The 57,498-nt window shown below is 71.0% G+C and carries 51 protein-coding genes (2 of these 51 only partly in view); 23 read left to right on the top strand and 28 right to left on the bottom strand.

The window, feature by feature from the left end; genetic code table 11:
• Both AC3EO4_RS14620 and AC3EO4_RS14615 read left to right on the top strand, forming a co-directional pair.
• Positions 1-901 carry the 3' portion of an ABC1 kinase family protein gene (locus tag AC3EO4_RS14620; protein ID WP_431895992.1) on the top strand. It extends 419 nt beyond the left edge of the window, so only the last 901 of its 1,320 coding nucleotides appear in the window; its start codon lies beyond the left edge, outside the window; the stop codon is at positions 899-901.
• Between the two features lie 988 nt (positions 902-1,889).
• Positions 1,890-3,386 (top strand): alpha/beta hydrolase, encoded by a 1,497-nt coding sequence (locus AC3EO4_RS14615; RefSeq protein WP_431895990.1) that lies wholly within the window; start codon positions 1,890-1,892, stop codon positions 3,384-3,386.
• Between the two features lie 342 nt (positions 3,387-3,728).
• Here AC3EO4_RS14615 and AC3EO4_RS14610 read toward each other — a convergent pair whose 3' ends face one another.
• From AC3EO4_RS14610 to AC3EO4_RS14595, 4 genes are all read right to left on the bottom strand, one after another.
• Entirely contained in the window at positions 3,729-3,998 is a 270-nt protein-coding gene (locus AC3EO4_RS14610; RefSeq protein ID WP_358135760.1) for a WhiB family transcriptional regulator, read from the bottom strand.
• 120 nt (positions 3,999-4,118) lie between these two features.
• Entirely contained in the window at positions 4,119-4,379 is a 261-nt protein-coding gene (locus tag AC3EO4_RS14605; RefSeq protein WP_431895988.1) for a hypothetical protein, read from the bottom strand.
• Positions 4,380-4,487: 108 nt separating this feature from the next.
• On the bottom strand, positions 4,488-5,360 hold the full coding sequence (locus AC3EO4_RS14600; protein WP_379583397.1) for an acyl-CoA thioesterase: 873 nt from the start codon (positions 5,358-5,360) through the stop codon (positions 4,488-4,490).
• 286 nt (positions 5,361-5,646) lie between these two features.
• On the bottom strand, positions 5,647-7,695 hold the full coding sequence (locus tag AC3EO4_RS14595; RefSeq protein ID WP_431895986.1) for an ATP-dependent DNA helicase UvrD2: 2,049 nt from the start codon (positions 7,693-7,695) through the stop codon (positions 5,647-5,649).
• 148 nt (positions 7,696-7,843) lie between these two features.
• Between AC3EO4_RS14595 and AC3EO4_RS14590 the strand changes: the two genes are divergently transcribed.
• Positions 7,844-8,725, top strand: coding sequence for an alpha/beta hydrolase (locus tag AC3EO4_RS14590; RefSeq protein ID WP_379583393.1), 882 nt, complete (start codon positions 7,844-7,846; stop codon positions 8,723-8,725).
• 71 nt (positions 8,726-8,796) lie between these two features.
• A complete protein-coding gene (locus AC3EO4_RS14585) occupies positions 8,797-9,057 on the top strand; it encodes a mycoredoxin (RefSeq protein ID WP_431895983.1) in 261 nt (86 codons plus the stop codon).
• Positions 9,058-9,751: 694 nt separating this feature from the next.
• On the opposite strand, the gene AC3EO4_RS14580 is transcribed toward AC3EO4_RS14585, so the two are convergent.
• On the bottom strand, positions 9,752-10,324 hold the full coding sequence (locus AC3EO4_RS14580) for a TetR/AcrR family transcriptional regulator (RefSeq protein ID WP_431895981.1): 573 nt from the start codon (positions 10,322-10,324) through the stop codon (positions 9,752-9,754).
• 101 nt (positions 10,325-10,425) lie between these two features.
• Between AC3EO4_RS14580 and AC3EO4_RS14575 the strand changes: the two genes are divergently transcribed.
• The 3 genes from AC3EO4_RS14575 to AC3EO4_RS14565 are packed head-to-tail and all read left to right on the top strand — an operon-like array spanning position 10,426 to position 11,797.
• A complete protein-coding gene (locus AC3EO4_RS14575; protein ID WP_379583387.1) occupies positions 10,426-10,734 on the top strand; it encodes a hypothetical protein in 309 nt (102 codons plus the stop codon).
• Positions 10,727-11,335, top strand: a complete 609-nt coding sequence (locus AC3EO4_RS14570; protein WP_431895979.1) for a DUF2867 domain-containing protein — start codon at positions 10,727-10,729, stop codon at positions 11,333-11,335. The genes AC3EO4_RS14575 and AC3EO4_RS14570 overlap by 8 nt, the downstream gene beginning before the upstream one ends.
• A 45-nt stretch (positions 11,336-11,380) precedes the next feature.
• Positions 11,381-11,797: a DUF6463 family protein gene (locus tag AC3EO4_RS14565; protein WP_431895977.1), complete on the top strand. Its 417-nt coding sequence runs from the start codon at positions 11,381-11,383 to the stop codon at positions 11,795-11,797.
• Between the two features lie 50 nt (positions 11,798-11,847).
• On the opposite strand, the gene AC3EO4_RS14560 is transcribed toward AC3EO4_RS14565, so the two are convergent.
• Positions 11,848-12,537, bottom strand: a complete 690-nt coding sequence (locus AC3EO4_RS14560) for an ABC transporter ATP-binding protein (RefSeq protein WP_431895975.1) — start codon at positions 12,535-12,537, stop codon at positions 11,848-11,850.
• Entirely contained in the window at positions 12,534-13,601 is a 1,068-nt protein-coding gene (locus AC3EO4_RS14555; RefSeq protein WP_431895973.1) for an ABC transporter permease, read from the bottom strand. Before AC3EO4_RS14555 ends, AC3EO4_RS14560 begins: the two co-directional genes overlap by 4 nt.
• Positions 13,602-13,748: 147 nt before the next feature.
• On the opposite strand from AC3EO4_RS14555, the gene AC3EO4_RS14550 reads away from it, so the two are divergent.
• On the top strand, positions 13,749-14,933 hold the full coding sequence (locus AC3EO4_RS14550) for a sensor histidine kinase (RefSeq protein WP_379583377.1): 1,185 nt from the start codon (positions 13,749-13,751) through the stop codon (positions 14,931-14,933).
• Positions 14,930-15,553, top strand: coding sequence for a response regulator transcription factor (locus AC3EO4_RS14545; RefSeq protein ID WP_379583375.1), 624 nt, complete (start codon positions 14,930-14,932; stop codon positions 15,551-15,553). Before AC3EO4_RS14550 ends, AC3EO4_RS14545 begins: the two co-directional genes overlap by 4 nt.
• 96 nt (positions 15,554-15,649) lie before the next feature.
• Here AC3EO4_RS14545 and AC3EO4_RS14540 read toward each other — a convergent pair whose 3' ends face one another.
• The gene (locus tag AC3EO4_RS14540; protein WP_431895970.1) at positions 15,650-16,900 is read right to left on the bottom strand and encodes a cryptochrome/photolyase family protein; all 1,251 of its coding nucleotides are present in this window, start codon (positions 16,898-16,900) and stop codon (positions 15,650-15,652) included.
• Positions 16,901-16,953: 53 nt separating this feature from the next.
• Between AC3EO4_RS14540 and AC3EO4_RS14535 the strand changes: the two genes are divergently transcribed.
• From AC3EO4_RS14535 to AC3EO4_RS14525, 3 genes are all read left to right on the top strand, one after another.
• A complete protein-coding gene (locus AC3EO4_RS14535) occupies positions 16,954-17,901 on the top strand; it encodes a MerR family transcriptional regulator (protein ID WP_431896032.1) in 948 nt (315 codons plus the stop codon).
• Between the two features lie 80 nt (positions 17,902-17,981).
• Positions 17,982-18,461 (top strand): RNA polymerase sigma factor, encoded by a 480-nt coding sequence (locus AC3EO4_RS14530; RefSeq protein ID WP_379583371.1) that lies wholly within the window; start codon positions 17,982-17,984, stop codon positions 18,459-18,461.
• Complete coding sequence (locus AC3EO4_RS14525; RefSeq protein ID WP_431895967.1) at positions 18,458-19,405, top strand: YbgA family protein; 948 nt, start codon at positions 18,458-18,460, stop codon at positions 19,403-19,405. The genes AC3EO4_RS14530 and AC3EO4_RS14525 overlap by 4 nt, the downstream gene beginning before the upstream one ends.
• A gap of 28 nt (positions 19,406-19,433) precedes the next feature.
• On the opposite strand, the gene nudC is transcribed toward AC3EO4_RS14525, so the two are convergent.
• On the bottom strand, positions 19,434-20,408 hold the full coding sequence (gene nudC / locus AC3EO4_RS14520; RefSeq protein ID WP_431895965.1) for an NAD(+) diphosphatase: 975 nt from the start codon (positions 20,406-20,408) through the stop codon (positions 19,434-19,436).
• Positions 20,409-20,764: 356 nt separating this feature from the next.
• On the opposite strand from nudC, the gene AC3EO4_RS14515 reads away from it, so the two are divergent.
• From AC3EO4_RS14515 to AC3EO4_RS14500, 4 genes are read left to right on the top strand one after another with little or no spacing between them, the layout of a single operon-like run.
• Positions 20,765-21,874, top strand: a complete 1,110-nt coding sequence (locus AC3EO4_RS14515) for an ATP-grasp domain-containing protein (protein ID WP_431895963.1) — start codon at positions 20,765-20,767, stop codon at positions 21,872-21,874.
• Entirely contained in the window at positions 21,871-23,361 is a 1,491-nt protein-coding gene (locus AC3EO4_RS14510) for an IucA/IucC family protein (protein WP_431895961.1), read from the top strand. The genes AC3EO4_RS14515 and AC3EO4_RS14510 overlap by 4 nt, the downstream gene beginning before the upstream one ends.
• Before the next feature lie 2 nt (positions 23,362-23,363).
• Positions 23,364-24,887, top strand: a complete 1,524-nt coding sequence (locus tag AC3EO4_RS14505) for an IucA/IucC family protein (RefSeq protein ID WP_431895959.1) — start codon at positions 23,364-23,366, stop codon at positions 24,885-24,887.
• Entirely contained in the window at positions 24,884-25,939 is a 1,056-nt protein-coding gene (locus AC3EO4_RS14500) for a type III PLP-dependent enzyme domain-containing protein (protein ID WP_379583357.1), read from the top strand. The genes AC3EO4_RS14505 and AC3EO4_RS14500 overlap by 4 nt, the downstream gene beginning before the upstream one ends.
• Before the next feature lie 17 nt (positions 25,940-25,956).
• On the opposite strand, the gene AC3EO4_RS14495 is transcribed toward AC3EO4_RS14500, so the two are convergent.
• The 4 genes from AC3EO4_RS14495 to AC3EO4_RS14480 all read right to left on the bottom strand — a co-directional run bounded on the left by AC3EO4_RS14495 (position 25,957) and on the right by AC3EO4_RS14480 (position 35,910).
• Positions 25,957-29,238 (bottom strand): ATP-dependent helicase, encoded by a 3,282-nt coding sequence (locus AC3EO4_RS14495; RefSeq protein WP_431895957.1) that lies wholly within the window; start codon positions 29,236-29,238, stop codon positions 25,957-25,959.
• Positions 29,232-32,687, bottom strand: coding sequence for an ATP-dependent helicase (locus tag AC3EO4_RS14490; RefSeq protein WP_431896030.1), 3,456 nt, complete (start codon positions 32,685-32,687; stop codon positions 29,232-29,234). The genes AC3EO4_RS14495 and AC3EO4_RS14490 overlap by 7 nt, the downstream gene beginning before the upstream one ends.
• A 323-nt stretch (positions 32,688-33,010) precedes the next feature.
• Positions 33,011-34,621, bottom strand: a complete 1,611-nt coding sequence (locus AC3EO4_RS14485) for a DUF885 domain-containing protein (protein WP_431895955.1) — start codon at positions 34,619-34,621, stop codon at positions 33,011-33,013.
• A gap of 98 nt (positions 34,622-34,719) precedes the next feature.
• Positions 34,720-35,910: an MFS transporter gene (locus AC3EO4_RS14480; protein WP_431895953.1), complete on the bottom strand. Its 1,191-nt coding sequence runs from the start codon at positions 35,908-35,910 to the stop codon at positions 34,720-34,722.
• An 89-nt stretch (positions 35,911-35,999) separates the two neighbouring features.
• On the opposite strand from AC3EO4_RS14480, the gene AC3EO4_RS14475 reads away from it, so the two are divergent.
• Entirely contained in the window at positions 36,000-36,539 is a 540-nt protein-coding gene (locus AC3EO4_RS14475) for a CGNR zinc finger domain-containing protein (RefSeq protein ID WP_431895951.1), read from the top strand.
• Between the two features lie 121 nt (positions 36,540-36,660).
• Here AC3EO4_RS14475 and AC3EO4_RS14470 read toward each other — a convergent pair whose 3' ends face one another.
• The 3 genes from AC3EO4_RS14470 to AC3EO4_RS14460 all read right to left on the bottom strand — a co-directional run bounded on the left by AC3EO4_RS14470 (position 36,661) and on the right by AC3EO4_RS14460 (position 38,948).
• The gene (locus tag AC3EO4_RS14470) at positions 36,661-37,068 is read right to left on the bottom strand and encodes a WbqC family protein (RefSeq protein WP_431895949.1); all 408 of its coding nucleotides are present in this window, start codon (positions 37,066-37,068) and stop codon (positions 36,661-36,663) included.
• A gap of 90 nt (positions 37,069-37,158) precedes the next feature.
• Positions 37,159-37,836, bottom strand: coding sequence for a YdcF family protein (locus tag AC3EO4_RS14465; protein WP_431895947.1), 678 nt, complete (start codon positions 37,834-37,836; stop codon positions 37,159-37,161).
• The gene (locus AC3EO4_RS14460) at positions 37,833-38,948 is read right to left on the bottom strand and encodes a helix-turn-helix domain-containing protein (protein ID WP_431895945.1); all 1,116 of its coding nucleotides are present in this window, start codon (positions 38,946-38,948) and stop codon (positions 37,833-37,835) included. The genes AC3EO4_RS14465 and AC3EO4_RS14460 overlap by 4 nt, the downstream gene beginning before the upstream one ends.
• A gap of 295 nt (positions 38,949-39,243) precedes the next feature.
• On the opposite strand from AC3EO4_RS14460, the gene AC3EO4_RS14455 reads away from it, so the two are divergent.
• The 4 genes from AC3EO4_RS14455 to AC3EO4_RS14440 all read left to right on the top strand — a co-directional run bounded on the left by AC3EO4_RS14455 (position 39,244) and on the right by AC3EO4_RS14440 (position 42,662).
• Entirely contained in the window at positions 39,244-39,732 is a 489-nt protein-coding gene (locus tag AC3EO4_RS14455) for a hypothetical protein (RefSeq protein WP_431895943.1), read from the top strand.
• A gap of 11 nt (positions 39,733-39,743) precedes the next feature.
• Entirely contained in the window at positions 39,744-40,214 is a 471-nt protein-coding gene (locus AC3EO4_RS14450; RefSeq protein ID WP_431895941.1) for a glycine-rich domain-containing protein, read from the top strand.
• 1 nt (position 40,215) lies between these two features.
• Positions 40,216-41,106 (top strand): phosphotransferase, encoded by an 891-nt coding sequence (locus AC3EO4_RS14445; RefSeq protein WP_431895939.1) that lies wholly within the window; start codon positions 40,216-40,218, stop codon positions 41,104-41,106.
• Between the two features lie 611 nt (positions 41,107-41,717).
• Positions 41,718-42,662, top strand: a complete 945-nt coding sequence (locus tag AC3EO4_RS14440; RefSeq protein ID WP_431895937.1) for a GNAT family N-acetyltransferase — start codon at positions 41,718-41,720, stop codon at positions 42,660-42,662.
• Between the two features lie 210 nt (positions 42,663-42,872).
• Here AC3EO4_RS14440 and AC3EO4_RS14435 read toward each other — a convergent pair whose 3' ends face one another.
• From AC3EO4_RS14435 to ku, 12 genes are all read right to left on the bottom strand, one after another.
• A complete protein-coding gene (locus AC3EO4_RS14435) occupies positions 42,873-43,709 on the bottom strand; it encodes an SMI1/KNR4 family protein (RefSeq protein WP_431895935.1) in 837 nt (278 codons plus the stop codon).
• A gap of 92 nt (positions 43,710-43,801) precedes the next feature.
• Positions 43,802-44,377: a YdeI/OmpD-associated family protein gene (locus AC3EO4_RS14430; RefSeq protein WP_379583341.1), complete on the bottom strand. Its 576-nt coding sequence runs from the start codon at positions 44,375-44,377 to the stop codon at positions 43,802-43,804.
• A 383-nt stretch (positions 44,378-44,760) separates the two neighbouring features.
• Entirely contained in the window at positions 44,761-47,613 is a 2,853-nt protein-coding gene (locus AC3EO4_RS14425; RefSeq protein WP_431895932.1) for a CDP-glycerol glycerophosphotransferase family protein, read from the bottom strand.
• Between the two features lie 89 nt (positions 47,614-47,702).
• Positions 47,703-48,023 carry an MGMT family protein gene (locus tag AC3EO4_RS14420; RefSeq protein ID WP_431895930.1) on the bottom strand — a complete coding sequence of 107 codons (321 nt, stop codon included), beginning with the start codon at positions 48,021-48,023 and terminating at the stop codon, positions 47,703-47,705.
• Positions 48,017-48,352 carry a hypothetical protein gene (locus AC3EO4_RS14415; RefSeq protein WP_379583335.1) on the bottom strand — a complete coding sequence of 112 codons (336 nt, stop codon included), beginning with the start codon at positions 48,350-48,352 and terminating at the stop codon, positions 48,017-48,019. Before AC3EO4_RS14415 ends, AC3EO4_RS14420 begins: the two co-directional genes overlap by 7 nt.
• Positions 48,353-48,424: 72 nt before the next feature.
• Positions 48,425-49,591 carry a S8 family serine peptidase gene (locus AC3EO4_RS14410; RefSeq protein ID WP_379583333.1) on the bottom strand — a complete coding sequence of 389 codons (1,167 nt, stop codon included), beginning with the start codon at positions 49,589-49,591 and terminating at the stop codon, positions 48,425-48,427.
• Positions 49,585-50,406 (bottom strand): hypothetical protein, encoded by an 822-nt coding sequence (locus AC3EO4_RS14405; protein WP_431895927.1) that lies wholly within the window; start codon positions 50,404-50,406, stop codon positions 49,585-49,587. Before AC3EO4_RS14405 ends, AC3EO4_RS14410 begins: the two co-directional genes overlap by 7 nt.
• A gap of 206 nt (positions 50,407-50,612) precedes the next feature.
• Positions 50,613-51,815 carry a S8 family serine peptidase gene (locus tag AC3EO4_RS14400; RefSeq protein ID WP_431895926.1) on the bottom strand — a complete coding sequence of 401 codons (1,203 nt, stop codon included), beginning with the start codon at positions 51,813-51,815 and terminating at the stop codon, positions 50,613-50,615.
• Entirely contained in the window at positions 51,809-52,495 is a 687-nt protein-coding gene (locus tag AC3EO4_RS14395; RefSeq protein WP_379583327.1) for a hypothetical protein, read from the bottom strand. The genes AC3EO4_RS14400 and AC3EO4_RS14395 overlap by 7 nt, the downstream gene beginning before the upstream one ends.
• Before the next feature lie 174 nt (positions 52,496-52,669).
• A complete protein-coding gene (gene moeZ, locus AC3EO4_RS14390; RefSeq protein ID WP_379583325.1) occupies positions 52,670-53,851 on the bottom strand; it encodes an adenylyltransferase/sulfurtransferase MoeZ in 1,182 nt (393 codons plus the stop codon).
• A 41-nt stretch (positions 53,852-53,892) separates the two neighbouring features.
• Positions 53,893-54,789, bottom strand: a complete 897-nt coding sequence (locus AC3EO4_RS14385; RefSeq protein WP_431895923.1) for an alpha/beta fold hydrolase — start codon at positions 54,787-54,789, stop codon at positions 53,893-53,895.
• Positions 54,790-54,869: 80 nt separating this feature from the next.
• Entirely contained in the window at positions 54,870-55,697 is an 828-nt protein-coding gene (gene ku / locus AC3EO4_RS14380; RefSeq protein ID WP_379583321.1) for a non-homologous end joining protein Ku, read from the bottom strand.
• Positions 55,698-55,779: 82 nt separating this feature from the next.
• Between ku and ligD (AC3EO4_RS14375) the strand changes: the two genes are divergently transcribed.
• Both ligD (AC3EO4_RS14375) and ligD (AC3EO4_RS14370) read left to right on the top strand, forming a co-directional pair.
• Positions 55,780-56,676: a non-homologous end-joining DNA ligase gene (gene ligD, locus AC3EO4_RS14375; protein WP_379583319.1), complete on the top strand. Its 897-nt coding sequence runs from the start codon at positions 55,780-55,782 to the stop codon at positions 56,674-56,676.
• Positions 56,673-57,498, top strand: the 5' portion of a protein-coding gene (ligD, locus tag AC3EO4_RS14370; RefSeq protein ID WP_431895921.1) for a non-homologous end-joining DNA ligase. 47 nt of this gene lie beyond the right edge of the window; 826 of the gene's 873 nt are visible here — the first part of the coding sequence; its start codon is at positions 56,673-56,675; its stop codon lies off the right edge, out of view. Before ligD (AC3EO4_RS14375) ends, ligD (AC3EO4_RS14370) begins: the two co-directional genes overlap by 4 nt.

The following is a 57,498-nucleotide window of genomic DNA, read 5'->3' as shown; positions in this document are numbered from 1 at the left end:
CAAGGCGGTATGGCACGACGGCAGGACGGTCGCCGTCAAGATCCAGTACCCGGGGGCGGGCAAGGCCCTGCTCGGCGACTTCGCCCAGCTGGCGCGCCTCGGCAAGCTCTTCGGGGTGCTCCTGCCCGGCCTCGACATCAGGGCGGTCCTGGCCGAACTACGCGAGCGGATCGCCGAGGAGCTCGACTACCTCCACGAGGCCGAGGCGCAGCACGCCTTCGCGCAGGAGTTCGGCGACGATCCCGACTTCTTCGTGCCCGACGTCATCGCGGCCAACGAGGAGGTGCTGGTCACCGAGTGGATGGACGGCACGCCGCTGTCGCGCATCATCACCGACGGCACCAAGGACGAGCGCGACAGAGCAGGGCTGCTGTTCGTGCGGTTCCTGTTCTCCTCACCGGCCCGCGTGGCGATGCTCCACGCCGACCCGCATCCGGGCAACTTCCGCATGCTGCCCGACGGCCGGCTCGGCGTGCTCGACTTCGGAGCGGTCAACCGGCTGCCCGACGGATACCCGAAGGCGTTCGGCCAGCTGACCCGCATCTTCAACCAGGGCGACATGGACACGGTCGTGGCCGGGCTGCGTGACGAGGGCTTCATCCAGGAGCACATCGACATCGACCCGGAGGCGTTGCGCGGCTTCCTGGCGCCTTATGTGGAGCCGACGGCGGTCGAGGAGTTCACGTTCAGCAGGGAATGGCTGCAGGCACAGGCGGCCAGCGCGACCGACCTGCGACCCACGAACGTGGTCAGGCAACTCAACCTGCCCGTCTCGTACGTGCTGATCCACCGCGTCCATGCGGCGGGGGTCGGGGTGCTGTGCCAGCTCGGGACCACGGCCCGTTTTCGCGACGAGGTGATCCGGTGGGTTCCGGGGTTCGCCGACGAGGCCGTCGGCTGACGCCTGCTCCGGCGGTCTCCTGGTCCCCTTCGATCGAGTCCCTTCATCTCATCCCTCCTCACGCCCTCACGCTCCTTCGGCTATACGCCTCACCCCTTCGGTTACACGCCGCGTGCCTGGGTCGGTCCGTTCGAGCTCCTCTACCTGGTCGTGCCCTCTCGCGCGCCGAGCGGGCCTCTGTCCTCGGCCTTGCTGCCTTCTCGGACTCAAGGGGTCCCCGTCCCCGGCCCTGCCGCACTTCAGGCCAGCCGCCGGTCCTGCCGTCGCCCACCCGAGAGCCGTCGTCCCTCATCACCTCGGGACCAGCACCGGCTTGCGTCCTCGACCCTGTCGCCCCCAGGCCAGCCGCCGACCGTGACCTCAGCCACCCGAAAGCCGTCGACCCTCACCCCCGGTTCGTGCGCCCTCAGCTCCCCCCTCGACCTTGTCGCCCTCAGACCAGCCGCCGACCCTGACGTCGCCACCCGAGAGCCACCGCCCCTCACCACCCCAGACCAGCACCGGCTTGCGTCCTCGACCCTGTCGCCCCCAGGCCAGCCGTCGACCGTGACCTCGGCCACCCGAAAGCCGTCGACCCTCACCCCCGGTTCGTGTGCCCTCAGCTCCCCCTCGACCTTGTCGCCCCTCAGACCAGCCGTCGAACCCTGACATCGCCCGCCCGAGTCCAGGGGCTCCTCACCCTCTATTCACGTGCCTCGACTTCCGCCTGCCGCCCCTCAGACCAGCCGCCGATCCTGCCGTCGCCCACCCGGGTTCGGGGCCCTCGCCCTGGTTGGGGTTCAGGGCTTGGCTGCCCGTCAGCGCATCCGTGTTCGGGTCAGCTTGGAGGACTGTCGGGCTCGATGATGGGAGTGGTTTGCGGGGGTTTGTCTGGATTGTGATGAGGTCATGGCGGGGTGGTGATCACGTCTCTGGGGCTGCGGTTCGCTGATCGGAAGACTCTGAGGTGCAGCAAGACGAACCACCCGAACGGAAGAGACGAAACCCCATGCGCGCCCTCACGAAACTGTCCGCCCTCGCCACCGCAGCCGCCCTCACCGTCGCCGTCGCACCGGCCGCCTCGGCCGGCGCGATGGCCGCCCCCGTCGCCACGCCCGTCTGGGGAGGATGCGCGGGAGGGGCGGGCGTCGATCCGCGGCAGGAGTGCACGACCCTGCGGGTGCCCTTGGACTACCGGGCGCCGGGCGGGCAAACGATCTCGCTGGCCGTCTCCAGGATCAGGACCGCCAAGCCGGAGCTCAGGCGAGGCGTCCTGCTGCTGATCCCCGGCGGTCCAGGGAGTCCGGGGCTGAACAGGCCGAGCGCGCAGGTGAAGCGGCTCCCGCAGGAGGTGCTCGACCGTTTCGACCTGGTCGGGTTCGACCCGCGCGGGGTGGGGGCGAGTTCGCCGGTCTCGTGCGGGTTGAGCAAGGCCGATCTGGCCTTCACCAGGATCAAGCCGTGGCCCGCCGCGAACGGGGACATCACCGAGAACGCGGCATGGTCGCGGCGGATCGCGGCGGCGTGCGCGCGGAACGGGGGTGAGGTGTTGCGGCACGTCAGCACCCGCAACGAGGCCAGGGACATCGACAGCATCAGGCGGGTGCTGGGCGAGGAGAAGCTGTCGTACTGGGGGGTGTCGTACGGCACGTACGCGGGCGCGGTCTACGCGGAACTGTTCCCCGAGCGGACGGATCGGGTGGTGCTGGACAGCAACGACGACCCCGACCCGCGGCGGGTGGCGCGGGCCTGGCTGGCGAACTACTCGGTCGGGGTCGAGGACCGGTTCCCGGACTTCGCCGCCTGGGCCGCGGCGCGTGACGGCGAGTACGGCTTCGGCCGGGACCAGGCGGCGGTCCGCCGTACGTTCCTGCGGCTCGCGGAGCGGCTGGACCGGCAGCCGGTGCCGTGGCCCGGCGCCAACCCGGAGGAGCTGAACGGCAACGTGCTGCGCGACACCGTGCTCACCGCGCTCTACAGCGACGCGGGCTTCCCGATGCTGGCGGGTCTGATGCGGGCGGCGATGGCGGGCGGCCCGCTGCCCGCGCCGAACACCCCGCCGGAGAGCGCGCTGCAGAACATCGCGGCGTCGGCGGCCGCGACGCTGTGCAACGACGTGGAGTGGCCGAGTTCGGTGGACTGGCACCGTCGGCAGGTGGCGCGGGACAGGGCGCGCTACCCGTTGACGGCGGGGATGCCGGTCAACATGGGGCCGTGCGCGTACTGGCCCTACCCGGTGGCGGAGGCGCCGGTGCGGATCACGTCGCGTGGGCCGTCCAATGTGCTGCTCATCCAGAACCTGCGTGACCCGTCGACGCCGTACAGCGGGGCGAAGAAGATGCGGCGGGCGTTCGGCGAGCGGGCGCGCATGGTGGTCGTGGACTCGGGCGGGCACGGTGTCTACCTCGCGAACGGCAACGCGTGCGGCGACCGTACGGTGACCGCGTTCCTGACCGAAGGGGTACGGCCGGAGCGGGACCTGCTGTGCGAGGCGGCGGCGAAGTAGGGCCGTAGGAGTACCGAAGACAGCCGAAAGGCCGGGTGCGTGGAGCGCACCCGGCCTTTCTACGTGAGGTCAGACCGTGAGATCCTCCGCCGGCGGCAGGATCTCACCACCTATCCATGGGGAAGAAGAGCCCTGCGGAGCCGGTCGTTGGCCCGCTGGACGTCACGCCGCGCGCGCTGGACGCGCTTCAGGCGGGACACCATCCGGTACTCCTCGGCCTCCCGGTGGAGGGTTTGTATTCGGTCATTGACCAGTTCTTGATACATATACGGCATTTCGAAGCTCCTACCAGGAATGATGCTCATCGGATGTCTCGGCTTTCTGTGGTGCGGTGGGTGGGGTTCAGGCAGCGACCGGGTGCTTGCGCGGACGCCCGCGAGGCCGCTTGCGGGGGACGACGGTCCCCCTGAGGATCAGCTCGCCGCCCCAGACGCCCCAAGGCTCCTCACGCTCGAGCGCGCGGGCCAGGCAGGCCTTCTGGATCGGGCAGCCGCCGCAGAGCGTCTTCGCGAACTCGACGTCCTCGGGCGACTCGGCGAACCACAGGTCGGGGTCGGTACGACAGGGGATTCCGGCTTCGTCGATCAGGTCCATGATCGTCTTGGCCCCCATCTGTGTCTCCTTCTGGTTGTTCTTGGTCAGGTACCTCGTGGGTGTCTGGGGGATCACGGACAAACAAGAAGGCCGCGGATCCTGTCTGCGGATCCGCGGCCTGGAGGCTGAAAGTGCCGGTCAGGTTATGACCGGTTCATCCCTCCAGGGATGCGGACCGCGCAGTCCACCCTTGGTGATCTGCTGGGTCGGCACGTCGGCGCCCGCGACGTAGACGGGGGCGCCCTGGGCAGCGGCTGCGCCGTAGCCTGCGTGGATCGCGAGCTGGCTGCGGGCAGACTTGTCCTGTCGGAGCTTGGCCAGGCCACTGGCGAGCCTGACCCCGTCACGGCATGCGGAAGCGAGCCACTGCGTGGCAGACATCTCAGTCATGTTCGTCACCGGGGCTCACCTCCACTCTGGGATCGTCGGACAGGAGTGTCCGACTCGCTTGACCATGACCCTAAACCGGGAAGCCCGGAAGGGGCAACATATTTTCTACCTGCAGTTTTATGGCTTCGCCACGCGGATCATGCACTCCTGAACCACGGACACGGCCAGGTCTCCCGACGGGGTGAACATCTCGCCCCGCGCCAGACCCCGCGCACCCCCTGACCAGGGGGACTCCTGAGCATAGAGCACCCAGTCGTCGGCCCTGAAGGGGCGGTGGAACCACATGGCGTGGTCGAGCGAGGCCCCAATGACGTTCGACGCGCCCCACGCCAGGCCATGGGCGAGGAGCACGGTGTCGACGAGCGTGTAGTCGGAGGCGTAGGCGGCCAGCACGACGTGCAGCAGGCGGTCGTCGGGCAGCTCGGCGTCGTAGCGGAACCACACGTTGTTCTCCGCCGACCGCAACGACGGGTCCTTGTAGGCCTCCCAGGTCAGCGGGGAGACGTAGCGGGCGTCGACGGGGCGGGGGCGGGCCAGCCACTCCTTCCACTGGGAGTCGTCACCCACCAGCTCCAGCATGCGCGACTGGAACGTCGGCAGTTCCTCGGGACCCACGACCTGCGGCATGACCGCCGCCTGGTGGTGGACGCCCTCCTCGAAGATGTGGAAGGAGGCGGACATCGTGAAGATCGCCTTGCCGTGCTGGACGGCGACGACCCTGCGCGTGGTGAAGGACCTGCCGTCCCTGACCCGCTCCACGTTGTAGACGATCGGGATGGAGGGGTCGCCCGGGCGGATGAAGTAGGCGTGCAGGGAGTGCACGTCGCGGTCATCGGGCACGGTACGGCCTGCCGCGACGAGCGCCTGGGCCGCGACCTGGCCGCCGAAGACCCGCTGGATGCGCTCTTCGGGGCTACGCCCGCGGAAGATGTCGAGCTCGATCTGCTCCAGGTCGAGGAGGTCGAGCAGCTCCTTGAGCGCTTCGTTCACGGGGGTCCCCTTCTACGGCGGAAAGCCATCCAAACTTAGTGTGACGGGACCGATGCCTTGACCTCCCCCCGGGGCGTTGGGAGCGGACCGCTCGAAGCCGGGGGGCGGGGTGCTTTCGGGCGAGGAACGAACGGGAGAGCCCAGGCCCGGCAGGTCTCCTGTGACGAAGATCTCCCGCAGGTCGCAGGCGCTACCCGAGAGTGCGCGGCCCGATGGAGCCCGGTGTACGGCCTGGGCCGGTTGGGCTCGCCGGCATCCGGTGGTGAGGGTCTGCCGGGTGGCCGGGTCAGGTGTGGGTGCGGCAGATGTCGAGGACGGCGGCGCCGTACCGGTCGAGTTTGACCTTTCCGATGCCCGCGATCGACAGCAGTTCCTGCTCGCTCCGCGGTGCGCGTTCGGCGATCGCCTGGAGGGTGACGTCCGTGAAGACCACGTACGGCGGGACCTTGGTCTCCTTCGCCGTGGACGTGCGCCAGGCCTTGAGCGCCTCCAGCAGCGCCTCGTCGTACTCGGACGGGCACGTCGAACACCGGCCCAGCTTCTGCTCGGCCGCCGCCACCAGGGTCTTCCCGCACACCCTGCAGTGGACGGGCGCGGCGACCGGGCGGCGGGGGGCGGCGGCCGTACCCGCGGAAGAGGACGACCGCATGGGACGTCCTGTGAGCCCGTCGAGGAAGCGGGAGGGCCGGCGGCCCTTGCGCCCGCCGGGGGCGCGGGCGAGCGCCCACGACAGGCCGAGGTGGACGCGGGCGCGGGTGATGCCGACGTAGAGGAGCCGGCGTTCCTCCTCGATCTGTTCGGGCGTCTCGGCGTAGATGATCGGCATCATGCCGTCGGTGAGCCCGACGAGGAACACCGCGTCCCACTCCAGGCCCTTGGCCGCGTGGAGGGAGGCGAGGGTGACTCCTTCGACGGGAGGGGCGTGCTGCTCGGCGGCGCGGCGCTCGAGCTCGGCGACGAAGGCGGGCAGGTCGGCGCCTTCGGCGGCCAGGTCCTCGGCCAGGTCGGCGAGGGCGCGCAGCGACTCCCACTCCTCGCGCGCCTTACCGCCGCCGGGCGGGATGGGGGTGAGGCCGATGCCGCCGAGGATGCCGTGGACCTCCTGCGCCAGGGGTTCGCCCGAGGCCGATCGGGCGGCGCCGCGCAGCAGGACGACGGCCCGCCGTACCTCTGGACGTTCGAAGAAGCGGTCGGCGCCGCGCACCAGGTAGGGGATCTCCGCCTTGGCGAGCGCCTCCTCGTAGGCCTCCGACTGGGCGTTCACGCGGAACAGCACGGCGATCTCGCGGGGCGAGACGCCCTTGTCGATCAGTTTCCTGATCGCGCGGGCCACACCGGCGGCCTCGGCCGGCTCGTCGTCGTGCTCGGAGAACGTGGGCGCGGGGCCCTCGGGCCGCTGGGCGACGAGTTCGAGGCGGCGCGGGCTCTTGCCCTTGGCTATCACGAGGTTGGCGAGGCCGACGACCTCAGGCGTGGAGCGGTAGTCGCGGACCAGCTTGATCAGTGAGGCGTTCGGGTACTCGACGGAGAACCCGGTGAGGTAGCGGGGGGTCGCGCCGGTGAAGGAGTAGATCGTCTGGTTGGGGTCGCCGACCACGCACAGGTCGTCGCGGCCGCCGAGCCAGGTGTCGAGCAGGAGCTTCTGCAGCGGGTTGACGTCCTGGTACTCGTCGACGACGAAGTAGCGGTACTGCTGGCGGATCTGGTTGGCGACGTCGGGATGCTCGGTCATCACCGCGGCGGTCAGCTCGAGGATCGTCTCGAAGTCGACCAGGTGGCGCTCGCGGCGCAGCCGTTCGTAGGCCTCGTAGAGCCGGGCGATCTCCTCCGGAGGGGCGGGAGGCGAACGGTGGGCCTTGGCCGCGGCGGCGACGTAGTCCTCGTGGCCGATCTGGGTGACCTTGGCCCACTCGATCTCCGAGGCGATGTCGCGCAGCTCCGACCTGTCGGGGCTGCGGCGGATCAGTCTGGACGCCTCGACGAGCAGCGGCAGCTTCGACTCGATCACCGAGGGCGCGGACCCGCCGATCACCTTCGGCCAGAAGTAGGTGAGCTGGCGCAGCGCGGCGGCGTGGAAGGTACGCGCCTGCACGCCGGGTGCGCCGAGTTGCCGCAGCCGCTGCCGCAGCTCCCCCGCCGCACGAGTGGTGAAGGTCACGGCGAGCACGCCCTGCGCGTCGACGACGCCCGACTGCACGGCGTGCGCGATGCGATGGGTGATCGCCCTGGTCTTGCCCGTGCCGGCACCGGCGAGCACGCAGACCGGGCCGCGCACGGCCTCGGCCACCGCGCGCTGCTCAGGGTCGAGCCCGGTCAGAACGTCGTCGCCTGTCATCACATCAACATCCTCGCAGCAGGTGGCGGGGGGCTGCTCCATTCTGGCAACATGCCGCCGTCACCTGTTTCTTCGTCGCTGAGATGCGAAAAGTAGGTCATTTCCCCCACAATGGGGCCCGACCGAATCATGGGGGAAAGGAAGGCCCGTGCGAGCTGCGGTGTTCGCGAGTGTTCTCGCTGCCGTCGCGTTGGTCCCCGGAGTGGCGCACGCGTCGAAGGATCCGACCCCCTCGTACAGCGACCCGCTGGGCGGCACGACGTTCGAGACCGTGTCGTACGGCCCCGGCCGCCACCAGGCCATGGACGTCTGGTGGATGCCCGACTACACCAAGCATCCCGCCGTCTTCCTCATCCACGGCGGCTGGTGGTCGGGCGGCGACAAGAAGTACATGACCGAGATCACCCGCAGCTACGTCGAGCTCGGCTACACGGTCTTCAACCTCAACTACCGCCTGTCCACCGAGGCGCCGTGGCCCGCGCAGCGCACCGACGCGTTCGACGCCATCGCGACCGCCCGCAGGCACGCCGACCGCTGGAACTTCGACCCGAACAACTACGTGGTCGTCGGCTTCTCCGCGGGCGGCCACATCGCCGCCGCCGTGGGCACGTACGGCGACGGCGCGCTCCAGGGGCTCAAGGGCGTCGTCGGCGTCTCCCCCGTGATCTCGCCGCTGCGGGCCTACACCGACGGCGCCGACTCGACCGACCCCAACCGTGTCAAGCTGCGTGACGCCGCGATCAAGCTGGCGGGCGGGTGCGAACCCAAGGGCAAGTGCTCGCGGGTGTGGGCGTCGATGGAGGTGCCGTGGCACGCCAGCAAGAAGGACGCGCCGATGCTGACCGTCCACTCCGATGACGAGTTCGTGCCCGCGGCGCAGAGCCTGCTGCTGAAGCAGATGCTCGGCCAGGTCGGGGTGAAGATGACGGTCTTCACCGAGCCAGGCATCTCGCACAGCGCGCCGCTCTACAGGGAGCCAGGCGTGGCCGAGCGCGTGCAGAAGTGGATCGAGGAACGGCTGTCGTCCTGACCCTGGGATTACGAAGGCCCTGCCGATTGTTGCGCTCTTTGGCCTTCGTTTGAACCCGGAAGGATTGTCTTATGGCGCTCACCGTCTACTCCACTACCTGGTGCGGTCCCTGCAAGCGGCTCAAGAGCCAGCTCAGCCGTGAGGGCATCGCCTACGAAGAGGTCGACATCGAGCGGAACCCCGCGGCGGCGGAGTTCGTGATGAGCGTCAACAACGGCAACCAGACGGTGCCAACTGTTGTTGTAGATTCCCCTAGCGGTCGGACGGTGTTGACCAACCCGCCCGTCGCCCAGATCAAGCGCCTGCTTGAGGGCGCGGCGTCCCTGGGGTAGAGCAGAGCTGCCCCGGCTTGGCGTGTTCTCGAGCCGGGGCTTTTACCTCGCCCGGGCCAACGGCTGTTGCCAGCACGGGTGCCGACCCTCCGGATGCCGGATCGCATGATGAGGCGCTTCGGTCTGATGAACGCATTCCCTGGCTCGGTTACGGCCAGGGCTAATCAACTGGGGGGCTCGACCAACCGGGCGAGCAGTCCCGATCTTGAAATGTCCACGTTCGGCTGGCTCAAGAACCAGGACCGGATTGCCCGTGAGTGACTGCGCCTCCTTCGAAAGGTCGGTCCCCGTGAGGTAAATGAGTGGGTCCTTGAGCCCCCTCCCGGGGCTGGTGTCCTTGAAAAGGACTCTCAGGCCCGCATCGCGTAGTGACATCGGGCCGCCGAGGCGTTCCTGACCTCCGCCCGGAACCCGAACACCCAGCGAGCTGGGACAGCGGCACCGCCCACTTGCTACCCCGACTGCCGCGGCTACCGGATGACAGCTCCCGCACCCACGGGCCGCTCTTCCTCGCCCAACGTCGACCCGTGCCCGCCTGCCGGTCTGCTGCCGCTGACGTCTGCCCGCACACCGGCCGCCGCCTCGGCTACTATCGCGCCCGCGTCCTGCTCAACACCTACGCCGGGCTCGATCTCCACCAGCTCCGCCACTCCGCCCGACCAATCGGCGTGAATGTGCGCCAGGTGAGCGCGTATCAGTACCTCGGGTTGCTGGGTGGGCGGTCGAGGATGAGGTCGCCGGCGCGGGCGATGACCTGCGCGCGGGTGCGGCCGGGATGGTCGGCGGCGATCAAGTGGCTGCCGATGGCCGCGCAGAAGGCGAGCAGAGCGCGGGCCTCGACCTCGTCGGGGTCGGGGCAGAACGTGCTGATCGCGTCGCGTGACAGCTGCATGCGCCGGTTGTCCACGCGACGTAGGCGTTCGGCGACGGCCTGGTCGCGGCGGGCCCATTCGCGGATGGCCAAGTCGATGGGGAGCAGGCGGTCGCTGGAGAAGGTGAGCTGCCCGGCCAGCCGGACCTTGTCCAGCACGTCGCCGCCCTCCCGCTCGACCCGGTCGAGGACGTCGTCGACGCTCTCGCGCTCCCAGGTGTCCAGCATCTCTGTCAGCAGCGCGTCGCGGTCGGCGAAGTAGCCGTAGAAGCCGCCCTTGGTCACGCCGAGCGCCTTGGCCAGGGCCTCGACACGCACCGCGTCCACGCCACCCTCGGCCAGTGCCCGCAGCCCCTCCTCGATCCAGATTTCACGCGGTGTGCGCAGCGTACCCATCGTATGACCCACCTCACTCTTTCCATCCGTTGTACGGAGCCGTATAACCGGTCTAGCCTCAAGTTATACGCAGCCGTATAACAATAGAGGGGACAGTAGTCGTGTCATTCGGTTTCGTCGCCTTCCCATCCCCGGCTCCCGAGCACGCCGAGGAGTTCGCGGGCCGATACCCCCAGGTCATCGACGCGGGGCGCACGCGGCCGGGCCTCCTGCGCGCCGAGAACTGGGGCGCTCCCGGCACGGACGCCGTCGTCATCACCGGTGCGCTCGAGTCCGAGGATGCCTGCCGGGCGTCAGCCGAGACCGTCCACGAGCTGGGCGCGGCGCCGACGGCTTCAGCGACCGGGAGGTCAAGCCCCGCCAGGCCCACCGCTTCCTATCGTGGTGACGGGGAGGCCGGCCATGTCTAGGAGACTTCCCGACACCGAGCACACCAGCCGCCCGTGGCGGATCCACGAGATCACGCCCGACTTCCGGGTGGAGGACGTGTGGGCGTTCCGCACACCCGACGCCGGACCGGACGACTTCCCCGCCATGCTCGCCGCGCTGCGAGCGACCGGCGGACCCGCCGGGCAGCCCTTGCCGACCCGGTTCCTGTTCGCCGTGCGCTGGAAGCTGGGTGCCCTGTTCGGCTGGGATGATCCCCGGCAGGGCGTCGGCGGGCGGGTGTGGTCACTGCGCGAGCGCCTGCCGCCCGACCTGCGCCTGGCGCCGCTCAGCCCGAACCTCGACGGCACCCCGTTCACCGACCTCTACGAACTCGGCGACGAGTTCGCCATGGAACTGGCGAACAAAACCGTTCACACCGTCTGCCACCTCGGGTGGGTCCCCACCGACAACGGCGACCACGAGCTGCGGATGGCGGCCCTGGTCAAACCCAACGGCCTGTTCGGACGCCTCTACATGGCCGCCATCGCCCCGTTCCGCTACCTGGTCGTCTACCCGGCACTCACCCGACGATGGGAACGCGCGTGGCGGGACCACGCCCACCCCACGGCCACGAACGCCTAAACCAAGCAGAGACCGCCTCGCTCCACCACGAGAATGGAACCTCAAATGATCAAATGGGCCGGCTGGCTCATCACGCTATTCGGAGCCGCGCACACGCTCGGCGCCCTGACGGTGGAAAAGGCCGCGCGCCACACCGGGACGTGGTTCAGCGGGAGGCTGTGGGGGGACGACCTCGCCGCGATGAGCCCGGCGAACAGCGCGTACTGGCTGAGTTTGGCCAGCTTCGGCGTACCGCTCATCGTGGTCGGCCTGATCGTGCTGTGGCTTGACCGGCGCGGCATTACGCCACCGCCGTTCATCGCCTGGACGCTGGGGATCTGGACCGTGGTCGGCGCGGTGGTCCTCCTGTTCACGCCCTGGCCGATCCTCCTGCTCGCGAACGTCCTGCTGCTGATCGGAGCCCGCCGCGCCGCCCGCCACGACAACCCCGCGCCCCACGCCGACATAACGCGGACCCCGTAGGAGACCGCGTTATGTCCGGGCATCCCCAGCCCACCCCGCTGCCGGTCCGGTCAGGCGACCTGTGTCGCGGCGCCTTCGCTGAGCCTGCCGTCGCTCATGCTGAGCACGGTGTCGACCATCGCCAGGGTGGCGAGATCGTGCGTGACCATCACGGTGGCAAGGTCGTTCTTCTGGGTGAGATCGGCCAGGAGGGAGACGATCTGCTCGCCCCGGCGGTGGTCGAGCGCGCTCGTCGGCTCATCGACGAGCAGGACCGCGGGAGAGTTCATCAGCGCACGGGCGATGTTGACGCGCTGCCGCTCGCCTCCCGACAGCTGGTGCGGGCGCTTGTGTTCCTTTCCGCCCAGATCGACAGCGAGCAGTAGCTCCCGGGCGCGGCTGCTGGCCGTACGCGGAGATTCGCCGGCCAGGTGCGCCATCACCAGGAGCTGGTCGAGCGCGGTGAGGGAGGGCAGCAGGTTGGCCTGCTGGAACACGATGCCGATGTGGTCGCGGCGGACCCGCGTGCGGGCCGCCTGGCCGGCTCGTGAGACATCCTGCCCGGCGACGCTCACGGTGCCCTCGCTGGGCGTGATGAGGGTGGCGGCGACGGCGAGCAGGCTGGACTTGCCCGAGCCGGACGGGCCGACCACCGCGGCGAACTCGCCTGGAGCGACGGTCAGGCTGACGTGGTCGAGCGCCGTCAGGGCGCGGTCCCCGTCGGGGTAGGTCAGCACGACGTCGGTGAGGGCGAGGGTCATCGGGAGGCTCCCAGGGCGATCAGCGGGTCGACAGAGGTGATCTTGCGGATGGCCAGGGCGGCGCCCGCGGCTCCGAGGAGGATCATCACGGCCACTGGAACGACGGTGGTGGTCACCGACAGCACGAAGGGGACGGTGCCCTCGACGAGCGCGCCGAGGCCCGCGCCGAGCAGGCCGCCTGCGCTCGCGCCGGCGAGCAGCACGATGACCGCCTGGGCGAGCGCGTCCTGCAGGAGGTAGCCGGAGCTCGCGCCGAGCGCCTTGAGCACGGCGACGTCGGCACGCCGCTGGATCGTCCAGACGGTGAAGAAGGCGCCGATGACCAGCGCCGAGATCGCGAACAGGAAGCCGCGCATGAGCTGGAGTGAGCCGTTCTCGGAGGAGAAGGAGCCGATCGCGGCGGGCGAATCGGACAGCGTGAGCGTCGTCGTGCCGAGTCGGGCGTCGGTGGCGGCCAGGTCGGGTGCACCGGCGGTGCGTAGAGCCAGGACGGTCGCCACCGTATCGGCGTCGCCCTGGCGGCCCGTCCGCTCCCAGTCGCCGATGCTGATCCAGGCGACCGGGGTGTGGCTGTAGGACGCTTCGCCGCCGATGCCTGCGACGGTGAAGTCCTTGCCGGAGATCTGCACCGTGTCGCCGGTCTTCACCGCGGTGTCGGCCGCGAGCGCGGCGGACAGGACGACGTTGCCTGTGTCGACCGGCTCTCCCTGGGCGAGGTCGCCGCCGGGCTGGATGCCGAAGAGGGCTACGCCCGCGCTTTGGTCGTCGCCGTAGGCGAGCCTCGACATGGAGACGCCGAGCCGCTCGGCGGTGACGCCCGCCACCTGCTGCCAGTCCTTCCAGGTCTGGTTGCCGATACGGCTGTCGGCGAAGGCGGCCTTCTCGCCGCTGTCGAAGACGATGTGGTCGGCGGGCAGGTTCTCCACTGCCGAGATGTTCTCCCGCGCCAGCCCTGCGGTCAGTCCGGAGAGCATGGTCACCAGGAGGGTGATGAGGAAGACGACGGTGCCCATGAGAGCGAACCGTCCCTTCGCGAAGCGCAGGTCTCTGAGCGCCACGAACACGGCGCGTCCCCCGTTGCGGTCGAATCGAACGTTGACTCCGTCAGCGTCCTCGTGCCGGGCACGCGCGCACATCGTGCATGCGGTCGCCCGGAATACTCCTTTTGAACGATGCAGGAGATGAACGATCTCGCATACTCTGTGTGAGAAATGGCTGACTATCCGTTCCCGCCCGCGTTGCGGCTGCTCCGGTGGACCGTCCACGGCACGTTCGCGATCCTCCTGGTGATCGCGTTGGCCGGCGTCATCAGGCAGGGACAGCCGCTGCTGGTCCTGGGTGGGACGCTCCTCGGGGTTCTCTATGCGGCAGGCCTCCTGATCGAGGGACGGCTGCCGCACTTCGGGGGAGCGACGCACCTGCGCCTGGGCCGGGTCTGGCTGGTGATGATCACGGTCGGGTGGGCTTGGCTCGCCCTGGCAGCGCACCAGTTCGTCTGGCTGGCGTTCCCCCTGTTCTTCGCCTACCTCCACCTGTTGCCCCTGGCCGTCGCGCTGCCGGGCGTGGCGGTGCTGACCGTCGCGGCCGTCCTCGCCGCCGCCTGGCACGAGGGCCGCCTGACCGCCGCTCAGGTCATCGGGCCGACGATCGGTGCCGCGGTGGCCACTCTGATGGCGATGGTCTACAAGGCGCTCTACGCGGAGAGCGAGGAGCGCCGCCTGCTGATCGACGATCTGGTCCGCACGCGCGGGAAGCTGATCGAAGCGGAGAGCGACGCCGTACGGCTGGCCGAGCGCGAGCGGCTGGCGAGGGAGATCCACGACACGCTGGCGCAAGGCATGTCCAGCATCATCCTGCTGCTGCGCGCCGCCCGGCGGGATCTCGCGCAGGACCCGTCCGCGGCCGAGCGCCGCATCACCGAGGCGGAGGACGCGGCCAAGGAGAACCTGGAAGAGGCGCGCAACTTCGTCAGGGCCCTGGCTCCGCCGGCGCTGCAGCACTCGTCCCTGGTCGCGGCGCTGCGCAGGATCAGCGACTCCGCGGTGGCCGGCACGCCCATCCAGGCGCGCTTCGAGGTCTCGGGCGCCCCGGTGCTGTTGCCCGCGGACTACGATGCGACGCTGCTGCGTATCGCCCAGGGCGCGTTGGGCAACATCAGTCGCCATTCCGGCGCCGGGCACGCCGGTGTGACGCTCACGTACCTGGACGACGCGGTCATGCTGGACGTGTACGACGATGGCCGGGGGTTCGACCCCGCCAGTACCGCCGGGTTCGGCCTGCGCGCGATGCGCGAGCGGGTGGGAGCCCTGGGCGGCAGCATCGCCGTGGAGTCGGCCCCCGGCGAGGGCACGGCAGTCGTGGCCACCCTGCCGCTGCCGCCCCAGGAGGCGCCGTGATCCGGATCGTCCTGGTGGATGACCATCCCGTGGTTCGCTCCGGTCTGCGGGCCATGCTCAGCGGGCAGCCGGATTTCGACCTGGTCGGCGAGGCCGCCACCGCCGAGGAGGGCGTGGAGCTCGCCGGAACGCTCGCTCCCGACGTCGTGCTGATGGATCTCCAGCTCGGGCCTGGCATGCACGGCAGCGAGGCCACTCGGCGCGTCGTGGCCCTGGGCGGGCCCCGGGTCCTCGTGCTGACCACGTTCGACACCGACGCCGACATCGTCGCCGCCATCGAGGCGGGCGCCACCGGTTACCTGCTCAAGGACGCTCCGTCGGACGACCTGCACGCCGCCATCCGATCGGCCGCCGCGGGAGCCAGCGCTCTGGCGCCCAGCGTCGCCTCGCGCCTGCTGGGCCGGGTGCGCACGCCCGACACCACGCTCAGCCCGCGCGAGCTGGAGGTCCTCGGCCACGTCGCCGCGGGCCTGTCGAACCGGCACATCAGCAAGGCCATGTTCCTCAGCGAGACCACGGTCAAGACTCACCTGGCACACATCTACACCAAGCTGGGCGTCGACTCGCGAACCGCGGCTGTCGCCGTGGCCTCGAAGAAGGGCCTCATCCGTCCCCCGTGAGCCGAGCCAGGCAAGGACGACGTCGAGTCGGGAGCCCGCCGCGGACCTCCAGGCGGTGATCTCGTCGTGACACGGCGGGCGGGGCCCCTTGTGGTCTTACGGCCGGGTGAGGGGTGGCGGGTAGCCTCCTGCCTGGCCGGACAGCAGCCATGGCTCGAGGATGTGCGTCGCGGGCACGTCGGCCAGCTCAGGGACGTACCGCCGGACGTACTCGCCGTCGGGGTCGAACCGCCTGGCCTGCCGCAGCGGGTTGAACGTCCTGTTGGGCCGCGTGTCGTTGCCCGTGCCCGCGACCCACTGCCAGTTGCCCGCGTTGTCGGCCACGTCCCCGTCGAGCAGCAGGTCGAAGAAGTGGTCGTAGCCCACCCGCCAGTCGATCCTCAGGTGCTTGACGAGGTAGGCGGCGGTGATCAGGCGGGCGCGGTTGTGCATCCATCCCTCGGCGAGCAGCTGGCGCATGCCGGCGTCGACGATCGGCACTCCTGTCATGCCCTCGCGCCAGGCCTGCTCGGCGTCCTTGTCCGAGCGCCACGTCGTGCCTCGCGGCCGGTAGTCGCGCCGGTTCAGGTCGGGGAAGGCGAAGGCGACCTGGTGGTGGAAGTCGCGCCAGCACAGCTGCCTCACGAAGGCCTCGTTCCCGCAGGCGGCCAGCTCCAGCGGCGACAGGCAGCCGAACCTCAGGTAGGGGCTGAGCCTGGAGGTCCCGTCGCCCGCCAGGTCGTCGCGCAGGTCCTCGTAGCCGTCCAGGCGGTCGCGCGTCCAGGCGCGCATCCTCTTCCTGGCTGCCCCCTCGCCACCCTCGATCCCTCCGTACGGCAGGCCGCGCGGGATGGCGCCGGCCCGCAGCCCCTTGGGCGTCGGGACGGCTTCGGGCGCCCCGACGATCGATCGCCGCGGCGCGCCGGACCACGCGCGCCAGTACGGGGTGAAGACCCGGTAGTGGTCGCCCCCGCCCGAGGGGCGGAGCAGGTCGGGCGGCACGACGGTCACGCCGGGGAAGCGCCGGAACTCGATCGGCTCCTCCGCGAACCTCCGCTGCCTGCGCCTGGCGAGCGAGCTGACGTCGGCGCTGGTGAAGACGGCCGTCGCCGACGTCTCACCGGCCAGCCGCATCGTCTCGGCGACCGTGTCGCCCTGCCGTACGAGGAGGTCTCCGCCGCGGGCGCGCAGCGAGTCGCGCAGGTCCCGCAGGCAGTCGTGCAGGAACGGGCGGCGGCGCCCCGAGGGGATGGCAGGGTCGAGCACGAACAGCGGCACCACCCGCCTGGCCTGGGCGCAGGCGGCGGCAAGCGCCGGGTGGTCGTGGACCCTGAGGTCCCTGTTGAAGAGCACTATCACGGTGTCCATCACTTCGGGCATTCGACGGCCGGCGCCGGGCGGTTGCGGTCAGGGACCGGCCGATCCGACACAATGTCGGGATCGGTGCGCATGAGCGGGGCGACGAGCCTCACGAGGAAGGGCCCGGGTACGGCATCGGCGCCGTGTCCAGGCGGCTCGGCGTGCCCGCGCCCACGCTGCGGACGTGGAACCTGCGGTACGGCATCGGCCCGTCCAGGCGCAGTCCCGGTGGCCACCGCCGCTATGACGCGGGGGACCTGCGGCGCCTGGAGGAGATGAACCGGCTGATCCACGCGGGCGTCCCGCCCGCCGACGCCGCCCGCGAGGCCCTTCGCCTCAGCATCACGCCCGACGACGCCAGGGAGGCGCCTGCCGTACCGCGGGCCGAGGAGGAGCGGGGGCAGGTGCCGACGGCGGCGTCGGTGGCCAGGGCGGCGTGCGCGCTCGACGGGCGCGCGGTCGCCGACGGCCTCGCCGCCGCGCTGGCGGGGCGCGGGGTCGTGTGGACGTGGGAGCGGCTGGTCCGCCCCGTCTTCAGGACGATCTGCCTCAGGCAGACGGAGACGGGGGCAGGCGTCGACGTCGAGCACCTGTTCTCCGACCGGTTGCTGGCCGCGCTGTTCCCGCTGATCGAGCGGCCCGCCCGCCCCGTGAACACGCGGCCGGTGCTGCTGGCGTGCGCGGAGGAGGAGCAGCACAGTCTGCCCGTCTACGCGCTGGCCGCCGCGCTGAGCGTGAACAGGCTCGTGGAGACGCGGGTGCTGGGCGCCCGCACGCCGTACTCCGCGCTGGGGGACGCGATGCGCCGCCTGGGTCCTTCCGTCGTCTTCGTCTGGTCGCAGCAGCCCTCGACCGGCGACCCTGCCCCGCTGAGCGCGTTGCCGTCGCCGCGCCCTCCCGGCCGGGTGGTCGTCGGCGGCCCGGGATGGGCGGAGCCGCTGCCCGCCAGGGTCACCCGGGTGGCCTCGCTGGACGAGGCCGTCACCGTGGTCTCCGCCGCCGTCGACTGATCTCCCTCGACTTGGTTGCACGGCTTCCCACCGGCGGGGTTGAATGAGTTTTGAATAAGTTATCTCGCGAGGGAGGCGACATGGAGGCACTCGCCGAGTGCTACCGCACCCACGCCTCGCTGGTCCGCTCCTATCTGCGCCGCCTCGTGCCGGCGCAGGACATCGACGACGTCACCCAGGTGGTGTTCACAGAGATCTGGCGGTCCAGACACAGGTACGACCCGGCCAGGAGCCTGGAGACGTGGGTCCTGGGCATCGCCCACAAGAGGGCCGTCGACCACCTGCGCGGCCGCCGACCACCCACCGTCCCGCTGGAAGCCGTCGGCGACCCCCAGGGGCCCGACGGCAGGGCGGTCGGCGACGACCTCGCCGACCGCGACCTCGTCCGCCGCGCGCTCGCCGAACTGCCCGCGCCGCAGCGCCAGGCCATCGAGCTGGCCTACTACGGCGAGCTCAGCCAGCGGGAGATCGCCGAACGGCTGCGGGTCCCGCTCGGCACCGTCAAGGCCCGTACGGCACGCGGCCTGCACCGCCTCTCGACGCTGCTGGCGGCGGCATGACGGCCAGACCGAGGATCGCGGTCTCCAGCTGCCTGCTGGGCGAGCTCGTCAGGTTCAACGGCGGGCACAGCCGTGACAGGTTCCTGTCCGGAGCCCTCGACCCGTTCGTGGACTGGGTGCGGATCTGCCCCGAGATGGAGCTCGGGCTCGGCACCCCGCGCGAGACGCTCAGGCTGGAGCGCTCACCCGACGGGCCGAGGCTGATGACCCGCACGACGGGCGTCGACCTGACCGGCCGCATGACCGCTCTGGCGCGTGCCCGCAGCGCCGCGCTCGACGTGGACGGGTATGTGTTCAAGTCCAGGAGCCCCAGCTGCGGCCTCCACGGCATCCCGCTCCACCCCGAGGGGGGCGGCAGGCCCGTCGGCAAGCGCAACAGGGGCGCGTTCGCCTCGGTCGTGACGGACGCGCACCCCCTGCTCCCCGTCGAGGACGAGGGCAGGCTCAACGACGCGCTGCTCAGGGAGAGCTTCGTGGAGCGGGTCTTCGCCCATGCCAGGCTACGCGAGCTGCTGGACGGCGAATGGCGGCCCGCCGACCTGGTCGCCTTCCACGCCAGGCACAAGATGCAGATCCTCGCCCATGACCCCGTCCACTACAGGGAGGCGGGCCGCGTGGTGGCGAGGGCGGGCGTGCGGCCCAGGCAGGAGCTGGGCGCCGACTACGCCAGGGCGTTCCGCTCGGCGCTGGCGACCAAGGCCACCGTGGGCAGGAACGTCAACGTGCTGCAGCACTGCATGGGAATGATCACGCTCGACCCGGCGAGACGGGCGGACCTGGTGGAGGTCATCGAGTCGTACCAGGCGGGCCGGGTGCCGCTCAGCGTCCCCACGACCCTGCTTCGGCATCACGCCCGTTGCCAGCCCGCCGCCTACGTACGCGACCAGACCTACTTCCTGCCCTTCCCCGAGGCGCTGCGCCTGCGCAACCACGTGCCGGCGTGACCGTTCGGACGGGCGGGGCCCCGCCGGGTCACCAGTCGCCGGACAGGTGGCCGCCGTACCAGGTCTCGATCAGGCGGCGGGCGATGGAGACGGGCGGCGGGAGCCGTACCTCGCCGCTCTCCAGTGCGGCCAGCAGCTCCGCGCGCGTGAACCAGCGGGCCTCGGCGATCTCGTCGGCGTCGCAGACGAGCTCGGTGGTCGTGGCGTGGGCGAAGAAGCCCAGCATGAGGCTGCGCGGAAAGGGCCACGGCTGGCTGCCCAGGTAGCGGGGGTTGACGACGGTGACGCCCACCTCCTCGGCCACTTCGCGGATGACCGCGTGCTCCAGCGACTCCCCCGGCTCCACGAACCCGGCCAGGATCGACAGCCTGCCTTCGGGCCACTGGGGCCCGCGGGCCAGCAGGCAGCGGTCGAGCTCGTCGCGGACCAGCATGATGACCGCGGGGTCCACCCTGGGGAAGTGCTGGCTGCGGTCCTCGGGGCAGACGCGGATGTGCCCGCCCGCCTCGACTCTCGTACGGCTGCCGCACCGCGGGCAGAACTCGTGGGTGGTGTGCCAGGCCTCCAGGGCGACGGCGTAGACGAGCAGGCCCGCGTCGCGGTCGCCCAGGAGCGCTCCACCCTGGCGCAGGCCGGCGGGGAACGGCTCACCCTCAGGGGTCTCGTTCAGGTTCAGCGGCGCGACGACGCGGCCGTTGGTGTCGGCCGTGGCGAACCCGGGCAGCGGCGCGGCGACCGCGAAGTAGGCGACGTCGTTCTCGACGCCGAGCAGGTAGCGCTCCCCCTCGGGAGCCTCCTCCGTGGTGTACAGGACGGCCTCGACCTGGTCGCCCGTGCGCCTGACCAGTGTGTGGCCGTCGCTGACGATCAGCACCCTGCTCGCGGGGTCCGCCCACGCCCTGGCGATCCAGTCCGGGTCGCCGCGCAGGAGCGCCGACCTGTCGATCGTGCCACGCGCGAGTAGCAAGGGCCCCAGCAACTGCTCTTCGGCCGTCGTCTCCACGCGCCACTTCCTCCCCGAAGGTCAGATGTCATCTTATGACGGTCCTTTGACCGCAGCAGGACGCAGGGCCCCGGACGGTGAACGTCAGGGGCCCGCTGTCAGGCAGCGTAGACCACCAGGTTGTCGCGGTAGCCGTGTCTGCGCTCATCGACGCCGCCGCCACAGGTGATCAGCCGGAGTTCGGGCGGCCTGTCGGGCCGTACATCTATATGGCGGCGCAGGCCGCAGAAGACGGCCGGGCATGAGAGGACTCTCATATCGGGTGATTACGCTGTCCGTGCCGCAGGATGATCTCCACCGCGCTAGGATTCTGCCGAGTTAGGTTAGCCTTACCTGAGCCCCGGGGGTGTCACGCGTTGCGGCTGTACGTGATCGCTGCCAAACCGACCGACTCGGTGACCGGCGGTTTCCTGCCCGCGGCCCGCGCCATGGGCTGCGACGTCACGATCCTCACCGACCGGCCGCGACAGCACCCCGACGCGATCGCGTGCGACGTGTGGGATCCGCGTGCGGTGATCGACACCATCGCTCACCACCACCGGCCTGACGTGATCTTCTCCAACTCCGACCACCTGCAGGTGGAGACGGCGCTGGCGGCGGAGTACTTCGGCCTGCCCGGCAAGGACTGGCGGGCCTGCCTGGCGGCCAAGAACAAGTCGCTCACCCGCAGGCGGCTGGCCGAGGCCGGGGTGGAGCGGGTCTGGTCCGTACGGCTGGCCCCCGGCGACCCCGTGCCGGGCCGCGTGCCGTACCCGGTGGTGGTGAAGCCGCGTGAAGGGGTGGCCAGCGAGGACGTCATGCTGGTCGAGCGCGACCTGGAGAAGGCGATCGCCGGGCTGCGGGACCGGCCGCTGGTCGTGGAGGAGTACCTGGAGGGGCCGCTGCGCACGCTGGAGACGCTCGGCGACGGCGCCACGACACGGGTGCTGGGCGGATTCGAGACCACGCTGGGACCGCTGCCGTACTTCGTCGAGGAGCGGCTGGACTGGGCGCCCGACCCCGAACCGCACGTGCTGCGAGCGCTGACCGCGCTGGGCGTCGGCTTCGGGGCCTGCCACACCGAGTACGTGGTCACCGGCAAGGGGCCCAGAATCGTCGAGGTGAACTACCGCGTCATCGGCGATCACTGCGACTTCCTCCTGGCCGACCTCCTCGGCGTGCCGCTGTTCGAGTGGATCCTGCGGGTGCACATGGGCGAGCCGGCTCCTGAGGTTCCCTCCGCCACCGGACACGGGTGCGCGGTGAGTGTGGTGGCCGACAGATCGGGCGTGGTCGTGGAGGCGCCGCCCGCGTACGAAGGGGACGGGTTGTGGCACAGGCCGCTCAGAAGCGTGGGCGACAGGGTGGAGCTCACCCACACCAACCGCGACTACCTGGGCGTGATCAGAGCGGTCGGGCCCTCGGCGGAGAGGGTCGAGGAGGCCGTCGGATCGTTCATGAGACGGCACCCGTGGGTGATCGCGTGAGACCGCGCGAGCCGTACCTGGCCAGGAGGGTTCTCGACGCGCTGCTGCGGGAGGACTACGGCGACCTGGCCAAGCGCGTCACCAGGAGCAAGGAGGGCGTGGCGCTGCTGCTGGCCGACGGCAGGCGCGTACGGCTGGCTCCCGGCCTGCTCTTCCAGGACTTCGTCGTCGCCGACGACGAGCTGCTCGGCCTCGAACAGGTACTGAACACGCTGCAGGAGATCGCCGCCCCGGAGGACGCGGAGGGGGTGGCCGCCTTCTTCGAGGAGTGCGTGGAGGCCCTGCACGCGCTCGAACTGCACGACGAGCACCGGCCCCGCATCACGGGCAGGCAGCTGGCCGACTACGAGTCGCTCGCCGCCTTCGTCGACCACCCCGTCTACCCGACGGCGCGGGCGCGGGCCGGACTGTCGGACGACGAGCTGCTCGCCTACGCCCCCGAGTTCGCGCCCTCGTTCGACCTGCGGTGGGCGTGGGTGCCGCGCGAGCACGTGACGGGCGAGGCCACGCACTGGGCGCGAGAACAGGACGGCGCGGTGCTGCTGCCCGTCCACCCGCTGACCGTGGGCGCGCTGCCACCGCAGGCCCGCATCACCGACGACGGGCCGCCGATCACGGTCAGGCCCACGCTGTCCATGCGGACGGTCCAGCTCGACGCCCGCACGCAGCTGAAGCTGCCGCTGCCCACCAGCACGCTCGGCCGCCGCAACCGCCGCTCGATCAAACCGTCGACGCTCGCCGACGGAGCCGCGGCCGAACGGCTGCTGCGCGGGCTGGCGGACCCCGGCATCCTGCTCGCCGACGAGCAGACCTACGCCCACGCGGGGCACGAGTACCTCGGCTGGATGCTGCGCCGCCTGCCCGAGGGCAGGATCATCCCCGTCGCCGCGCTGAACGTCCCCGAGGTGCGCGACGAGCTCGGCGACGTGGAGTCCCTGCTCACCCGCTACCTCACGACGCTGCTGGGCTGGAACGTGCGGCTGTTCGTCCGGTACGGCGTGGCCCTCGAGGCCCATCAGCAGAACCTCGCGATCGTGCTGACGAGCGGCGATCTCAAGCTGCTCGTCAAGGACAACGACGGCCTGCTCGCCTCCCCTGCCAGGCTGGCCGCCGCGGGCGTGGCACCACCGTCCTTCGCCGACGAACGGATGCTCACCGACGACCCGCACGCGCTCGCCGACGTGTTCGTGACCATCACCCTGCATCTGGCCGCCGCCTCCATCGCCTTCGGCGCGCTGCCGGCCGACCGCGCTGCCGCGCTGGTGCGCTCGTGTCTGGAGGAGGCGCTGGCCGAGCACGGCGACGACCCCATGGCCAGGCTGCTGCGCGCCCGCACCCTCGACGCGGTCAGGCTGACCGGCAAGTCGATGATCACCGCGGGGACACTGGTGGCCAAGGAGCGTTCGGGCGCGCGCGACGTCAACAAGTTCTACGGCACCAGCGGGCCCAACTACCTGCGGGTCCTTTCCCTGCTGAGGAGCGCTTGATCATGGAGAGCCTGGTCCTCGACCCGCCCGCGGCGATCGCCGAGGAGGCCACGCTGTCGGCGCTGCTGCGCTGCTGCGTGCGGGAGGTGGCGGGACCGCGAGGGCACGTGTGGCACGCTTCGCCGTACCTGCTGCTGACGGTGGCCGACACCCTCATCAGGGCGCGCACGGCCGGCGGCGCCGCGCTGCGGTTCGAGGGGCAGGTGGAACGCCTGGAGTTCGGCGCGTGGGTGCCGCTGACGGCCGACGCGCTGGTCAAGCTGGCCGAGGCCGAGCTCGACGGGCACAACCCCGAGTTCGCGGAGCAGGTGGCGGCCAGCAGGGACGCGCTGGCGGCGATCCTGCGGGCCCGCTCCTGCGCGCTGCCGCCGAACGATCCGTGGCTCGCCTCGGAACAGGCGCTCGTCCTCGGCCACCCGTTCCACCCCTCGCCCAAGGCGCGCGGCGGAGACGACTGGCTGCGCTACGCGCCCGAGGCCCACGCCTCCTTCCCGCTGCGGCTGCTGGGCGTGCGCGAGGACGTGCTGGCGCAGGAGGGCGACGCCTCCGCCCTCGACCTGGCGGGGATCGCGCCGCCCGGCTACGCGCTGCTGCCCGCCCACCCGTGGCAGCTCGACCTGATCAGGCCCGCCTTCGACGACCGGCTGATCGACCTGGGCCCGGGCCCGCTCGTCGCCCCCACCTCCTCGGTGCGAACGGTCTACGACCCGGTGAGCGGGAACTGCCTGAAGTTCAGCCTCGACGTGCGGATCACCAACTGCGTGCGGAAGAACGCCTGGTACGAGCTGTCGGGCGCGGTCGCGCTGACCGAGCGGCTCACGCCGGTCTTCGACCAGCTCGCCCTGAGGTTCCCCGGCACGCGCTGGCTGCCGGAGCCCGGCTACCGGTCGGCGGCGCTGGACACCAGACTGCTGGAGGGACTGGGCGTGATCGTGCGGGCCGGCCCGTGGTCGGTGTGCTCGCCCGGTCTGACGCCCGTGCTGGCGGGCGCGCTGGCCTGCGCGGCCCCGCCCGCCGACCCGCTCTCCTGGTGGGCCGGCTACGTGAGGGCGGTCGCGCTGCCGGTCCTCGACGCGTTCTTCACCCACGGCGTCGTCCTCGAACCCCACCTGCAGAACGTCCTGGTCTGCCTCGACCAGGAGGGCCGCCCCGTCGAAGCGATCTTCAGGGACCTGGAGGGCACCAAGCTCGTCGGCCACGACCTGTCGGGGCTGCACCCGAGGGTCGCGGAGGCGCTCACCTACGACGCCTCCAGGGGCTGGGCTCGCGTCGTCTACTGCCTGATGGTCAACCACCTCACCGAGATCGCCGCCACACTGGCCCTGTCCGAGGCGGCGCTGCGCGAGCTGTGGGCGGTGGCCAGGGACATCCTCGCCGAGTACGGCGACGCCTCGGGCCGGCCGCTCCCGCTGTCGAACCTGCTGGCCGGCGCCCCGCTGCCCGCCAAGGCCAACCTGACCGTCAGGTGGGCCAGGGGCAACGACAGGAGCGCGGGGTACGTGCCGATCGCGAACCCGTTCGCATGATCTTCGAGGTCGCTCCGGCGCTGGAGGCCCCCGCCTTCGTCTACGACCTGGCGGGGCTCGACGCGCACGCCGCCGCCGTACGGGCCGCCCTTCCCGGCATCGAGCTCTACTACGCGGTCAAGGCCAATCCCGACCCCGCGCTGCTGCGGGTCCTCGACGCCCACGTGGACGGCTTCGAGGTCTCGTCTGCGGGCGAGCACGCGCACGTCAGCGCCGTCCTGCCGAAGGCGCGGCTGGCGGTCGGCGGGCCCGGCAAGACGGACGCCGAGCTGCGGCTGCCCGCGCACCGCGTGCACGTCGAGTCGCCGTTCGAGCTGCGGAGGCTGATCGGTTCGGGGGTATCGGCGGACGTGCTGCTCAGGCTGAACCTGCGTCTGGAGACCACGGGGGCGGCGCTGACCATGAGCGGCCCGTTCGGCATGGACGCCGACGGCCTGGCCGCGTGCCTGCCGCTGTTCACCGACACGGTACGGCTGCGCGGCGTCCACGCCCACCTGGCCAGCGGGCTGGACGCGCCCGCGCTGCTGGAGCTGGCCTCGGTCGTCATGGCGCAGCACGACGAGGAGGTCAACGTGGGCGGCGGCATGGCCGTCTCCTACACCTCGCCTGGCTCACGCTTCGACTGGGCGGCCTACGGGGCGGGGCTGGACGCGCTGCGCCGCCCTGGCCAGGTGGTCAGGATCGAGCCGGGGCGGGCGCTGACCGTGTACTGCGGGTCGTACGTGACCAGGGTGATCGACGTACGGCGGGTGCACGGGGAGGCGTTCGCGATCGTGCACGGCGGCACCCACCACCTGCGGACCCCCGCGACGAAGGGCCACTCCCAGCCGTTCACCGTCCTGCCGACGGGGACGGGGCCCGGTGTGGAGGACACGCCCGTGACGGTCGTGGGTCAGCTGTGCACGCCCAAGGACGTGCTGGCCTGCGGCGTGCGGACGTCGATCAGGGTGGGTGACACGGTGGTGTTCGGGATGGCGGGGGCCTACGCGTGGAACATCTCCCACCACGACTTCCTGATGCACCCGAAACCGGGGTTCCACTACCTCACCTGAGGGCTCGCGGGAGTGGATCAGCGGCGGGTGGGAATCGCCTCGATCAGGGCGACCAGGCCGTCGGCGTCCAGCAGGTCGACGGGGCGGACGGTCCTGTTGAACCGGACGTAGTGGAAGGCCGCGCCCACCCGCTCCAGCGGCACGCCCGCCAGGTGCGACCAGGCCAGCCGGTAGGCGGCCAGCTGCACGGCCGCGCCACGGGCCGCCTTCCCCGACGGCGGGCGGCCGGTCTTCCAGTCGACCACCTCGTAGGAGCCGTCCTCCCGCTCGAAGACGGCGTCCATCCTGCCGCGCACCAGCCGGTCGGCGATCATCGTCTCGAACGGGACCTCCAGGTCGAGCGGCTCCCTGCCCGCCCACTCGCTCTCCTCGAAGCGCTCCTGGAGCTCCGCCAGCCGCGTGTCGGGCTCCTCCGGCTCGTCGTACGCGCCGGGCAGCTCGAAGTCGTCGATGAGCCGCTGCTGTCCCCAGCGGGACTCCAGCCACTTGTGGAAGGAGGTGCCCCTGCGGGCCAGCGGCGCCGGCTGGGTGGGGACGGGGCGACGGATCCTGCGGGCCAGGGCGCGGGGGTCGGTGGCGAGCGTGACCAGGGAGGACACGGTCAGCTTGGTGGGCAGCTCGACGGTCCGCGAACGGCGTCCGCTGGTGGCGCGTTCGCGCAGCAGCAGGTCGGTGTCGCGCTCCCAGGCCCGCATCCGCTCCGCGTCGCTCTCGCTGAACTCCTCCGCCGCGCCGTCCTCGTCGTCGACCGACTCCATCAGCGCCTGAAGGACCAGGTCGGCGCCCTCCTCGACGGCCCGCTGGCGGACCCCTCCGGGAGTGAGCGGCCAGACGGCCTCGGCGGGCTCGGCGAGCAGCGGGTTGGTGGCGCCCTCCTGCGGTTCCGGCGCCCAGAAGGCGACCCTGCCGCAGGTGTCCCTGATCTCCAGCAGGAAGTCGGACGGCTGCAGCGGCTTGGACGCGCTCCCCCACCGGTAGCCGGAGGCGATCAGGTGGTAGTGCGCGCGCGTGACGGCCACGTACGCCAGGCGGCGCTCCTCCATGAGGTCCCGCTCGCGGCAGCGCTCGTCGAAGGCGTCCAGCTCGTCCTTGGTCAGCCCGGTCAGCCTGGGCAGGTCGGCGGCGTCGCCGCGCAACGGATAGGGCAGCTTGCGCGGGTTCTCCGTCCACCGGCTGTTCGTGACGGGCGTGGAGGGGAAGATGCTGCCCTTCGTGATGCCGTTCCTGCTCGTCAGCTGCGACAGACCCGGCACGACGACGATCGGCCACTCCAGGCCCTTGGAGGCGTGCACGGTCATGAGCTTCACGCTGTTGCTCTCGCCGACCCTGCCCGCCTCCAGACCGAACTCCTCGCTCTCGGCCGCCTCCAGGTAGGCGAGGAACGCGCCGAGCGTCGGATCCTCGGAGTCGCCGGCGAAACGGGAGGCGGCGTCGAGGAAGGCGTCCAGGTCGGCCCGGGCCGCGACGGCGCCTGCCGTACCGGATCGGGCGGCGACCTCGATGTCGAGGCCCATGCGGCGCTCCGCCTCGGTGATCAGGTCGGGCAGCGGCTGGTGCGTGTGGGCTCGCAGATGGCGCAGCTCCTGGGCGAGCGCGACCATCCTCGTCCTGGCCAGCGGCGAGAACGCGTCGAGCCACTCCTCCCTGTCCGGCAGCTCGTCCAGCGCGTCGACCAGGCTGCCGCGCTCCTCGGCCAGGTCGGCGACCGCCTGGTCCAGCGGGTCGGCGACGCGTTCGGCGCCCACGCGCAGCTCCCGGTTCAGCTCCCTGGCGAACTCGCCGAGCTGCCGCAGGTCGGCGGGGCCGATCCGCCAGCGCGGGCCCGCCAGCAGCCGGGCGAGCGCGTCGCCCGCGCTCGCGTCGTACAGGACCCTGAGCGTGGCCACGAGGTCGCTGACCTCCGGCACGGTCAGCAGCCCGCCGAGACCGACCACCTCGACGGGGATGTCGCGCTCTTCGAGCGCCCGCCGCAGCGCGGGGAACTGCGACCGCTTCCGGGCGAGCACCGCGATGTCCTGAGGCTGGATGCGCGACTGAGCGGCCTGTGACGTCGCGGCCGGTGCCTTCTTGCGCTCGCCCGCGCCCCACGGCAGGCCGTCGGGGGCGCCCTCGTGGTCGAGCGCCTGCCTCACCTGCCCGGCCACCCATCGCGCCTCGTCCTCGGCGGTCTCGTGGAAGGCGCACGTCACCCGGCCCCTGTCCACGCGGTTGGGGCCCGGCACGAGCACGGGCACCTCACGGGCCTCCATGCGCAGCGGGAGCTGGACGCGGGCGGCCACGTCGAGGACGCGGTCGCCGTTGCGGAAGCTGACGCTGAGCTGCCTGACGGGCGCGGGGTCGCCCTTGGCCGTGGGGAAGTCGGCGACGAAGCGCCGCAGGTTGCCCGACGAGGCGCCACGCCAGCCGTAGATGGACTGGCAGGGGTCGCCGACGGCGGTGACGGGATGGCCGTTGCCGTACAGGCTCCTGAGCAGGACGAGCTGGGCGTGACTGGTGTCCTGGTACTCGTCGAGCAGCACCACCGAGTAACGGGAACGCTCGATGCGGCCCACGTCCGGATGGTTGGCGGCGATACGCGCCGCCAGCGACATCTGGTCGCCGTAGTCGATGACCTCGCGGCCGCGCTTGAGCCGCTCGTAGGCCTCGACCAGGGGAAGGAGCTGCTCGCGGGCGTCATGCACGCTGATCGGCTTGCGCTGGCGCACGGTGGAGGCGTCGGCCCGCCTCTCGCGCAGCCACTCCCCCATCCGCCTGACGTCCCCGCCCGAGCGGAGATGCTCCGACATCTCGCCCGCCAGCTCCAGCACGGCGGCGGTGACCGAGGGAGGACCCAGCTCGATCTTGTCCATCGGCCCGTCGTACATGGCGACCACCCGGGAGGCGAGCTGCCACGAGACGGCCGGGGTGACCAGGCGCATGGTCGGTTCGAGCGCCTCCCGCACGGCGTGATCGGTCACCAGGCGGGCGGCGTACGCGTGGTATGTCGAGACCGTCGGCTCGTTGTCCAGCAACTGGACGGGCATCAGCCCCGCCTCGGCCAGGCCGTTCAGCCGTTCCCTCACGCGGTGGGCCAGCTCGGCGGCCGCCTTGCGGGTGAAGGTGAGCCCGAGCACGCGCTCGGGTTTGACCAGGCCGTTGGCCACCAGCCAGACGACGCGGCCCGCCATGGTCTCGCTCTTGCCCGAGCCCGCGCCCGCCATGACGACCATCGGCTCCAGCGGCGCCTCGATGACCGTGGCCTGCTCGGACGTCGGCGGCAGGATGCCCAGCTTGTCCGCCAGCTCGACGGGGCTCAGCACACCTGCCCCCCGTTGTCGTTGACGGGACAGCTTCCCTTCGCCGCGCACGTGCGGCAGCCGTCGTTGACCTTCGCCTGGAAGAACGGTCCCGACATGCCGAGAGCCACGGTGTCGACCATGTCCCTGGCCCAGTTGTCGTTCCTGTCGAGTGGCGCCTGCGCCTGCTCCTTGGCGTCCTTGCCCGCCGCCTTGCCGACCTGGACCAGCGCGGCGCCGCCCGGCTCGGCCAGCCCGTGCCGCTTGAAGGCGTCGAGCAGCACCGCCAGCTGGTAGACGCCGAGCTGCGGATGCCTGTCGAGCTCCTCGGGCTTCGGCTTGGAACTGCCCGTCTTGAGGTCGATGATGAACGCCCTGCCCTCCTCGTCCATCTCCACCCTGTCGACCCTGCCCTTGATCTGCACACCGTCCGAGACCATCGCCACGAACGACTCCTCGGTCGCGACGACGGTCCTGCCGTTGCGCCGTTGCCACTCCATGAACCTGGCGATCATCTGCTCGGCGGTCCTGCGCTGCTTGCGGTTGAACCAGACCCCGCCGAAGTCGAGCTCGGTCCAGATGTCGTCGAGCCGTTTGCCCAGCAGCTCCTCGCTGGCCAGATCCTCGGTGGCGAGAACGGCCAGCGCGTGGACGACGGTGCCGAGACCCTGCGCCGAACTGGTGCCCGCCGCGCCCACCGCCGTCTCCAGCAGCCAGCGCAGCCCGCACTTGGTGAAGCTCTCCACCGCCGAAGGCGAGATCCGCACGATGCCGTCCGGCCAGCTCAACGGGCGGTCGTCGGAGATGGGCGTGAGCGCGTACCACTCGCTGGGATGCGCGCCCTGCACGCCCTGCCTGGCCAGCCGGGCCAGATGCCGTGCCGCCTTCCTGCGCATGCTCTCAGGCCGCGAGGCGTCCGTCACCACACTGCGCAGGTCGGCGACGAGGGCCGCGAGATTCAGCCACCTGGCGTGGTCGTCGACCGTCGCCTCCTCCACCGCGCCCGGCATCAGCTCCGACAGGAACCGCGAAGGACGCTCATCGGCGTCCTCCCCACCCACCGCGGTGACCACCAGCTTCCGCCTCGCCCTGGTCGCGGCCACGTAGAACAGGCGCCGCTCCTCGGCCAGCTGCTTGGCGGCCAGCGCCGCGGCCGTCGCGTCCGTCGAGTCGAGCGGCGCGCCCTCGGCCAGCTCCACCAGCTCGTCGATCCCCAGCAGCGAGCCCTTCAGCCGGATGTCGGGCCACACGCCCTCCTGGACGCCCGCGACGATGACGAGATCCCACTCCAGGCCCTTGGACCTGTGGGCCGTGAGGACCCTGACCGCGTCGCCGTCCGGCGCCCGCTCGGCGAGCGTGTCGCCCGGGATCTCCTGCGACGACAGGTCCTCCAGGAACACCTCGGGGCCCGCCTTCGGCATCCTGTCCACGAACCTGGCGGCGTAGTCGAAGAGGGCGACCACCGCGTCGAGATCCCTGTCGGCCTGCGCACCCCTGGCGCCGCCCGCGAGGCTGACGTCCGTCCACCGCTCGGCCAGACCGCTGGCCTGCCACACCGCCCAGATCACGTCCTCCGCCGTCCCACCGGCCTGTACGGCTTCGCGGGCGGTCCGGATGAGCTTGGCGACGCGCTCGGCGGGGACGGCGATGTGCGGCTCGATCCTCACCAGCTCTCTGGCGTCCTTGAGCGCGGCGATGAGGATCTCCCCCGACGAACGCGGCAGCGCGGGGCCGACGGCGGTCGCCTCGCCGAGGGGGTCACCGAGGGCGGCAGTGGAAGCGCGATCGACGGGATCGTCCGGTCCGCGCTCCTCGGCGGGGTCGTCCGGTACGGCGAGCTGCGCGGGGTCGTTCACCTCGGTGGACTCGTCAGCCTCGGCCGGGTGAGCCGGATCGGCCACCTCGGTGGACTCGTCGGCCTCGGCCGGGTGAGCCGGATCGCTCACATCCGTGGCGAGTTGGGCGACCTCGTTCTCGGCGATCTTGAGGGCGCGCCTGAGCCTGCGGACCCCCAGCATGTCCGTGCCGCCGAACGGCCCCGTCAGCAGCTCCTCCGCCACCGCCTCGTCGAGCGCCCGCGGGTCGAGGGCGACGCGGAGGGTGGTGAGGATGGGCCGGACGCCCGGCTCCTGGGCCAGCGGCACCTCGTCCCCCGCCACCATGGTCGGAACCCCTGCGCTCACCAGCGCCCGCCTGAGCAGCGGCACCTGCCGTGTGGCCGAGCGCACCAGGACCGCCATCCGATGCCACGGGAGGCCGTCGATGAGATGGGCCCTGCGCAGGGTGTCGGCGACCACGGCGGCCTCCTGGCTGACGCTGTCGGCCAGGAGCACCCGGACCTGCCCGGGGTCGGCGTCCTCGGGGGCGACGAGATCGCGGTGCCCGCGCGCCTGACGCCGGTCCGGCATCTCCCACGCCTTCGTCCCCTCCCCCTGCCGAACGGCCGCCGCGTCGGGGTTGGACCACGGGTCGGCGGCGGGGACGGGGGCGGCGGGGAGGCGGGCGGCGACGCGGCGGGAAGCGGTCAGCAGGTCGCGGCCGCTGCGGCGGGAGACGTGGAGGGCCACGACACGCGCAGGACGCCCGGCGCGGTCGCGGAAGCGTTCGGGGAAGCGGAGGATGCCCTGCACGTCGGCCCCGCGGAAGCCGTAGATCGACTGGTCGGGGTCGCCGACGGCGACGAGGTCGCGTCCGTCGCCCGCGAGGTGCCGCAGGAGGTGTTCCTGCGCGGGATCGGTGTCCTGGTACTCGTCGACGAACACCACGTCGTAGGCCGACCGTTCGCGATGCCGCACCGAAGGGTCGGCCAGCAGCGCGGCCGCCGCCCTGATCAGTTCGGCGTAGTCGAGCGACAGCTCGGGGTCGAGGTCGAACCGTTCCTGGTAGCGCTGGGAGAAGCGTCCGGCGGCGGCCCAGTCCGCCCTGCCGTACTGCCTGCCCAGCTCGACCAGGCGTGCCGCGTCGAGGCCGCGCTCGCCCGCGCGGGCCAGGAAGTCGCGCAGTTCCTCGGCGAAGCCGCGGGTCTTCAGCGCCTCGCGCAACGATTCGGGCCACAGGGGTGCGCCGTCCTCCAGCTCGCCGTGGAGCAGGCGGCGGATCTCCAGGAGTTGCTCGGGTCCGGTGAGCAGGCGCGGCGGCTCCTTGCCTTCGAGGACGGCCTCGCGGCGCAGCAGCGCGTAGGCGTAGCTGTGGAAGGTGAGGGCGAGCGGCGTGCGGGTGGTGCGCCGCATGCGGGCGGTCACCCGCTGGCGCAGCTCCTCGGCGGCCTTGCGGCTGAAGGTGAGGATGAGGACGCGTTCGGGATCGACCCCGCGCCGCTCGACGCGATCGACGACGGCCTCGACGATCGTGGTGGTCTTGCCGGTGCCGGGGCCCGCGAGAACGAGCAGCGGACCGCCTGGATGCTCGACCACGGCCCGCTGGTCACGGTCGAGCGCAGGGGCCGCAACAGGCCCACCGCCCCCTCGTCGCACCAACCGCCAGGTCTGAGAACTCACAGCACTAGATTCCACCAGACCACAGGGGTAGATCGTGCCGACTTGACCGGTCTCCCCACGCGATCCGCCCACCGTACCGGGGGAAATCGCCTCACCTGTTTTCCGACACGCCTACTTTCGTGATCATTTCGCGGGAAAAGGGCGGGTTTTGCCGGGAACGGCCGCGCCCCGTGTCACCGCTCCCGGCGCCCACCCGCACCCCTGAGGACAGCCGCGCGACCCGTCATGAGGTGGTGTGGGCGCTGTTCGCGCGCCCGCTCAGGGGATACCGAGCCGCGTGGTCGACGGGGGCCGTACCGCTAGAGCTCGCTCAGGGCGGCGCGGAGGTTGCCCAGGCCGATCGGGCCGAGGTCGAGCGCGGCCGTGTGCCAGGCCTTCAGGTCGAAGCCCGGCTTGCGCGCGGCCTCGGCGCGGGCCTCCAGCCAGGCGCGCTCGCCCAGCTTGTAGGAGATCGCCTGCGCGGGCCAGCCGAAGTACCTGACGATCTCGGGGTGCACGGTGTGCGCCACCGCGCGGCCACGCTCGCGCAGCACCTCGCACGCCTTCCCGAAGCTCCACGCGGACCCGTCGGGCAGCGGCAGGTCGAGGTGGACGCCGATGTCGATCACGACGCGCGCGGCCCGCAGCGCCGAGTCGGCCAGCATGCCCATGCGGGTGCCGGGCTCGGTGTGCCAGCCGAGCTCGTCGGCCAGCCGCTCGGCGTACAGCGCCCAGCCTTCGCCGTGCCCGCTCACCCAGGAGAACTTCGCGAACCGCGACAGCTTGTCGCCTGCCACCGCGACCGCGCCGAGCTGCAGGTGGTGTCCGGGGACGCCCTCGTGGAAGACCGTCGACAGCTCGCTCCAGGTCGCGAACCGCTCGCGGCCTCCGACGGGCCACCAGGTACGGCCGGGGCGCGTCAGGTCCTCGCTGGGCGCCGTGTAGTAGGCCGAGCCCGAGGTCGAGCCGGGCGCCAGCGTCACGTCGACCGTGTGCAGCGGCTGGGCGATGTCGAAGTGCGTGCCGTGCAGCGCCGCGATGGCGCCGTCGTGCTTGGCCTTGAGCCAGGCGAGGAACGCCTCGGAGCCGACGACGTACTGCGTCGCGTTGAGGTGGGCGATCGCCTCGTCGACGCTCGCGCCCGGCAGGATGGCGTGCGCCTCCTCCACCATCTCCGCTTCGATCCTGCGCAGCTCCGCCCAGCCCCACTCGTAGGCGTCGACCAGGTCGATGTCGGCGCCGAGGTTCTGCCTGGCGGCGACGGCGTACCGTTCGGGGCCGACGCCGTCGCGTTCGGCTGCGCGCGGCGCGTACTTCTCGAGGAGGTAGCGGGCCGCGTCCACGTAGCCCTGGTGGGCCTGGGCGGCCGCCTTGGCCAGTTCTCCGGCGAGCGGCCCTTCGCCGTAGGAGGCGACCAGCTCGTCGTGGGTGCCCGCGTACTTCTCCGCCTGACCCGCGCCTTCGACGGCCTGCCGCCGTGCCGCCACCAGGCCTCTGCTCAGGCCCTCGTCGAGTGAGGCCTGCCAGCTCGCCAGCATCTCGGGCACCGCCGCGAGCTGCGCCGCCACCCTGCGCCACTGGTCGTCGTCGCCGGTGGGCAGCAGGTCGACGCTGTCCCTCACCGTGGACAGCAGGCCGAAGGGGCTGCTCAGGTCGCGGTACTGCTCGCCCGTCTCGAACCACGCGGCCTGGGCCTGGAGGCGTTCGCGCAGGTGGTCGGCGGCACGGCGGTCGTCCTGCGACGTGGGTTCGAGGGTGTCGAGCTCGGCGAGCGTGGACTTGATCAGGTCGTGCCTGGCGGCGTGGCCTTCGGGGCCGTAGTCGGTCGACACGCCGAAGTCGCCCGAGATGCCCATGTACACGGCGTCAACGGGGTCGAGCTCGGCTGACCTGGTGATGTGCTCGTCGCACAGGCGGAAGATCGGTGTCATGTCGGCAACCGTACAGAGCGTCCTGTACTGGGGCATTTCTTTTTGCAGGCGGTACTTCAGGCCCTCGCTTCGGCCACCGCGAGCTTGCCGGTGGTTCTTCAGGCCCTCGCCTCGGCCACCGCCGGCCGCCGCCTGGAGCCAGGGGCGAGAGGGACGGCCAGGAGCGGCGCCAGGGCGGCGAGGGCCCAGACGACCGTCCACGACGACGTGGCGACCAGCACGATCGGGATGAGCACGGGGGTGAGGAACCCCGCGGCGAACAATGTGGTGCCTTCAAGGCCGAGCGCCGCGCCCTCGCGTCCCGGTCCGGCCATGACGGCGATCTCGGTGTAGGCCAGGCCGTGCCACGCGTTGGCGAGCAGGCCGCCCAGCGCGAGCGCCGCGACCGTCAGCGGTGTGGGCGCGTGGGTGAGGACCGCGGCGCCCGCCATGACCACCGCGATGAGTACGCCGATGCCCTTGATCCAGGTACGGCGGTCGCCGCCCCTGTCGCTGAGCCGTCCGGTCCACACCCGCGCCGCGCCTCCTCCGAGCTGCGCGATCAGCACGATCAGACTGGCCAGAGCGACGCCCTCGCCCTTGACGTCGTGCAGGAAGATCGATGAGAACGACAGCACGGCGAACTGCGGGACGGTCAGCAACGCGGTGGCAAGCGCGAGCCGCCACACGTCCCACCGGCGAAGGGGGGAGCCGGCCCGCTCCCTGATGACGGCGCCGGCCTCGGTGGCGGGCAGCCAACGCCAGGTGGCGGCGGCGGTGAGGAGGCAGAACCCGGCCAGCACGCCGTAGACGAGCGCGAAGCCGTAGGCACCGGCCAGCCAGGGCAGCAGGGCGACGCCGAGCGCGCCGCCGACGGGGATCGCGGTCTGCCTGACGCTCATGGCGAATCCACGCCGGCCGTCGGCGAACCATGTCATGACCGCCCGGCCCGAGGAGCCGTTGACGCTGCCGCCGAGCGCGCCCGCGGCCAGCATGCAGGCGGCCAGCGCGGCCATCGAACGGACGGGAACCAGGGCCATCAGCGCCATCAGCGTCCCCGTGGAGATCAGGCCGGTGAGCAGGATCCTGCGGTCGCCGTACTTGTCGGTCAGCAGGCCCCACGCGATCTCGGAGATCGCCACACCGAGCCCCAGACAGCCCAGGACCAGGCCGAGCTGGGCGGTCGAGAGGTGGTAGTCGGCGCGCATCGTGATCCCGGTGACGGGGAGGCCGGAGAACATCGCCGAGAAGCTCGCCTGCGCGGCGACGCCCAGGGACAGCACGATCCATCGATGGTTGGGCCCGTACACGATCAGCTCCCCAAAAGTAACCGGTAAACGCGGTTATCTGACCGTCGCAGGCCTCAAACTAACCTGTCAAGTCGGTTACTATGGCTGTCGTGGAGTTCACCTTCGTCAGCGGAAACCTGGGCCTCGACCTGGCGGGCACGGTCGGACACCGGCGCAACTCGCGCATCGACATGCTGGGAACGCCTGCCGACCTGGCGCGCTGGACGGTGGCCGCGGGGCTGCTCGACACCCCGCCCGTCGTGGGCGAGGAGGACCTCGCGCAGGCCAAGGCGTTGCGGGAGGCGATCTACCGGCTGGCCTCGGCCGTACGGCTGGGCGCCGCGCTCGATGCGGACGACTGCGACCTGATCAACCAGGCCGCGGCCCACCAGCCCGCGGGGGTGCGGCTGCGCCCGTCCGGCGGTCTCGACCGCGAGGGAGACCTGGCCGCGGCGCTCGCCACCGCCGCCAGAGCGGCGGTCGAACTCCTCGGAGGGGCGCAGGCGACGAGCATCAGGGAGTGCGAGGCCGCGCCCTGCACCCGGCTGTACGTGGACACCTCGCACCGGGGCACCCGGCGGTGGTGCGACATGCGCGGATGCGGCAACCGCGCCAAGGCGGCCGCGTTCCGCGCACGGGCATCCCGGTGACCCGTGCGCTCGGCGTGTCGCAACGAGTTGATCACTTCAATTCTGGTCCGCACCCCGCCAGACCTCTGTCACCGGCCTCTGCCGGCGCCGACGCGCCGCGCCAGTGCTCCACTCCGGTCACTTATCCGTAGTCAGCCGCCACTCGGCGCAGTTCATCAGCTAGTTCGTCGGGGCCCAAGCCCAACAGGGCATGCAGCCCGCTCACCTCACGAGCCGACGCCCAAACCCCTTCGTGCGGAGTGCGGAAGGCCGCGACCGTGATTCCCCGCTCGATGAACGGATCGGCGATCAGGTACTTCATACCTCCTGTACCGCAGAGGTATGTAGTCGCTCCGCAGGCCGTGGCCAGGTCGGCGAGCCGATGTGATCGTCCATCGCGCGCCAGGAGGTCGCTGCTGGACACGACCTGGCCCCGCCAGCCGAGCATGCCGAGCAGCAGCGCTGTGGACGCCACAGAGATCGTGGCGAGTCGTTCCGTGCTCTCGAACCGAGCCAGGAACTGGTCAAGACGGCCAGAACGATCCAGCAATCCGCCGTCCAGAGCTTGGCCAGGGTCGCCAGCCGGGGGAACAGGTTCGGCTGGTGAATGGCCACTCGTCGCGTGCCCGCCGGGAGAAGGTCACGTAGCGAGTAGGCGGCTGTCGAATCCGGCGCGAAGGAGAGCTTCGTAGGCGTCATGCACATCTCCAGGGACGTCCTGCTCGATGGCGTAGCCGAGCTTGGGATACTCGATCACTCGCTGGAGGTCGCCGACCAGCATGTCGACGACCAGGCTCTCGTCGCCGATCGTGTCGATGTAGTCGTCGAACTCCAGCGGTTCGGAAGCGCACACCACCTCGACCTCCTCCCACACCTTGCGGGCGGTCGCGTAGGCGCGGCGTTCCATGTACGGCTTGGAGATCAGCAGCACGCTCTTCGCCTCGATCCCGGCCTCGGCAAGGACCTGGCGGGAGAGGGTGATGTTCTGCCCGGTGTTTGCGGCGTTGGGCTCCAGCAGGATGGCGTCGGCCGGCACGCCCAGTTCAAGCGCGCGCTCGCGGTAGTGGACGGCTTCTCCGCGCGGGAAGCGGGCCGCGGTCGTGGGGCTGTTGCCGCCGGAGAACACCAGGACGGGGAAGAGCTGCGACTGGTAAAGCTCGGCGGCGAAGGAGGCGACGCCGAGGTCGTGGCTGCCCAGCCCGATCGCCGCGTCGCAGGCGCGCACCTGGTGGTGCATCTGGTGGTAGTCCCAGATGAGAAGCGCGTGGCGCCGCTGCTCGTCACTGATGGTGCGCTTGGCCAGTGGGTTGCTGGTCACTCGTTCTCCCTGATCACCGTGGACAGGGGGATCGTCGCCCCCTGGCTGATCTGCCGAACGTCCTCGATCGCACGCAACTGGTGCACGAGCCCGACGCTCGTGGCTACCTGTGCGGCCCGATCGAGGGCTTTCAGCCCATCATGGACGGTGGCCGGGTCGGAGATCAGGATGTGGCCGTAAGCGGTGTTCAGTCGTACCTGGTGCAAGGGCGAGTCTGTCGCCGCGGTCGAGCGGGCGACGTCGATCAGTTGCAGGGCGGCCGTCAGGTCGCCCGCGCCGCGGCGGGCCAGGGCGAGCTTCTGGTGGGCGACGGACCAGTCGTCGAGTTCGTTCAAGTCCTCGAAGTCGCGGATGGCGACGGCCATGACGCGGGCGGCGTAGTCGTGCTCGCCGCCCTTACTCAGCGCCGTGCCCACCCACAGCCGGGCGCGGACTCGGTCGCGCGGGCTCAGCCGGTCGTCGACGGCCAGGGCCTCGTACTGGTGGGCGGCCGTGGTGAGCCTGCCGGCCATCTCGGTGACCACAGCGAGGGACAGGTCGAGCTGGGCGACTCTGCGGGGGATGCCGAGCTCGCTGTAGACCGCGTGGGCGTCGCTGTACTTGCGCATCGCCGACATGGGGCCTTGCAGGGCGCCTCGGTCGCGCTGCAAGTCGCCGAGCAGGGTGGTGGAGCGGGCGAACAGGTACAGGCCCTTGTCGTCCAGGTCTCCCGGCTGGAAGCGGGTCAGCCATCTGCCGAGCATGGCCTCGGCGAATGCGAAGCTCTGCTTGGCCAGCGCGACCACGACGCGATCGAGATCGTCGGTCCACGTCTCGTACTCCCACATGCGTGGCCCCGCGGTGGTGACGCGAGGCGCGATGGCGGGCACCCTGCTCATCTCGGACAGGCACGTCTCGAACCGCAGGTGGGCGGCGGCGTCCGCGCGAGCGAGCGCGACGTCCAGGATGGCCTGGGTGTCGGGGCGCGGCTCGGTGGCGGCGCCCAGCTGATCCCACTTCGAGACGGTGCGGACGGCCACCCCAAGGTGAGCGGCGAAAACGCGGACGCTCATCCGCAAGGCGCGTCGCAGCGCGTGAGCCTCCAGGCCCGTCCACAGGTGCACGGTGGCCACAGCGCCTCCCTTCTGGTTCATGGAAGCACGCGGCGGCTCGTGGTGGGACAGAAGTGCCACGCAAGTGCAACAGCAGATCATTTCGTCGCGAGTCCAGCCCGGTCAGGCTGAAAGCGCAAGGTCAGGCCTCATCAGAGCGAGCTTGGACGGATCATGTGGGAACCCCTCACGGAACAGCGCCCGGTCTCGGGCTCAGCCCGTGTACGGATATTTGCGGCTGGTAGGCGTCTCGCCAGCTCGGCACAACGCTCTGCTCGACGCGCTCACCGCCTAGTGCCGGCAACACGAGTTGCAGTTGGCAGCAGTCTTCACCGAGCACACCCGGGAGGACGCTGTCTGCTCTGCGGCCTTCGCCGGCTTACTCGATGTGCTGGCCCTTTCTACGACCTATGGCGTCATCACTCCCACGCTCGTGCATCTCGGCCCCCGACACCTACGGCCAGAGCGGGAGCGGCTGATCACCGTGGCAGGCGCCCGCCTTCTGCTGATCCGCGCCATGGGCGCGCCTGCTCATCGCCGACGCCGAGCTCGAACTCTGGCGGACCTCGCACTTCCCCACCTCGGCGACGCCCTCACCCGTACAGCACGCCGTGGGGCCCATCATCGGCCCGGCGTCTCTGCGGCAGGACGCCTCATGAACTCGATCATGCTCTGGGCGCTCACCAACGGGCAGAACGTCGCCCGCCAGCGGCTCGACAACACTCACCGCACCGCATCCCCTCCGCCTGAGGAGGTGACATCCACCCCAATCGACAACGAACGCGCACCTGACCGTCAACCCTGATGGGAGTGCACATGACCACCTCGACGACGGATACGCCCACCGCGGGCGACGTCATCGACCCGACCACCACCATCTCCGCCCAGCTGTTCGACCGGCTCGTGGCCCGCGTCCTGGCCGAGCACCCGGACTTCGACGACGCCTACGCCCGCCGCGTCATGAGGCAGGCGCTCGCGTTCCTCATGGCGTGCGCCTTCAACCCGGGTGCGCGGCTCGCGCCGTCCCCGCAGGTGGACGTGGGCTGGCACACGTTCATCCTGTTCACGCGCGACTACGCCCGCTTCTGCGCCCAGGTCGCCGGCCGGGTGATCCATCACATCCCGGAGGACGAGCCCGCCACCGGGGCGGCCGCGGTGGACCGGATCGGCGTGACCATCACAGCGATGCGCGCCGCGAACCTGCCCGTGGACGTGGAACTGTGGTTGCACAAGGCTGAGTGCAGCCAGTGCTACCAGGGCTGCGCCGACGACCCGAGTGGAGCATGACGTGAACCGACCTGACTGGGAGGACCTCCCCCGGACCGTCCGCGACGCGATCCAGGACCAAACCGGGCCCGTCGTCAAGGCCGAGACCGCGACCGGCGGCATCATGCCGGGCGTGGCCGCGCGACTGCACACCGAGCGCGGCAGCGTCTTCCTCAAGGCGATCGAGGCCGCCAGCCCCGGCGCGGTCCTGTACGAACGCGAGCAGTGGGCGTCCAGAGCTCTGCCCGCCACGGCGGCAGCTCCGCGCCTGCTGTGGAGCGACGCCGTCGACGGCTGGCTGGTGATGGGGTTCGAGTACCTCGAGCACGCCCGCGAGGCCGACCTTTCGCCGGGCTCGCCCGACCTGTTCCAGGCGCTCGCCACGGTGGCAGACCTCGGCCGCGTCCTCACCCCCTGCCCTGCCGGAGCACCAGACATCGCCGAGAACATCGCGCCGTTGCAGGCAAAGGGTAGACACCTGCTCGACAAGAACGGGCTCGGCGGCGACTACGACCTGTACGAGGCGGCGCTGGAGCGGTTCGATCCCGTCGAGCTGGAGGGTGACACGCTTCTCCACTACGACCTCAGCCCCAGCAACCTGCTCATGACGCCGGGCGGGGTGCGGGCGATCGACTGGTCGTTCGCGGCGCGCGGCGCCGCCTGGGTCGATCCGGTGATGCTCGCGCCCCGCCTCATCCAGGCAGGGCATACGCCGGCCCAGGCCGAGGACCTACTCGGGCGGCTGCCTGCGTGGGATACGGCTCGGCCCGCCGCGATGACCGGGCTCGTCGCCTTGTGGACGCTGTTCCGGCTGTACAAGGCCCGGTTCGGACCCGAGAACGGCCGCGCCTTCAGGGGGCGGGCCGCTGAGTCAGGCCGCGCCTGGCTCGTTTCCCGACTCGGCGTCGCCTGACCTCCGGCGGCCTGAAGGCTGACGGGTCTGAGGGTGTCGCGTCAGCGCAGGGCGTGAAGCCGTAACCAGGGTGCGGCTGCACGCCCTTCCCTCATGCCCGGAAAGGCGCTGATCTGGGTGCCGATGGCGCGGCTCACCAGCCGATCTTTCCCGCAGGCCTAGAAAGCAGAACGTCCGCTCGCGCCGAGCTCGCACGCCTCGCTCCTCCACTACGCTCGACCCGTCCGGCGCGCCGTCGCCGTCCACAGCACCCGGCACGCCGCCACCGGGGGGCCACCGCTCCGGCAACGCACACAGGCTGATGCCTGATCCGGCATCCCCACTGGCGGAACCGCCCGCGGAGGCCCCGGGCTCTGGCGGCTGGAGTCGACCGTGCCGCCGGAGAACTGCGCGGCGAGGAAGTTGACCATGCCGCCGGAGAAAGGTGGAGGCGAGCGCGGCCGGCGCGACCAGGGCCCGCTGGGTGTTGCGCGGGGCGACGGCGGGCGGCTAGGGTCCGTGCAGCGAAAGATCGAAGGAGGTGAGGAGCCAGATGTTCCCCGTAACGATCACGCGCTCCCCCTTCGGACAGGCGTCCGCCTGAGGGGAGCGCTCCTGCCACTGGAGATCCCTTGACCGACCTGGTCTTCCGCGCTCTCGCGGACGAGCGCGAGTTCCCCCTTTTCGACCGCATCACCACCCTTCCCACCTCGGGCGTCGGCGAGCGCAGCCGTACCTTCGCGGACCTCGCCGCCGACGGCGACTACCGGCCCGCGTGGGTCTGGATCGCCCTGCGCGGCGACGAGATCGTCGGCAGGGCCTCGTTCTGGGGCCCGCCCGACGCCGAACACCCGTGGGCCCTCGACTTCTTCGACTTCGACACCGTCGAGACGGGGGCCGCCCTGCTCGAAGCCGCCTACGCCGCCCTCGTCACGCCCGGCTACCACTCGCCGATCGGCAGGCGGCCCGAGTACAACCTGTTCCTGCCCGCCGACTGGCGCGAGCGTCCCGACGCCAAGGCCGACGCCGACGCCCGCATCAAGGCGGCGGAGACGGCGGGACTCGACTTCCACGTGGAGCGGCTCAACCTCCGGTGGGAGCGCGAGTACGGCCTGCCGCCGCGCTCGACCAGGCTCACGTTCAGCCCTGTCACGGATGACCAGATCCTGCTCGGGCTCCTGGCCGAGATCGTGACCGGCAGCCTCGACGCATGGGACAGGCGCGAGCTGCGCACCAGGACGCCGCGTGACGTGGCGGCCGAGACGGTGGCCATGGTCGCGGACATGCCGGGCGGGCGCCACAGATGGCGGCTGGGGCACGACGCGTCCGGTGAGCTGGTCGGCGTGGTGATGCCGACGCGCAACCCCCGCTCGGCGACGATCGGGTACATCGGCGTCGACCGGCGCCATCGCGGCCACGGGTACGCCTACGACCTGCTGGCCGAGGCGATGCACATCTTCGCCGAGGAGGGCGAGCCGTCCATCAGCGACAGCACCGACGTGGGCAACGCGCCCATGGCGGCCGTCTTCGACCGGATCGGATACCGGGTCGTCGGCCGCCGCATGCTGTTCACCTGAGCGGCGGCCCCTCCGAGCCGCCCCTCGGGGATCAGGTCACCTGCTCTCCTGAGCGGCGCTCTGGGGCCCCAGCCACCCGCTCTCCTGAGCGGTGCTCCGGGGCCCAGCCACCCGCTCCCCTGATCGGCGGCTCTCCGGGACGAACCTCCCGAGTCGTCCCGCCGGGGCCGCCGCTCGGTCACCCGCCCCGGGCCGAAGGGCAGGCCGCGATCACCAGACGGGCTCCCCCATGTGCGACGTCGTGGACGTCACCTCACAGCCCATGCGACGAACGGCGTCGACAAGCGTGACACGTACGCGCTCGTCGTCCCCGGGCGGGAAGGCGACCCGGATCTGGTGACCGTAGGCGGTCTCGTAGGTGAGCAGCCAGTCGAGGCCCGTGGCGGCGAAGTGATCCTGCCGCGCGCCCTCGCCGTCGTCGAAAGCGCCACGGTCGGCCGTGGGGGCGAGCGCGTCGCGCAGGATCCGCAGTCGTTCCAGGTACGGCAGCTCGCCCTCGGACAGGTGGATGTAGACGTGATCCCGTTCGCGAAACGGCTCGAACCATGGGCTCGTCTCGTCCGCGTCGCCGAACACCGTGGTGCTCACCCGTCCGCTCAGCCAGCCGTGGAGGAATGCCACCGCGCCCATGTCGTGTGCGTCGTAGGTCCAGCCTCGCGGATTCCAGACGACGATCGGCCATCCGTCCGGCTCGCCCGTGGTCGACCAGCAGAGCCTGTCACCGTTGTCGGTGCCCGCCCACGGCAGCAGCCCGCCGGGTTCGGGATAGAACGGGTAGGGGCACTTGTCGGGGTTGCTCTCACGGAATGAGCGCTCGCCGTCCAGCAGGTGCCGCGCGTGTCGGACCAGCAGCTCGTTGTCGCCGAAGGGCGTCAGCGGCATGAGGAAGTCGACGAACCGGCCACGGCCGTAGCGTTCGATGAGCAGTTTGAAGTCCGTGGGCAGCACGAGCCCCAGCGCGGCCTCGACCTCCCGCCAGTCGCCGTTCGCGTCGACCGGAACCGCAGGCGGCGGGACCAACCTGACCAGATCCTCCATTGCCGTCATGCCCACGAGTGTAGGGATCAAGGTCGCTTCGCCAGGCCGCCGGTGGCTCCCGAGCCGGGCCCGCCGCGGCCTGGACACGCCCGGCGGCTCGCTCAGTCCAGCAGGCCGGAGAGGGTCCTGTGCAGACGGGCCGCCCGCCCGGCGGGGGTCCTGGCCTTGAGCAGCGGCAGGATCAGCAGGTAGCGGCCGGTCCTGTCGAGCGCCTCGAAGCGGGCGGCGGCCTCGGGGTGGGCCGCCAGCGCCTCGGCCAGGTCGGACGGGACGGTGGCGTCGCGCTGGGCGGCGTAGGCCGCCTCCCAGCGGCCGTCCGCCTGCGCGGCGGCGACCTCCGCCAGGCCGGGCGGCCTCATGCGTCCGGCGGCGGTCAGGCTCTCCACATGCTCGACGTTCACCCGCGACCAGGCGCTGCCCTTGCGGCGGCGCGAGTACCGCTGCAGGTAGAAGTGCTCGTCGAAGGACCTGCGGTGGCTGTCGATCCAGCCGTAGCACAGCGCGACCTGCAACGCCTGCGCGATCCTGAGCGAGGCGAAGGGCGCCCCCTTCTTGGCGATCTTCAGCCAGACCCCTTCCCCCTCGTGGTGCTCGGCCAGCCATGCCTCCCACTGGGCGGCGTCCGCGAAGAGCATCGCCTGCTCGTCCTGCTCAACGGTGATCGGTCCTCGCGACATCTGCGGCTCCTTCGTCCGGTCGGCGGCAGTCACCATCCTCCACGGCAAAGTGCTCACCGAATGAGCACTTTGTTGGCCGAAGTGTCCGCGGCCTAGGTCGAGTGCCGGGGACCGGGCGCCGGCCCTCCGGCAGCGAACGAGTCGAAAGGGGGACCTGGATGTCCGACGAGGTTCCGATCACCGATGACCGCGAACCGGCGCTCGTCGTGACGGCGATGATCGACCACGTTGACGCGGTCGGCGATCTTTCGCCGACCGCGCCGGGTCGCTGCTGGCCCGCAAGCCGGCCCTGCCGGGTCGCCGCTAGCCCGCGGTCCCGCGCCTACCGCAGGGTCGCCGCTGGCCCGCGGTCCCGGCCCTACCGCCGGGCTGCGAGCCGTCCCCTACGAGAAGAGGTGGTCGACGACGCGGGCGGTGGCCTTGCCGTCGTCGCGGGGCGCGTACGTGGCCCTGAAGGCCTCGTACCGGTCGGCGTGAGCCGCCGCCACCGTGTCGATCGACCTGAGCGCCTCCACGACCTCGGCCGACGTCGACAGCAACGGCCCTGGTGCCTGCGCGGCGAGGTCCAGGTACAGCCCCCGCTTCGACGAGTACTTCTCGAGATCGTGGGCGAGGAACACGATCGGCCGCCCGGTCACCGTGAAGTCGAACATCGACGAGGAGTAGTCCGTGACCAGCACGTCGGCGACCAGCAGCAGATCGGCCATGTCGGGATAGGTGGTGACGTCGTGGGCGACGTCGGCGGGCACCACCGGCATCGCCTGCATCGGGTGCGCCCTGACCAGGAGTTCGTGGTCGGCCCCCAGTTCGGCCCTGGCCAGCGACAGGTCGAGCTTGATCGTGCTGTTCTTCCTGTCGTAGTCGCGCCAGGTGGGCGCGTACAGCACGACCTTCTTGCCCTCGATCAGGCCGAGGCGGCGCCGTACGGCCGCCGCGAGGATCTCCCTGTCAGGTGAGGTGAGGACGTCGTTGCGGGGCAGCCCGCTCTCCAGCACCTCGCCCTTGTATCCGAAGGCCTCGCGCAGGATGGGCGTGGCCCACGGCGACTGCGACAGCAGCACGTCCCAGCCGCGCACCTCGGCGGCCTGCCGGTGCCAGACCGGCGGGCGCGGGTCGCGCGACATGTGGGGCAGGTCGTTGCCGATGCGCTTGGCCGGCGTGCCGTGCCAGGTCTGCAGGACGACCTGGTCCTCGCGCGCCCTGAACCAGGCGGGCAGGAAGGAGTTGGTCACGATGTGCCGGGAACGTGCCAGCGCAGCGTGATGCTCCCTGCTGCCCGCGCGGACCACGGTGGCGGGGCCCGGCGGGACGAAGGCGCCGTCCTTGACGATCCAGATGTGCTCGCGGTCGTCGCCGCGGCGCAGCCGCTCCTCGTAGATGGCGCGCACGCTGTCGGCGTAGTGACGGCCGTCGTTGACGACGTAGACCGTCGACTCCTGGATCGGCTCGGCGCGCTGGGCCGGGTAGAAGACGCGGCGCAGCACGTGCGTGCCCGCGACGCCCTTCTCGTCGGCGGGGCGCGATTCCTCGGCCATCAGCACGGGCACGTCGAAGCGGGTCGACACCAGCCGGTAGCCGCGTCCTGAGAAGGAGTGCTGGGACTCGTCGAGCGTGGGCAGCGCGGCGTGCGACACGCGCACGGGGACGATCTCGCCCGTCGGGTGGCGGACGGACAGGTTCCAGGTGCCCGACGGCATCGGGGTCCGCTCGCCGAAGCGCTCCATCTCCGACGGCGCCAGCCGTACCGTGAACTCGTCCCCGGAACGGATCATGTCCGCGTGGAACATCAGCCCCGAGCGGTGCCGCAGCGACAGGCGGCGGGCGCCCTCGGCGTCCGGGTAGTCGCCGCGCAGTTCGAGGACAGGGCCTTCCCATCGGGCCGAGGTGATGACGGGCCTGATCCGGTGCGCGGAGACGACGACGCGGTCGCGCCTGTCGCCCAGCACGGTGATCTCCCTGTCGCCGACGGCGGCCCTGGTCTCCTCCAGCGCGTCGCCGAGCATGACCGAGGCCGCGGGGTCGCCCTTGGGCTCCACCCACAGCCGCCGCCCGTCCTTCTCCTGCAGCAGAGCGGGTACGGCGAGCGCCACGGTGACGTTCGTGCCGCCCTCGACGGGGTGGAACTCGGCCGCCATGCGGTGGCCGCCCAGCCTGGCGTGGCCCTTGGTGCAGGTACGGCCGGGCAGGAAGACGGTCAGCTCGAGCCGCTCGCCGTCCAACTGGACGCCGGTCAGTTCGGCCCTGTTCGGCTGGAGCACGACCTGGAGCGCCCGGTCGGAGGTCCACACGGGACGAACCCACCAGCGCGGCTTCACGCGCAGCCCCGCGGGCCGCTCGGTCCTGCCCAGCGAGGCCCCGCGCAGCAGGCCGGTCGCCCGCGCGCCACGGGACCAGAAGACGATCTCGGCGCGCCACGTGGTGGTGTCCTGGACGGCGGGCCGGTGCCGCATCGTGCGGCGCACCGCCGACACGACGGCGCGCAGCGACGAGCGCCAGCGCAGCGGCCACGGGCTCAGCGTCGCGGTGAAACCCGACCAGTCGTAGTTGCATCCGGGCTCACGCGCGCCGTGGGTGGCCTCGGGCGCGAGCGTACGGCGGGTCCGCATCCGCACGGGCGGCAGCCATCGGGGGCCGCGCAGCACGACGGTGGCCCTGTTGAAGCGGCGGCTGCGCACCGACAGGCCTGCGAGGTAGGCGAAGCCGTCGACGCGGAGCCTGCCGTTCTCCCAGACGATGTCGTCGATCTGGGTGACGGGCACCAGGTCGGAGCGGCGAAGGCGGTAGAGGTCGTGCGGCAGCTCGTCTACGAACGGCAGGTCGGCGTACCAGCGCAGGCCCTTGCGGATGCGCTTGGACGGCTCGGCGGCGGCCGTGATGACCTTGGTGAGGGTGTCGCCGTCGATCAGCTCGTCGTCGGGCCTGTGCTCGAGCAGGTGGTAGGCGAGCCTGCGTTCCACGGGCAGGTCGTGTTTGACGCCCGGGTCGACCTCGGCCAGGTAGGGCCTGAACAGGTTGACCAGCTCGCGCCTGCGGGCGGCGCCGCGCTTGGCGGCCTGGTCGAAGCGCAGGCCCAGCGAGCCGCTGAGCACGGCGGCGTCGAACGCGCGCCTTTCGGCAGGTGGCAGTCCCCCTGACCGGACGGTCCGCATGATCGCGTCGAGCGGTTCCCCCCGGTCACAGAGGTCCTGGACAACCTTCAGGCGCTCGGCGACGACATCGCCGGTTGGGGTGGCCATGAAGGGCACCGCCTTTCGGACCCGGGAACGGTGGGCAGTCCCTCGCTATGGTAATGCGCGTCACATACCGCAAATCCGCAAATATCGTGTCATGCCAGGTCAGTTGGTTCCTGAAAGTCCCCTGAAGGCAACCATCGGGCACGTCGCATGTCCACGCGCTCGCCGCGCAGCGGCGTGCCCTCCTCCCGCCAGTGCGGCAGCGCCCTGTCGACCAGGCCGGGAGCGGCGGTCCCGTCGGCGTGCACGACCCGCCACCACGGTACGGCGCCGCCCCACGCGGACATGACCGTGCCCACCTGCCTCGGCCCGCCCTCCTCGAGGTACTCGGCGACGTCGCCATAGGACATGACCTGCCCTGGAGGGATGCGTTCGACGAGGTCGAGCACCCGCTCACCGTACGGTGTCACCACGCCGAGGGCCCTTCCCGCAGGATCTCGTCGATCTTGCCGATGGCGTCGCCGTCGACCTCGATGACGCCGTCGCGCAGGTAGTAGTGCTCGCCGTCCTCACCGCGCAGGCGTCCGCCGACGGCCGCGGCCAGCCGGACGAGCTGGGCCACGTCCCAGTCCGACGCGGGCGTGCCGACGACACGGTCGCGCCAGTGCGCGACGGGGCGGCGCTCCTCGCCTGCCAGGATCTCGCCGGGCTCGCGCAGCGAGAACCCGGCCGGCGCCATCGCTCTGGCGAGCTCGGCGAAGGCGAGCGGAGACTCACGCTCCACGTGCAGCTCGTAGCTCATGAGGCGGGAGCATACTCATGATCACCGCAGGTCCAGGTACCTGTTGTGAAATCTGTGGCAGAAAAGCACGTTTCAGCCGCCTTTGTTGCGCTGGCTCAGAAGAGTCACCGCCGCGCCGAAGGCCACCAGGCCGATCAGCACACCGCCGCCGAACAGCCACATCCGCCACGGGCTCGGCCCAGGAGGCGAGGGCAGCGGCGCCTTCTCGCCCGCCCCGAAGTGCTTGTTCTCGGGCACGGCCACGCCCCGCTGCTGCCCGGCCAGCTCCCCCGCCCTGTCGAGAGCCGCCGCCGCGTCGACCACCCCGAAGCCGATCTTGTCGTCGTATCCCGCGGACGGCCTCGCGCGGGCGCTGCCGGTGATGGCCAGCGCCACCTTGTCGGGCGCCAGGTTCGGGTACTTCGACTTGATCAGCGCGGTGACCCCCGCCACCAGCGCCGTCGCCACGCTGGTGCCCTTGCTGGAGCCGAGCGCGCCGCTCATCTTCACCACCGGCACGTCCACGCCGGGCGCCGCGACCATGACGGAGAGGTTGTCGCTGCTGAAGGCCGCCCGCCTGCCCTGCCTGTCGACCGCGGCCACGCCGATCACGCCCGGATATCCGGCGGGAAAGCTCCAGTAGGAGGTGCTGTTGGCCTTGGTGTAGGCGGTCTGCCCGTCGTTGCCGACGGCGGCGACGAGCACGACACCCCTGTCGAGGGCGTAGGCGACGGCCTCGCGTTCGGACTTCTGCACGCCGTACGTGCCGATCGACATGCTGACGACCTTGGCCCCGTTGTTGACCGAGTAGCGGATCGCCCTGGCCAGCGGGCTCTCCCTGCTCGACAGCAGGTCCTCCTGCGGCGGGATCGCGCCGCCGGTCAGCGTCTCGTCCACGGTGATGGGCACCGACAGGATGCGGGCCTGGGGGGCGACGCCGATGAAGCCGCCCTTGTCGCCGGAGGCCGCGATCAGCCCCGCCATCGCCGTGCCGTGCTCGCCGGGGACGGCGCCGGCGCGGTCGAACGTCGTGGAGGTCATGTCGGGAGCCACCGTGACCCTGCCCTCGAGCCCGGGCGTCCGGGGGGCCACGGCGCTGTCGATCACCGCGACGGTGACGCCCGCGCCCTTGCTCGCCGTCCACGCCTGCTCGGCGTTGATCGCGGTCAGCACCCAGCGCTGCTGCTCCCGCTCGGGCGGAGCGGCCGTGCCGTACAGGACAAGGGCGGCCGCGAGGAGCGACCGCGCGACGCTCAGCACGCGTTCCCCTGCGTGCAGCGCGGGGCCTTGGGCGGCTCGGCGAGGAAGAAGGCGATCTGGCCGCTGACGGATCTGGCTGCCGACCACAGTTCGCTGTGCAGGATCTCCTCCACGGGGATGGCGGCCCTGGTGCGGCCGTCGGTGTAGCCGGCGGTGGAGAAGACGATGTAGGGCCCCGCGCCCACCCAGCCGTTGCGCTGCCGCTGGTCGAGCCCGAAACGCTCGGACACCGTGCCGGGGAAGGCGACGGGAAGCACGCCCACGCGGTCGTCGATCGTCAGTTCCTCGGTGGCCGCCACTCTCGACTCCTCGTCCTTCAGCACCGCGACGCCGACGGTGAAGACGAACATCGCGCTCTGGTCGACGTAGGTGGCGCGCAGCATGGTCACGCAGCCGTGCCCGTCGAGGACCCTGGCCACGGCCCTGTCGGTGGCGGCGGCGCAGGTGACCTCGGGGGCGATGCCGACCCTCCGAGCGTACTGCTGAGCCTGGTCGAACCCCTGGTAGGAGACCTCTTCGGGGAAGACGCCCGTGGCGGGCCACGCCTGCCAGCGCCTGGCGATCTCCTCCTGCTTGTAGCGGGTCTGCTCGGCGACGGTCAGCGGGCGGGACCTGCTCTCGGCGAGCATGCCGGTGGCGCCGAGCAGGACCACCACGGCCGACAGCGTCACGATCGCGCCCAGGATGCCGATGAACATCGTGCGGTACCTGAAGCCCTGCGCCAGCGCCTCGCGCTCGGCTCTCTCCTTCGCCGCCTGCCCGTCCCTGCGGCCGGTGGCCGCGGGCCACGAGCGCACGCGGGAGCGTCGGGTCACAGGGGCGCCGAGCGGCGATCCGCCTCTCGCCGCCTGCCCCGATCGAGGCAGACCGGACACCGGCCGCCTGCGTGCCCTCCCTGACGTGTCCCCCACCGCTCCTCACTCATTTTGGTTCTCACCTGGGAGAAACGTGGGCTCTTCACGGTGGCGAAGGACCCTTTTGCGCGTTTCTCATAGGTAATTCGTCCCCCTAAGGGCGCGGATCATGCGTCCTGGGGATTGTCTGCCCTTCGCGTCCGCTTGACCAGCGCTGTCAGCACCAGGACCGCTGTGAACGCCGCCAGCGCCGCGGCGGCCGCTATGGAGCCGTAGACGATGATCCTGCGCTGGTCACGGTGGATCACCTGGACGGGGGCGGCCGCCTCGCCGAGCGGCCGGTCAGGATCGTGGGCGTCCTTCCCGCGTGCCGTGTGCGTGTGCCCTGCCAGCCTGGCCGCCTCGGCGAGCGCTCCCGCCGCGTCGACCACGCCGAAGCCCGTACCGGTGTCGTAGCCTCCCGAGGGCCGCCTGGACGCGCTCAGCGTCATGGCCTGTGCCACGAGCGCGGGCGACATGCGCGGATGCCTGGCCTTGATGAGCGCGGCCACACCCGAGACGAGGGCGCTGGCCTGCGAGGTGCCCTTGCCCACCCAGTACTCGTTGCCGGGTCCCGCTCCCAGGATGTCGACGCCGGGCGCGGCCAGCAGCACCGAGGGGTTCCAGTTGGAGAACGAGGCGCGGCGCAGCCCCCGGTCGGTCGCCGCCACGGACACCACGCCCGGGAAGGCCGCGGGGTAGGAGTAGGGCGCGTAGCCGCTGGCCTCGGGCTTGCGCGCGCCCTCGTTGCCCGCCGCCGCCACCAGCACGACGCCCTTGGAGATCGCGTACCTGATGGCCTCGCGCTCGCGGGCCGTGGCCAGTTCCTTGGAGATGGACATGTTGACGACCTGCGCACCCTGGTCGACGGCGTAACGGATGCCCTTGGCCACCACGTCCTCGTAGCGCCTGGCGGTGTTGAACTCCCCGAATCCCGGCTCCTCGTCCTCCAGGATCACCCTGACGGACAGGATCCTGGCGCGGGGGGCGACGCCGATGATGCCGTCGCCGCTTCCCTGCCCGTGGCCGTGGCCCGCGATGAGGGAGGCCATGTAGGTGCCGTGCAGCCGCGTCGGCGCCACGCCCGGAGGGTTGGCGCCCTTGGTGAAGTCGGCGCCGACCGTCACCGAGCCCGACAGGTCGCGATGGAGCGGGTCGACGCCCGAGTCGAGGACGGCGACGATCACCCCGGCGCCCTTGCTGGTCTGCCACGCCTTGGACAGCCGCAGCGTGTCGATGACCTCCCGCTGGCTGTCGCGCACGTTGTCGGCGTGCGCGGCGGGCGTCACCAGCAGCACCAGCGCCATGGCGAGGCTCACGCGCCTCAGCATCGCCACGCCTTGGAGCCGCAGTCGGGCATGCGCGGCGTGCTCAGCTCGACCAGGACGCGTTCACCCAGGTCGGCGGCGAAGGCGAAAACGGCGGGGCGCTGGCCGCCGACGGCCCGCGCGGGCCTGCCGTCCACCTGGCCGGCGGTGGTCAGCACCACGTAGGGACCGGCCTGCCGTACCGAGGCCGTCTGGCGGCCCTGCGGGGTGAACCGCTCGGTGACCGTCCCCTGGAACGCCACCGGGCGCAGTCCCGGCACCGGCCTGCCCGAGATGGGGAAGGCCTTCTTGGCCCGTACGGCACGCAGTTCGTCGGGCAGGGCGAGCACGCCCACGGTCACCACCACGCCCTGCAGCTCGTCGAGGTAGGTCGCCCGCAGCACGGCCTCGCACCCCGCCCTGCGCAGCGTGGCGGCCGCCTTCCTGTCCACCGCGCTCACGCAGTCGGTCGAGGCGGAGATGCCGACGCGGTGGGCCTTCTCCTTGCCGCCCTGCTCGGCGACGTAGGTGATGGTCGCGGGGAAGATCTTGCCGGCCGGCCAGCTCCGCCACCGGTCGGCGACCTCGCGTTTGGCGGCGGCCTCCAGCTCGGCCTGCGTGGGCCCTCTGGTGAGCTCCGCGCCGGACGCGCTGGCCGCCACGCCCGCGGTGATTGCGCAGATCAGCGCCAACGCGGACGTCACGACCACAGACGGCCATGCTCGTCGGTTGCTCACAACTCGACCTTAATGCGGAGCGCCCAACGGCATCCCCCCAACCGCGTCGGAAGTACGTGACGCCAGTGGAGTCTCATCGTGCCGCCAGGGAAGACGAGATCGGGGACACCGCGGCGCGGTGTCCCCGATCTCGCTCTGCCGTCAGTACGTGGGGAGGCTGGGGTCGACGGTCTTGATCCAGCTCAGCACGCCGCCTCCGACGTGCACCGCGTCGGAGAACCCGGCGTTCTTCACGACGGCCAGCGCCTCGGCCGAGCGCGCCCCCGACTTGCAGTGGAGGACGATGCGCTTGTCCTGGGGCAGCTTCTCCAACGCCGAGCCGTTCAGGAACTCGCCCTTGGGGATCAGCGTGGCACCGGGGATCGAGACGATCTCGTACTCGTTGGGCTCGCGGACGTCGATGAGGAAGATGTTCTCGCCGCCGTCCTGCATCGCCTTGAGCTCCTGCGCGGTGATCGTCGAGCCGGAGGCCGCCTCGGCCGCCTCGTCGGAGATCGTGCCGCAGAACGCCTCGTAGTCCTCGAGCAGCTCGGTGACCGTCGGGTTCTTGCCGCACAGCACGCACTCGGGGTCCTTGCGGACCTTGACGTCGCGGTACTTCATCTCGAGGGCGTCGTAGATCATCAGTCGCCCGACGAGCGGGTCGCCGATGCCGGTGAGCACCTTGATGGCCTCGTTGACCTGGATGGAGCCGATCGACGCGCACAGCACGCCGAGCACGCCGCCCTCGGCGCACGAGGGCACCATGCCGGGAGGCGGGGGCTCGGGGTAGAGGCAGCGGTAGCAGGGGCCGTGCTCGGCCCAGAACACGCTCGCCTGGCCGTCGAAGCGGTAGATCGAGCCCCAGACGTACGGCTTGCCCAGCAGCACGGCCGCGTCGTTGACCATGTACCGCGTGGCGAAGTTGTCGGTGCCGTCGACGATGAGGTCGTAGCCGGAGAAGATCTCCATCACGTTCTCGGTCGACAGCGCCGTGTTGTGGATGACGACCTCGACCAGCGGGTTGATCTCACGGACCGTCGCCGCAGCGCTCTCGGCCTTGGGCCTGCCCACGTCGGACTGGCCGTGGATGATCTGGCGCTGGAGGTTTGACTCGTCGACGACGTCGAAGTCGATGATGCCCAGCGTGCCGACGCCCGCGGCCGCGAGGTACATCAGCGCCGGCGAGCCGAGGCCTCCCGCGCCCACACACAGCACCTTGGCGTTCTTCAGCCGCTTCTGCCCGGCCATGCCCACGTCGGGAATGATCAGGTGGCGCGAGTAGCGGCGCACTTCATCGACGGTCAGCTCGGCGGCCGGCTCGACCAGAGGTGGCAACGACACAGTTCTACGCTCCCGATTAGGGGTCCTATCTCCACTGAAACCTAGCTCGGGAGTGGGGCATTCCCCAATCGTGTCTCAAGGATCAGACGGCGAGCCTCCGCGGCGACCGCCTGAGGCACCTCCATCTGGGCGACATGTCCGGCATTTCGCAGCAGAACGATCCTGACCTGGGGGAAAGCCCTGAGCGCTCTGCGCGCGGTGGCCGGCCGCACGATCCTGTCCCTGCGGCCGTGGATGATCAGCGTCGGCGCGGTCACCCTGCCCGCCTGGCACCACAGGTTCTGCTCGCCGCGCCTGAAGTACTCCGCGACGATGCCGCGCGCCGAGCCGATCAACGCCCGCCCCGCGTACGGCAGGCCGTCGCGCCTGCGCAGCTCCTCGACCGCGTCCCTGACCCTGGCCGGATGCACGAGGGACGCGTCGGCGTAGCACATGGCCAGGGTGGCGTTGATCCGCTGCTCGGCCGGCAGGAAGCGGAGCCTGTCCGCCACCCACTCCCCCAGCCTGGGGGTGGCGGAGGCGGCCACGCGGGCCGGGCCGTACCTGGGGACGAGGTCGGGCAGCGCGGGCGAGACGAGCGTGAGCGAGCGCACCAGGTCGGGGCGGGCGGCGGCGACGGTGACGCAGACCGCCCCGCCGAGCGAGTTGCCGAACAGATGGGCGGGGCCGATCCGCTCCAGGAGGCCGATCACCGCCCTCGCGTGCGCGGAGACGCTGTAGTCGCCGTCGGCGGGCGCGGGCGAGTAGCCGGCGCCGGGCAGATCGACGGCGTGACCCGTGACCAGATCGCTCAGCTCGCCCATGAGGTCGGTCCAGTTCGTGGCCGAGCCTGCCAGACCGTGCACGAAGACCGCCTGTTCGGCGCCGCCCTCCGGCGTGGAGCGCACGTACACGTCACCGACCATCGTGCCCGGCCAGTGTGCGATGGGATCCGTCACCGCTCGTCCCCCTTCCGTTTCCTCGACGATAACCCGCTCGTAGCGGGGTCACCGCAAGGCGGACAGCGGTGCCGGCCTCCCTAGGCGGTCTTGCGCGCCTTCTTCTTCGGCTCCTTCTTCGCCGAGGCGCCGCGCTCCTTCTTCGCCGCCTCCACGCTGGCCCGCAGCGCGGCCATGAGGTCGACGGCCGGGCCCGCCTCCTCCTCGCCCTCAGGAGCGGGGACGACCTCCTTGCCGGCCACCTTCGCCTCGATCACCTGCTGCAACGCCTCACGGTAGGCGTCGTGGTACTCGGCGGGGTCGAAGTCGGCCACCATCGTGGTGATCAGCGACTCGGCCATCTTCAGCTCCTGCGGCCTGACCTCCACGTCCTCCTCGAGGAAGCCGAAGTCGGGCGTGCGGATCTCGTCGGGCCACAGCATCGTCTCCAGGACGAACACCCCGTCGCGCACCCGCAGCGTGGCCAGCGACTCCCGCTGCCGCAACGCCACCTTGACCACCGCCACCTGCCCCGAGCTCTCCAGCGCGTTCCGCAGCAGCACGTACGGCTTGGCGCCCTGCGCGTCGGGCTCCAGGTAGTAGGACTTGGCGAAGTAGATCGGGTCGATCTGGTCGGCGGGGGTGAACTGCAGCACGTCGATCCGCCGCGAGGTGCTCAGCGGCAGATCCTCGAAGTCCTCGTCGGTGAGCACGACGATCTCCCCTGTGGCCAGCTCGTAGCCCTTGGCGATGTCGGAGTAGGGCACCTCTTCGCCGTCGATCGTGCACACGCGCTTGTAGCGGATCCTGCCGCCGTCCTCGCGGTGCACCTGGTGGAAGGTGACGTCCTTCTGCTCTGTCGCCGAGTAGAGCTTGACCGGGATCGTGACCAGCCCGAAGGAGATCGCACCCTTCCAGATGCTGCGCATGGGCACTCCAAAAGAAATAGCGGGCTCACCTCATGGGCACATACCCGTCATGGGCGATCCGATGCCATATCCGATCGAACCGATGCTCGCCGTACCCGGGCGCCTGCCGGCCGATCGGGAGCAGTACGGATTGGAGGTGAAGTGGGACGGCATCAGGGCGCTCGTCCACCTGGAGGCGGGCGGGTGCAGGGTGTCCGGCAGGCACGGAGCCGACTACACGCGCAGGTATCCCGAGGTGTGCGAGACCGCATCGGGCTTCGGGCTCGACCACGCGATCATCGACGGCGAGGTCGTGGCGCTCGGCGCCGACGGACGGCCCTGGTTCTCCCGATTACAGCGGCGGATGCACCTCAGCGATCCGAGCCCTTCGCTCGTGCACAGGGTGCCGATCACCTACTTACCCTTCGACCTGCTCTACCTGGGCGGCCGGCCGCTGTTCGACCTGCCGTACAGGGACAGGCGGGCGCTACTCGACGAGCTGGACATCGGCGCGCCGCCGTTCTTCCCCGGCGACTCCGACCTGATGGCCGCCACCCTTGAACAGGGACTCGAAGGCGTGATCGCCAAGAGGCTCGACTCGCCGTACAGGACGGGGGTGCGCTCGCCGTGGTGGATCAAGGTGAAGCACCAGGCCACCACGGAGGTCGTGATCGGCGGGTGGAAGCCCGGCAAGGGGCGGCGCGCGGGCGGCATCGGCTCGCTGCTGCTCGGGATGTTCACCGGCGAGGGGTTCACCTACGTCGGGCACGTGGGCACCGGGTTCACCGACGCGGCGCTCGCGCACCTGCTGGCGCTGCTCGAACCGCTCGAGGTGCCCCGCAGCCCGTTCTCGGACGAGGTGAAGGGGCGCAACCGATGGGTTAGACCCGAGATGGTCGGGGAGGTGGCCTACACGATGTGGACCGACGACGGCAGGCTACGACATCCCGTGTGGCGCGGTCTCAGGGGCGACAAGGTACCGGCAGAGGTGACGCTGTGAAGGTTCCCGTCAAGGTGGACGGACGCCAGTTGACGCTCAGCAACCTGGACAAGGTGCTCTACTCCGAGATCGGCTTCACCAAGGCCGAGGTCATCGACTACTACAGCAGGATCGCCCCCGTCCTCCTGCCGCACCTGCGGGACAGGCCGCTGACCGTCAAGCGCTACCCCGACGGCGTCGACGGCGCCTTCTTCTTCGAGAAGAACGCGCCACAGCACGCGCCCTCGTGGCTGCGCAGGGCGACGCTCCCGGTGCCGGGCAGCACCAAGAACCGCGAGACCATCGACTTCGCCGTCGTCGACGACCTGCCTTCGCTCGTCTACTACGCCAACCTGGCCGCGCTCGAGCTGCACGTCCCGCAGTGGAAGGTGAGCAAGGACGGCGAGGCGCTGCCGCCCGACCTGCTGGTGCTCGACCTCGATCCGGGCCCGCCCGCCACCATCGTCGAGTGCTGCAGGGTCGCCACGCTCATCAGCGAGGTGCTGGCCGAGGACGGCCTCGTCGCGTGGCCGAAGACGAGCGGCAACAAGGGCATGCAGCTCTACAGCCCATGGGACGACAGGGTCGAACCGTCCGACTACGCCCGCCGGCTCGCCCAGCGCCTGGCGAAGGAGCACCCCGACGAGGTCGTCAGCGTGATGGCCAAGAAGCTCCGGCCGGGCAAGGTCTTCATCGACTGGAGCCAGAACAACCCCGCCAAGACCACCGTCGCCCCCTACTCGCTGCGCGCCAGGTCCCACCCGACGGTCTCGACCCCGCTGCTCTGGGAAGAGGTCGAGAGCTGCGGGAGCCCCGAGGAACTCGTGTTCACCGCGGCCGATG

It is taken from the genome of Nonomuraea sp. bgisy101, assembly GCF_057708945.1.
This window is presented reverse-complemented; position numbering and strand designations above follow the sequence as displayed.

Bases quoted from the DNA above. Each gene is read 5' to 3' on its own strand.
- AC3EO4_RS14610 (WP_358135760.1), bottom strand. From the start codon at position 3,998: ATGGGGGCCAAGACGATCATGGACCTGATCGACGAAGCCGGAATCCCC.
- AC3EO4_RS14570 (WP_431895979.1), top strand. From the start codon at position 10,727: ATGTCTAGGAGACTTCCCGACACCGAGCACACCAGCCGCCCGTGGCGG.
- AC3EO4_RS14525 (WP_431895967.1), top strand. From the start codon at position 18,458: ATGACGGCCAGACCGAGGATCGCGGTCTCCAGCTGCCTGCTGGGCGAG.
- AC3EO4_RS14560 (WP_431895975.1), bottom strand. From the start codon at position 12,537: ATGACCCTCGCCCTCACCGACGTCGTGCTGACCTACCCCGACGGGGAC.
- AC3EO4_RS14435 (WP_431895935.1), bottom strand. From the start codon at position 43,709: ATGACGGCAATGGAGGATCTGGTCAGGTTGGTCCCGCCGCCTGCGGTT.
- AC3EO4_RS14615 (WP_431895990.1), top strand. From the start codon at position 1,890: ATGCGCGCCCTCACGAAACTGTCCGCCCTCGCCACCGCAGCCGCCCTC.
- AC3EO4_RS14565 (WP_431895977.1), top strand. From the start codon at position 11,381: ATGATCAAATGGGCCGGCTGGCTCATCACGCTATTCGGAGCCGCGCAC.
- AC3EO4_RS14425 (WP_431895932.1), bottom strand. From the start codon at position 47,613: ATGGCCACCCCAACCGGCGATGTCGTCGCCGAGCGCCTGAAGGTTGTC.
- AC3EO4_RS14415 (WP_379583335.1), bottom strand. From the start codon at position 48,352: ATGAGCTACGAGCTGCACGTGGAGCGTGAGTCTCCGCTCGCCTTCGCC.
- AC3EO4_RS14580 (WP_431895981.1), bottom strand. From the start codon at position 10,324: ATGGGTACGCTGCGCACACCGCGTGAAATCTGGATCGAGGAGGGGCTG.
- AC3EO4_RS14400 (WP_431895926.1), bottom strand. From the start codon at position 51,815: ATGCTGAGGCGCGTGAGCCTCGCCATGGCGCTGGTGCTGCTGGTGACG.
- ligD (WP_379583319.1), top strand. From the start codon at position 55,780: ATGCTCGCCGTACCCGGGCGCCTGCCGGCCGATCGGGAGCAGTACGGA.
- AC3EO4_RS14430 (WP_379583341.1), bottom strand. From the start codon at position 44,377: ATGTCGCGAGGACCGATCACCGTTGAGCAGGACGAGCAGGCGATGCTC.
- AC3EO4_RS14505 (WP_431895959.1), top strand. From the start codon at position 23,364: ATGGAGAGCCTGGTCCTCGACCCGCCCGCGGCGATCGCCGAGGAGGCC.
- ku (WP_379583321.1), bottom strand. From the start codon at position 55,697: ATGCGCAGCATCTGGAAGGGTGCGATCTCCTTCGGGCTGGTCACGATC.
- AC3EO4_RS14485 (WP_431895955.1), bottom strand. From the start codon at position 34,621: ATGACACCGATCTTCCGCCTGTGCGACGAGCACATCACCAGGTCAGCC.
- AC3EO4_RS14450 (WP_431895941.1), top strand. From the start codon at position 39,744: ATGACCACCTCGACGACGGATACGCCCACCGCGGGCGACGTCATCGAC.
- AC3EO4_RS14530 (WP_379583371.1), top strand. From the start codon at position 17,982: ATGGAGGCACTCGCCGAGTGCTACCGCACCCACGCCTCGCTGGTCCGC.
- AC3EO4_RS14500 (WP_379583357.1), top strand. From the start codon at position 24,884: ATGATCTTCGAGGTCGCTCCGGCGCTGGAGGCCCCCGCCTTCGTCTAC.
- AC3EO4_RS14595 (WP_431895986.1), bottom strand. From the start codon at position 7,695: ATGACAGGCGACGACGTTCTGACCGGGCTCGACCCTGAGCAGCGCGCG.
- AC3EO4_RS14585 (WP_431895983.1), top strand. From the start codon at position 8,797: ATGGCGCTCACCGTCTACTCCACTACCTGGTGCGGTCCCTGCAAGCGG.
- AC3EO4_RS14550 (WP_379583377.1), top strand. From the start codon at position 13,749: ATGGCTGACTATCCGTTCCCGCCCGCGTTGCGGCTGCTCCGGTGGACC.
- AC3EO4_RS14540 (WP_431895970.1), bottom strand. From the start codon at position 16,900: ATGGACACCGTGATAGTGCTCTTCAACAGGGACCTCAGGGTCCACGAC.